General features: G+C 44.6%; 39 protein-coding genes and 1 pseudogene. 18 read left to right on the top strand and 22 right to left on the bottom strand.

The annotated features are described in order from the left end of the window. Nucleotides 1-322: 322 nt before the first annotated feature. From EDC63_RS15360 to EDC63_RS15380, 5 genes are read right to left on the bottom strand one after another with little or no spacing between them, the layout of a single operon-like run. Nucleotides 323-6,127, bottom strand: a complete 5,805-nt coding sequence (locus tag EDC63_RS15360; protein WP_124944801.1) for a hybrid sensor histidine kinase/response regulator — start codon at nt 6,125-6,127, stop codon at nt 323-325. 10 nt (nt 6,128-6,137) lie between these two features. Further along, nucleotides 6,138-8,279, bottom strand: a complete 2,142-nt coding sequence (locus EDC63_RS15365; RefSeq protein ID WP_124944800.1) for a methyl-accepting chemotaxis protein — start codon at nt 8,277-8,279, stop codon at nt 6,138-6,140. 57 nt (nt 8,280-8,336) lie between these two features. Then, a complete protein-coding gene (locus EDC63_RS15370; RefSeq protein WP_124944799.1) occupies nt 8,337-8,849 on the bottom strand; it encodes a chemotaxis protein CheW in 513 nt (170 codons plus the stop codon). A 13-nt stretch (nt 8,850-8,862) separates the two neighbouring features. Continuing rightward, a complete protein-coding gene (locus EDC63_RS15375; protein WP_124944798.1) occupies nt 8,863-9,228 on the bottom strand; it encodes a response regulator transcription factor in 366 nt (121 codons plus the stop codon). 15 nt (nt 9,229-9,243) lie between these two features. After that, nucleotides 9,244-9,609: a response regulator gene (locus tag EDC63_RS15380; RefSeq protein WP_124944804.1), complete on the bottom strand. Its 366-nt coding sequence runs from the start codon at nt 9,607-9,609 to the stop codon at nt 9,244-9,246. Between the two features lie 1,055 nt (nt 9,610-10,664). Here EDC63_RS15380 and EDC63_RS15385 point away from each other — a divergent pair. Next, entirely contained in the window at nt 10,665-11,591 is a 927-nt protein-coding gene (locus tag EDC63_RS15385) for a PstS family phosphate ABC transporter substrate-binding protein (RefSeq protein WP_124944797.1), read from the top strand. 58 nt (nt 11,592-11,649) lie between these two features. Here EDC63_RS15385 and EDC63_RS15390 read toward each other — a convergent pair whose 3' ends face one another. Continuing rightward, nucleotides 11,650-11,829 (bottom strand): rubredoxin, encoded by a 180-nt coding sequence (locus tag EDC63_RS15390; RefSeq protein ID WP_124944796.1) that lies wholly within the window; start codon nt 11,827-11,829, stop codon nt 11,650-11,652. A gap of 167 nt (nt 11,830-11,996) precedes the next feature. On the opposite strand from EDC63_RS15390, the gene thiD reads away from it, so the two are divergent. Genes thiD through EDC63_RS15410 form a run of 4 tightly spaced genes read left to right on the top strand, consistent with a single transcriptional unit; the run spans nt 11,997 to nt 15,902 of the window. Then, entirely contained in the window at nt 11,997-12,824 is an 828-nt protein-coding gene (gene thiD / locus EDC63_RS15395; RefSeq protein WP_124944795.1) for a bifunctional hydroxymethylpyrimidine kinase/phosphomethylpyrimidine kinase, read from the top strand. Beyond that, nucleotides 12,811-13,446: a thiamine phosphate synthase gene (gene thiE, locus EDC63_RS15400; protein WP_124944794.1), complete on the top strand. Its 636-nt coding sequence runs from the start codon at nt 12,811-12,813 to the stop codon at nt 13,444-13,446. Before thiD ends, thiE begins: the two co-directional genes overlap by 14 nt. 8 nt (nt 13,447-13,454) lie before the next feature. Beyond that, nucleotides 13,455-14,738 carry a glutamate-1-semialdehyde 2,1-aminomutase gene (gene hemL, locus EDC63_RS15405; protein ID WP_124944793.1) on the top strand — a complete coding sequence of 428 codons (1,284 nt, stop codon included), beginning with the start codon at nt 13,455-13,457 and terminating at the stop codon, nt 14,736-14,738. Nucleotides 14,739-14,747: 9 nt separating this feature from the next. After that, a complete protein-coding gene (locus EDC63_RS15410; protein ID WP_124944792.1) occupies nt 14,748-15,902 on the top strand; it encodes a sulfur reduction protein DsrS in 1,155 nt (384 codons plus the stop codon). A gap of 44 nt (nt 15,903-15,946) precedes the next feature. Here EDC63_RS15410 and ccsB read toward each other — a convergent pair whose 3' ends face one another. The 3 genes from ccsB to EDC63_RS15425 all read right to left on the bottom strand — a co-directional run bounded on the left by ccsB (nt 15,947) and on the right by EDC63_RS15425 (nt 19,846). Continuing rightward, complete coding sequence (gene ccsB, locus EDC63_RS15415; RefSeq protein ID WP_124944791.1) at nt 15,947-17,092, bottom strand: c-type cytochrome biogenesis protein CcsB; 1,146 nt, start codon at nt 17,090-17,092, stop codon at nt 15,947-15,949. Between the two features lie 2 nt (nt 17,093-17,094). Beyond that, on the bottom strand, nt 17,095-19,089 hold the full coding sequence (locus EDC63_RS15420) for a cytochrome c biogenesis protein ResB (protein WP_124944790.1): 1,995 nt from the start codon (nt 19,087-19,089) through the stop codon (nt 17,095-17,097). A gap of 136 nt (nt 19,090-19,225) precedes the next feature. Then, on the bottom strand, nt 19,226-19,846 hold the full coding sequence (locus tag EDC63_RS15425; RefSeq protein ID WP_124944789.1) for a c-type cytochrome: 621 nt from the start codon (nt 19,844-19,846) through the stop codon (nt 19,226-19,228). 122 nt (nt 19,847-19,968) lie between these two features. Here EDC63_RS15425 and yihA point away from each other — a divergent pair, with 122 nt between their 5' ends. Further along, entirely contained in the window at nt 19,969-20,607 is a 639-nt protein-coding gene (yihA, locus tag EDC63_RS15430; protein WP_124944788.1) for a ribosome biogenesis GTP-binding protein YihA/YsxC, read from the top strand. Between the two features lie 252 nt (nt 20,608-20,859). Continuing rightward, on the top strand, nt 20,860-21,870 hold the full coding sequence (gene hemB, locus EDC63_RS15435; RefSeq protein ID WP_124944787.1) for a porphobilinogen synthase: 1,011 nt from the start codon (nt 20,860-20,862) through the stop codon (nt 21,868-21,870). On the opposite strand, the gene EDC63_RS15440 is transcribed toward hemB, so the two are convergent. Next, nucleotides 21,867-22,634: a flagellar brake protein gene (locus tag EDC63_RS15440; protein WP_124944786.1), complete on the bottom strand. Its 768-nt coding sequence runs from the start codon at nt 22,632-22,634 to the stop codon at nt 21,867-21,869. The two genes, hemB and EDC63_RS15440, sit on opposite strands and share 4 nt — an antisense overlap. Before the next feature lie 245 nt (nt 22,635-22,879). Here EDC63_RS15440 and EDC63_RS15445 point away from each other — a divergent pair, with 245 nt between their 5' ends. The 4 genes from EDC63_RS15445 (at nt 22,880) to EDC63_RS15460 (ending at nt 27,058) form a co-directional block, all read left to right on the top strand. Next, nucleotides 22,880-23,647: an N-acyl amino acid synthase FeeM domain-containing protein gene (locus EDC63_RS15445; RefSeq protein WP_124944785.1), complete on the top strand. Its 768-nt coding sequence runs from the start codon at nt 22,880-22,882 to the stop codon at nt 23,645-23,647. A gap of 214 nt (nt 23,648-23,861) precedes the next feature. Next, nucleotides 23,862-24,734, top strand: coding sequence for a ThiF family adenylyltransferase (locus EDC63_RS15450; RefSeq protein ID WP_124944784.1), 873 nt, complete (start codon nt 23,862-23,864; stop codon nt 24,732-24,734). 14 nt (nt 24,735-24,748) lie between these two features. Continuing rightward, nucleotides 24,749-25,813, top strand: a complete 1,065-nt coding sequence (locus EDC63_RS15455; RefSeq protein ID WP_223272293.1) for a nitroreductase family protein — start codon at nt 24,749-24,751, stop codon at nt 25,811-25,813. Between the two features lie 30 nt (nt 25,814-25,843). After that, nucleotides 25,844-27,058: a nucleotide disphospho-sugar-binding domain-containing protein gene (locus EDC63_RS15460; RefSeq protein WP_124944782.1), complete on the top strand. Its 1,215-nt coding sequence runs from the start codon at nt 25,844-25,846 to the stop codon at nt 27,056-27,058. A gap of 103 nt (nt 27,059-27,161) precedes the next feature. Here the strand turns inward: EDC63_RS15460 and EDC63_RS15465 are convergent, their stop codons facing one another. From EDC63_RS15465 to EDC63_RS18875, 3 genes and pseudogenes are all read right to left on the bottom strand, one after another. After that, on the bottom strand, nt 27,162-28,685 hold the full coding sequence (locus EDC63_RS15465; RefSeq protein ID WP_223248133.1) for a DUF1302 family protein: 1,524 nt from the start codon (nt 28,683-28,685) through the stop codon (nt 27,162-27,164). 10 nt (nt 28,686-28,695) lie between these two features. Next, complete coding sequence (locus EDC63_RS15470; protein WP_223248134.1) at nt 28,696-29,364, bottom strand: ABC transporter ATP-binding protein; 669 nt, start codon at nt 29,362-29,364, stop codon at nt 28,696-28,698. Nucleotides 29,365-29,406: 42 nt separating this feature from the next. Continuing rightward, nucleotides 29,407-29,679 (bottom strand): annotated as a pseudogene (locus EDC63_RS18875) (FHA domain-containing protein); the annotation flags it as partial. A gap of 159 nt (nt 29,680-29,838) precedes the next feature. Between EDC63_RS18875 and EDC63_RS15475 the strand changes: the two are divergent. Next, nucleotides 29,839-30,690 carry an outer membrane lipoprotein-sorting protein gene (locus tag EDC63_RS15475; RefSeq protein WP_124944802.1) on the top strand — a complete coding sequence of 284 codons (852 nt, stop codon included), beginning with the start codon at nt 29,839-29,841 and terminating at the stop codon, nt 30,688-30,690. A gap of 66 nt (nt 30,691-30,756) precedes the next feature. Here EDC63_RS15475 and EDC63_RS15480 read toward each other — a convergent pair whose 3' ends face one another. Next, complete coding sequence (locus EDC63_RS15480; RefSeq protein ID WP_124944780.1) at nt 30,757-31,968, bottom strand: ABC transporter permease; 1,212 nt, start codon at nt 31,966-31,968, stop codon at nt 30,757-30,759. 16 nt (nt 31,969-31,984) lie between these two features. After that, the gene (locus tag EDC63_RS15485) at nt 31,985-33,208 is read right to left on the bottom strand and encodes an ABC transporter permease (protein ID WP_124944779.1); all 1,224 of its coding nucleotides are present in this window, start codon (nt 33,206-33,208) and stop codon (nt 31,985-31,987) included. A 264-nt stretch (nt 33,209-33,472) separates the two neighbouring features. Between EDC63_RS15485 and EDC63_RS15490 the strand changes: the two genes are divergently transcribed. The 4 genes from EDC63_RS15490 (at nt 33,473) to EDC63_RS15505 (ending at nt 37,906) form a co-directional block, all read left to right on the top strand. Beyond that, nucleotides 33,473-35,092 (top strand): GMC oxidoreductase, encoded by a 1,620-nt coding sequence (locus EDC63_RS15490; RefSeq protein WP_124944778.1) that lies wholly within the window; start codon nt 33,473-33,475, stop codon nt 35,090-35,092. A gap of 45 nt (nt 35,093-35,137) precedes the next feature. Then, complete coding sequence (locus tag EDC63_RS15495) at nt 35,138-36,013, top strand: class I SAM-dependent methyltransferase (RefSeq protein ID WP_124944777.1); 876 nt, start codon at nt 35,138-35,140, stop codon at nt 36,011-36,013. A gap of 46 nt (nt 36,014-36,059) precedes the next feature. Continuing rightward, a complete protein-coding gene (locus EDC63_RS15500; RefSeq protein ID WP_124944776.1) occupies nt 36,060-36,662 on the top strand; it encodes a class I SAM-dependent methyltransferase in 603 nt (200 codons plus the stop codon). 224 nt (nt 36,663-36,886) lie between these two features. Continuing rightward, nucleotides 36,887-37,906: an EDSAP-1 family PEP-CTERM protein gene (locus EDC63_RS15505; protein WP_124944775.1), complete on the top strand. Its 1,020-nt coding sequence runs from the start codon at nt 36,887-36,889 to the stop codon at nt 37,904-37,906. A gap of 547 nt (nt 37,907-38,453) precedes the next feature. Here the strand turns inward: EDC63_RS15505 and prsT (EDC63_RS15510) are convergent. The 7 genes from prsT (EDC63_RS15510) to EDC63_RS15540 all read right to left on the bottom strand — a co-directional run bounded on the left by prsT (EDC63_RS15510) (nt 38,454) and on the right by EDC63_RS15540 (nt 52,517). Continuing rightward, a complete protein-coding gene (gene prsT / locus EDC63_RS15510; RefSeq protein WP_124944774.1) occupies nt 38,454-41,240 on the bottom strand; it encodes an XrtA/PEP-CTERM system TPR-repeat protein PrsT in 2,787 nt (928 codons plus the stop codon). 71 nt (nt 41,241-41,311) lie between these two features. After that, nucleotides 41,312-44,107: an XrtA/PEP-CTERM system TPR-repeat protein PrsT gene (gene prsT, locus EDC63_RS15515; RefSeq protein WP_124944773.1), complete on the bottom strand. Its 2,796-nt coding sequence runs from the start codon at nt 44,105-44,107 to the stop codon at nt 41,312-41,314. Between the two features lie 52 nt (nt 44,108-44,159). Further along, complete coding sequence (gene prsR / locus EDC63_RS15520) at nt 44,160-45,512, bottom strand: PEP-CTERM-box response regulator transcription factor (protein WP_124944772.1); 1,353 nt, start codon at nt 45,510-45,512, stop codon at nt 44,160-44,162. Continuing rightward, the gene (prsK, locus tag EDC63_RS15525) at nt 45,509-47,611 is read right to left on the bottom strand and encodes an XrtA/PEP-CTERM system histidine kinase PrsK (RefSeq protein ID WP_124944771.1); all 2,103 of its coding nucleotides are present in this window, start codon (nt 47,609-47,611) and stop codon (nt 45,509-45,511) included. Before prsK ends, prsR begins: the two co-directional genes overlap by 4 nt. A 25-nt stretch (nt 47,612-47,636) precedes the next feature. Continuing rightward, nucleotides 47,637-49,037 (bottom strand): TIGR03013 family XrtA/PEP-CTERM system glycosyltransferase, encoded by a 1,401-nt coding sequence (locus EDC63_RS15530; RefSeq protein ID WP_124944770.1) that lies wholly within the window; start codon nt 49,035-49,037, stop codon nt 47,637-47,639. 469 nt (nt 49,038-49,506) lie between these two features. Further along, nucleotides 49,507-50,121, bottom strand: a complete 615-nt coding sequence (locus EDC63_RS15535) for a hypothetical protein (RefSeq protein ID WP_132920953.1) — start codon at nt 50,119-50,121, stop codon at nt 49,507-49,509. Between the two features lie 62 nt (nt 50,122-50,183). Then, on the bottom strand, nt 50,184-52,517 hold the full coding sequence (locus tag EDC63_RS15540) for a penicillin-binding protein 1A (protein WP_124944768.1): 2,334 nt from the start codon (nt 52,515-52,517) through the stop codon (nt 50,184-50,186). A gap of 184 nt (nt 52,518-52,701) precedes the next feature. Here EDC63_RS15540 and EDC63_RS15545 point away from each other — a divergent pair, with 184 nt between their 5' ends. Both EDC63_RS15545 and EDC63_RS15550 read left to right on the top strand, forming a co-directional pair. Then, entirely contained in the window at nt 52,702-53,775 is a 1,074-nt protein-coding gene (locus tag EDC63_RS15545; RefSeq protein ID WP_124944767.1) for a pilus assembly protein PilM, read from the top strand. Then, nucleotides 53,772-54,110, top strand: a complete 339-nt coding sequence (locus tag EDC63_RS15550; protein ID WP_124944766.1) for a PilN domain-containing protein — start codon at nt 53,772-53,774, stop codon at nt 54,108-54,110. The genes EDC63_RS15545 and EDC63_RS15550 overlap by 4 nt, the downstream gene beginning before the upstream one ends. The last annotated feature ends 69 nt before the right edge of the window (nt 54,111-54,179 follow it).

Genomic DNA, 54,179 nt, shown 5'->3' on the forward strand with positions numbered 1-54,179 from the left:
CCCCCCTTCACACCGCTGTTCCCCTTTGCCATACAGGCCTCAGGAAGAAGCCGAATTATACAGCCACATTAACTACGGTCAAGACTTTATTACATATTTATTAAGAATATATTGTAACCTCATGATATACAATCATTAAGTTTGCTCAATATATATGCCTATATGGGATTTTCACTATCTAGATACTTGCCAACCAATTCTCATGTTTTGGCTTTAGTAATTACATTTGTGACTATATTTTGCCTTTTTCATTTTTATACAAACGCACTAATGCAAAGGGGCCGCCAATAATTGACGGCCCCTTTGCATTAGTGCGTTATATTTAGTGCTTGATACCTGCTTTGATGAAGCTTTCGATATGCTCCAGCAGTTCCTCTTCCTGATAAGGCTTACCCAGATAAACGTCTACGCCCAACTCTTTAGCATAGTTACGATGTTTCTCTGCTGTACGTGAGGTAATCATGATAATGGGTATATTCGCTGTTTTGGAATCACCGCGTACATTGCGGGTTAATTCAAAGCCATCCATACGCGGCATTTCTATATCCACCAGCATGACGCTTGGCTGTGCATCTTGAAGCTCTTGCAGCGCCTCTACACCATCTTTTGCGGTGATAACCTGATAACCTTCACGGGACAACAATCTACTTGTGATTTTTCGCACCGTTAATGAATCATCTACCACCATAATGAGCGGAATGTTGCTTGGCTTTTCTTCTACTTCAACAGGTGCTTCGATCTTTGCCGTGACTATTGGCATTGCTTCACGGTGGGCTAATTGCACCGGATTCAGAATCAAAACCACCTTACCGTTACCCAGTACTGTTGCACCAGCGATGCCTGATACTCGCGCTAGTTGCGGCCCGATATTTTTGACTACAATTTCTCGGTTTCCCTGCAACTCATCTACGTGTATGGCCGTACGTAAAGCTCCGCTTCTCAATAGCAAGATTGAATTATAGTTTTTTGATATTGGCTGATGCTCTTCATCCCCAAGTAGTCTTGGCAAATAGAAGAATGGATATTTGTTGCCTTGCCATTCAATTTCTTTTTTACCATAGACTTCAGCCAGCGGTTTAGCCTTTAGTTCCTGGACCTGTTCCACCATGGATGAAGGTATTGCAAAAAGTTCGGCACCTGCTTTAATTAATAATGTCTGCGTTACTGCAAGTGTCAGTGGTAAATAAATGGTGAACGTTGTACCTTTCCCATATTCTGAATTCACCTCGATACGACCACCTAGGGATGCAACTTCATTTCTTACCACGTCCATACCTACACCGCGACCCGCAACCTGAGACACTTCTTGTGCGGTTGAAAATCCTGAGGAAAATATCAATTCCATCAGAACTGCATCATCCAGCACCTGGCCATCTTCTATCAAGTTTAATTGAAGTGCTTTTTTACGAATCGCTTCCAAATCGATCCCGGCACCGTCATCACTTAATGTCAGAATAATTTCATTTCCTTCCTGACGTGCCTGAAGCTGTATATCACCAATTTCTGCTTTTCCTGCAGCTAATCGTTTGGCTTTTACTTCCAGTCCATGAGCAATCGCGTTTCTGAGCAAATGCTCAAACGGGGCGGTCATTTTTTCCAGTACGCTTCTATCCAACTCAACATTCGCACCACGTATATCCAGGTTAGCTTTTTTACCTAATTCTTTCGCAGTCTGGCGAACAATACGATACATACGTTCAGTCAGACTATTTATCGGCACCATCCGAATATGCATCAATTCCTGCTGTAGCTCTCGATTCATCCGGGCTTGCTGTAGTAATGCAGCTTCTGTTTCATCCAGATTCTTCAGCAAATTCTGCTGTACAGTTGAAACGTCGTTCACACTTTCAGCCATCATCCGGGTTAATTCCTGGAATCGGGTGAAACGATCAAACTCCAGTGGATCAAATGTGGTCGTATCTTCATCACTGACCAATGTCAGACGAGACTGCATCTGACTTTCAGCTTGAATCTCTACCTCACGTAATTGATTACGTAAACGTATGACGTTTTCTGTCAAATCAAACAGTGATTGCTTAAAGGATTGCATTTCACCTTCGATTCGCGAACGTGCGATACTCACCTCACCAGCTTCACTTACCAGACGATCCACCACATCTGCGCGAACCCGCAACAATGCTTTCTGTGCTGCCTGTTCAAACTCTCCAAATGTCATTCCTGTTACAGCAGCAGTTTCCTGATTGTCAAGCGATTGACTATCTTTTGTCGCAGAAATCACTTCCTGTATGTCTTGCTCACCAGTTTTCAAACGCTCTAGTGAGTCACCCAATCGGTCAAACTCTGCTTCCAGATCATCAAACAATTCTGGTGTCAGAGAATTACTTTCAATAGCAACAACGACCTTATCTTCCATGTTGTGCGTTAATTCACCCAAACGCATCGCTCCCGCCATTCGTGAGCTACCTTTTAAGGTATGGAGCGCACGCTGAAGGGAGTTTGATAAATTTAAATCTGTTGGGGTGGTACGCAAATCTCTGAGCAACCCCCCAATCTCTGGAAATAGCTCTTGTGCTTCTTCCAGGAAAATGGGTAACAATTGCTCGTCAAGATCGTCATGAACTCTTCTACGGTCAGCTTGCTCATTATCTTGCTGTACATTTTCAGCAACCCTTTCGCTTTGTGAAGGCGTACTGGACACTGATTTCATTTCAACAGGTATTTCTGCTATTGATGCTTTGGTATGCTCCTCTGCAAGCGCAGATGCTATTCCATCTGCCTGAGCCTTTTCTTGCGCCCGCAACACTTCAGCAGCTTTTTCATGTCTTTCTTCACGTTCAGCCACTGCCCTTTTCAACATAGCTTGCAAAGATATAATCAACTGTTTAGCCGGCTTTGGCGGTTTATGTTCACTAATAGTCGATAACATTTTGTTCAAGCTGGCAACTGTATCGCCCATTACCTTGATATGTTTATCACTGAAGGGCTGAAAATTGTCTAGCTGTTCCTGCAACCAGAGCTCCATCGCATGCCCTAGATCTGCAACGGCTGTAATGCCAGTGGTGCGAGCTATGCCGCAAAGGGTGTGTGCTGCACGCATAAACTCGTGTGCAATGGGTTGTTCAGGCGATTCGGTTACCCCAGCGTATTCCCTGGATAAGGTTTGCAAGTGCTGCTCTGCCTCTTTCATGAAGATGCTGAATAACACTGGGGAAATGACGGCTTCCCCGATCACCACATCTTCTTCCGGTGCCGGCATCTCTTCTACGGCAGCCTCACTCACTACAATTAACTCAGGCTTCGGCGTTGCTTCTGCTTCTGCTTCTGCTTCAAAGGGAGGGGAAGCTATCAATTCGGGTGTTCTTTCTTCCTGAACCGCTTCCTCTGCAATAGGGGTATCTGCATCAAATGAAGACAGCACTGGAGATTCCACCGCTCCAAATACAGGTATATTTTCTAGATTCGGGACTATCTCTGAGGCTTGAACAGCTTCTATTTCTTCTTCGATTATTTCCTGGTTACTTTCGGAATCTTCTTCTAAAATTACTGTTTCTTCTTCAGCTTCAGTTGCTAAAAGCGGCAGCTCAGACTCGTCAACCGGTTCAGCTTCAAATGCGATTTCTTCAGGCTCAATTGGCGCAAATGTTAGTTCTTCTGGCACCAATTCTGGTTCTGAAACTTCATCAGCTTGAACTGCTACTTCGCCATTTTTTAGCTGTTCAGCGAACGCCAGTAAGTCTTCTGCTTGCACATCCGCTGTACCACTATCATTTAATTGTTTTACCCATTCTGCAAACGCATCATGAGATTGCGAAATAAGTTGCAACAACGCAGGTGTCGCACTCTTTTCTTCTTCCATCCACTTGTTCATCACCTGCTCTATACCCCAGGCAACTTCGCCCAGCGTATTTAATCCTACCATCCTGCCGCTACCCTTCAGGGTATGAAATCCACGACGTATAGTCGTAAGCGCTTCCCTGTCATGTGGATTACCTTGGCAAATTTGGAGATTTTCCTGCACTCTTCCCAGAACTTCTTCGGCTTCTTCCAAATAAGTTTCTAAAAGCTCGGCATCCACTGCGTCCTCTGAAGCATCTTTCATGCGAGATGCTTCTGCTGAAGGTGCGCTTGCTTGAACTTTTAAGGCTGTAATTTCTGCAATGCTGGCTTCGAGCTCAGGAAGCACCTCATCACCTGACTGGCTGAGCAAAGTCAGTGCCTTTGAAGCTTGCAAATTTAATAAATGATCTGCGACCAAATCTGCATCTTGACGCAAACTGGTTAAAACAGCTTTTACATTTACCTTGCAAATATTATCCGCAGGTGTTTTTTGCAATGCTTCAAAACAAGATTTAAGCTGTTGTTTTTGTTCGTCCAAGCCAGACTCGACACTGATTGTTGGTAAGTCAGGCTCAACTTCTTCTGATATTTCTACTTCTATCGGTTCATGACTTGTATCAGCTTCTTTCCCGGTCAAACGTTTTAATACAGGGATTAAAATTCTTTCTGCGTCAGTACGGCCATACTGAATTGCATCCACATAAAAACCTAAACTACTTAATGCTTCCGCAACCAGTTCATGCTCTTGCTCTTCAACTACATAATCTTCCTGACTGAATTTTCGGATTAAGTCCTGGCTGGCGGCAAGTAATTCCACTGCTTTTCCCATATCCAGAATCGACAGCGCACCAGAAATTTGATGAATGGTTGGATCAAGAGCAACCAGATCATTACGCTTGGTTGTATCGCGAAAATAACTGTCAAGCACCTGCTCTATGTTGCGTAAATTAGTCTGAATTTCATTGGCAACCTGAGACAACAACATCTTTTCTTGTGCTTTACGGCTCATTTCGCCCAGTAATGGCACTTCAGGAATATCAATTTCTCCCAAATTGCCACTGATGCTGGCTTGCAGCCGTTTTACCTGCACTTCGGACTGCTGAACAAACTCTTGAGCTTGCTGCTTGTAGTTTTCTGTCGTGTTTTCTATCAGCAATAACGCAGTTGCCATTTCAAGAGCAACTGTGTCTTTATTGGTTTCATTTACTTCACTCAATACGGCTGCAACAGCCCCGATCTGATTTACCAGATTGTTCATCGGCTGGCTGTCGAGCGCTTCTGCCTTTGCGATCAATTTGGCAGACTGTTGCTGAAAGTTGGTAAGGCTATCTTTATTGCCTGAAGTGTATTTCAACCAGGATTCTTTTGCTGTTGACACTGCATCGCGTAATTCACGCAGTATGGACTGAAGCTTAATGTGATCAGCTTCTTCTTCGTCCGTTTGCGTTTTTGCAACTGGCAAATAATCATCCAGTTCGAAAACCTGTTTTACTTCTTTAACGGAATCACTCACTGCCTGACTGCGCGCGACAAAATATAAAACATCACGCAACAATCTCTCAGCAACTTTAGGCGATCCCTCAACCAGTTTGCGCATTTGTAAATCTATGCGTGCGCACAATTGTTTTACATTAAATTCAGCTTTTAATCCTTGATTGATCAGACTATCTACAAATGCAATTGCTGCCCACCAAAAAGTTCGATGTGCTGGTAAACTCTGGGTAGTATCGATTTCTCGCAAAGCTTCTCGCATTTCCGGAAGACCGGCTGCACCCTCTCCCTTTAACCATTGCAATAAACCGCGCTGAAAACGAGAGCGCTGATTTTTGATAAACTGTGGGAAATCCGTCTCAGAGAGGGTCCGGACTGCTTTATTTTTTGGTGCTCGCGTACTTAAATCAGGGAAAAACAAGTCGCTTTCATTATGCTTTTCAATATTTTGTGCTTGCAACAGCTTTTGGTAAAAAGGAAAAAGCTTTAACGGGAGATCAGGTTCCCCGCCTATTAGTTCATCCAGATATTGTACAAGCGCCGTGATTGCCTGCTTGATCAATTCAATATGTTCAGGAGAAATTACTACTTCCTGTTTTTCAAATCCGGTGACAAATTTCTCAATTTCAGCACTATAACGTGCTGCACCTTCAAGACCAACCATTTGAATTGCCCCAGTCACCTGGTGCAAATGCGTCAGACAATACCGAATTGGAGTAACATCCTCCATGTTCTCCGACAACTGAGTCAGATTATCGCTAGCCTGACTAAGTGCGTGATCGATCTCCCCTTTAACCCATGTTAAAGGGCCAACGTCAAATTCCGTTATCGCGCTCATCGCATACTACCTATAATAGTTTGAAACCGGCCACGGAACCTCTTAACTCTGCAGCCAGATCAGCCAATTGACCAATTGAGACGGCTGTTTGTTTGGTACCTTCCGTCGTCTGAGTCGTGATGTTTTGAATGTCCTGCATGTTCTGTGCAACCTTGCCTGCGGATTCCGCCTGAGCTTGTGTAGCACGTGAAATGGTGTCGATCAATCCCGCAAGATTTTGCGAAACTTGTCCAATTTCATTTAGCGCCTGGCCAGCAGCATCGGAAAGCTTGGTTCCCTCAACCACACCCTGGGTGCTTTTCTCCATAGCGGCAACCGCATCTTGCGTATCTGTCTGAATGGTTTTCACAATGGCACCAATTTGCTTGGTAGCTTCACCTGAACGTTCAGCCAGACGCTGCACCTCCTCCGCAACCACGGTAAAGCCTCGACCTGCTTCACCCGCCGATGCGGCCTGAATCGCCGCGTTAAGAGCCAAAACGTTCGTCTGTTCAGTAATGTCAGAAATCAGTTCAACGATTTCACCAATCTCCTGTGAGCTTTCACCCAGACGCTTAATACGTTTCGCTGTTTCCTGGATCTGCTCTCGAATTTCATTCATACCAGAGATAGAGTTTTGTACAGCTGTCGTACCTTTTTCAGATGCGGTCAGTGATTGGTGCGCAACCTTTGCCGATTCGGCCGCGTTGGCTGACACTTCGTTAATTGAATCTGCCATCTGCAAAACTGAAGCACTGGTTTCTTCAATTTCCTGGGACTGTTTTTGCGCAGCCTCCAGCAACTGACTGGTAATTTTCTGCGCTTGTTGAGACGCCTGCGTAACCTGTTCAGTCGCCTTATTAATACCTGTTACCAAAGAACGCAACTCGTCAATAGTGTAGTTGATGGAGTCTGCGATAGCGCCCGTAATATCTTCTGTTACACTCGCCTTAATAGTCAGATCACCTTCAGCCAGATCGCCCATCTCGTTCAGCAACCGCAAAATAGCTTCCTGGTTTCGTTTATTTTCCTGCTCACTTTGTGAAGCCCGACGTTTCGCTTCGTTCAGGTTTACGATACCCAGCATAATCATACTGACCACACCCAGCAAGCCAAATACGGCAGCCAACCATCCACCCACAATCTGGCCAAGACCTTCATAGGCTGCAGTTAGTTTTTGCAATTGGGTTAGCAGGTCTTCACTTGATACAAAAATGTTTCTTGCTGCTTGCTTAGCGTTTACCAATTCCTGCATGTTTTGCAGAATACTATTAACAGAAGCTTCAAACTGCTTAAAAGTTTCCTGCAATTCCGCCAGCTTATCGCGAGTATCTGGATCTTTAACCGCTGCCAGGCGCAGGTCTTCACTACCGTTTACCAGCCCTTCCAATACATCACGGAAAGTATTCGTATCTTTTCCTAACAGGAATGCTACTTCAGGATCAATTACGTCACTGGCCAAAAGTGCGTTAGCATTTTTTGCCATCCGCTGGGTTAACATAACCTGCTGTGACGCGATGGAAACTTCACGAAGTGGCGCGCCAGACTGAGTGAGCAAGGCCACAACTTGTTCAGTTAATTCAAGCAACTGGATGTTGTTTGTATTGATTGCCGCAACGGCACGATTTAATTCGATCAGTTTTGATTTTTGAGCAAGAATCAGTTCAGCACCCTTTGCCGAAGATTCCCAACTTTTATCCACTTCTTTAAGCAATGGTAGAACTGAACCTGGAGAAGCAGGAATACCGTCCCCTCCTTTAGTTAGTCCACTTAATGATTTTTTAAAACGTATATCACTTTCACCCAGTTGCTGAAATGCTATATCGTTTCCCAAAACCGCCTGCTGCGCACCTTTTGAGATACGCTGCGAAAGCATCTGCATAGCAGTGGAAGTCTCGAGATAACGTGCTTTATTGGAGAGGCTGATAGTGTTGTAAGCAAGCGTCGCCGCCGCAAGGAGCAAAAAGACCACCATGGCACTAATCGTCACCAAATATTGCTTTTCAACCGGCAAACCACCAATGAGCGGCAAGCGCATCGGCTCTTTTCCAGCAATATTTCCTACACCCTTCATGATCAGCGTAGTGTGCTGACCTGATTCCGCTTCCTTCTTAGGCCCTTTAGGGTCACTCTTGCCTAAAGAAAACTTGAAGCCAGGTATCTTAATCGCCATTCTTGTCTCCAATTTGCTTATTCATTTGCACGGGATATTCCCCAATACATTTTTTTGTTACAAACCTACTCGTAAAAAATCCGGATGATGCACCAGCGTTTCCATTTTCAACTCTTTCCAAAGCTGCCCGTCATCATCTGTATATTCAGCACAAAACCACGGTGTTTCTGAATTATTTACTTCTTTTCTCTGAAACTGTTCTGGATTGCGTAAACCTAACATTCTATTTACCACCAACCCCGCATTCACCATGAATTTCTGGTGAACCAACAATAACCGACTATCCATATTGATCGGGGTGTTACCGCCACCCAGAAAAGCAGAAAAATCCGCAATACTAAATAGATTTCCACGGATATTCGCCACGCCAACAAACCAGGGGCGAGTCAACGGAACGCTCGCCAATGTTGGCACTGGAACCACTTCACTCACATCCGCCAGATTTACCAGCCAAAACTCCGTTCCCACCTGCAATCCCAGCTTGGAAGATGAAGGGGCCATTTTGGCCACCCCTTGCAGCTTAGCTGAAACGCTTTGCTGAAACTCACGTAGACTAATTTTTCTTGCCATTATCTGACCTTGATTAACTCAACGCTGTAATCTTTCTTAAAAGTTCTGCTGAATCTACCGGTTTGATAACATAATCTTTGGCACCTTGCCGCATACCCCAAACCTTATCAGTTTCCTGCCCCTTTGTTGTGCAGAGGATTACAGGAATATCCTTGGTTTCGTCATCTTTAGTGATTGCACGCGTTGCCTGGAAGCCATTCAATCCTGGCATCACCACGTCCATGATGATCAAATCAGGCTTTTCCAACTTGGCTTTAGCCATTGCTTCTTCGCCATTTTCTGCCATGACCACGCTATACCCATTTTTTGTCAACAACTCCCCCAGAAAATGCCTTTCAGTTGGGGAGTCATCTACCACCATTATTTTGTTAATCGCCATAATTTATTTCCTCAATTAAGCCAAACCACGATTTAATACATGCTTACCAACCGCTTCCAGCAAACTGTCTTTAGTAAAAGGTTTGGTCAAATATTCATCCGATCCCACCATTCTTCCTCTCGCTCGGTCAAACAAGCCGTCTTTACTGGACAGCATAATGACTGGAGTGGACTTGAACTTGGGATTTTTTTTAATCAGGGAGCATGCCTGGTAACCATCCAGGCGCGGCATCATTATATCGACAAAAATCACATCTGGCTGGTGGTCTGTTATTTTTGCCAATGCATCAAAACCATCTTCAGCCAAAACCACTTCACATCCAGCCTTCACCAGAAATATTTCGGCACTTCTACGAATGGTATTGCTATCATCAATTACCATCACTTTAACACCGGCTAGATTATTAGCTTCACTCACAACCCATGCCCCCTGCAATCATTATCGCAACCGTTCGCGAATTTTTTGTGAAAATACGAAATACCAAACCATTGTATAATAAATTCATAATAGATACAGTCATTTTTCAATCTTTTACATGAGAAAAGCAAGTTATCTTGCTAGTTTAGCTAAATATTATTCTCAAATATCGTTATGACACAACACATTTATCATTAACGACACTTCTGTACAAAACTGTAGCGATCAATCCTTAAATTCTTCAAAAAATTATTATCATTGGCATAATGCATTAAAAATACCAGTTTAGGATTCGTCAAATTCGCTTTAACTAAATCCGTCAAACCTTACTTTCTCTGGATCAGACATAACCGTTTAAAAATGAACTGATGCTAAGAATATCCCTATATTTTAGTTTTGCACAATATACTTTGCACAATTAAATATGGTTTTTTTGTAAAATCACCTTGTTTCCATATCACTAACTCATCATACAATCTTATTGCATACGCAAAATAATTCACTTTAACCCTAAATTTCCACATTACTTGCATGGTTACGTAAATTCAACAAATGCGCTTGAAAGTTTTAAACGTGTTTTCACTTACTTAGCAAAATATATTGCTTTAGTAAATGTCCGTTAAACTAGATAGTAATTGATCTTTACCACAATTATCACCAAACGATTAACATCTTTTGTAACGCTCCCATTCAATTATAATTTAATATTTATTTGCTTTTTTCGCTATACATTACTTACTGTTTTTAAAGATAATTTATATAAGTTATGTTGATAATTCATCACAAGTGACAAAAATACATCTACTCTTTAGTTTAATTTAACACTTCTCTCAATTAATTTTAAAGATTAACGCTTGTTAACGTGATTCGTTCGATATAGTATATGACTACTAGAAAGATCTAATATGTAAGATTGTTTTTTGGTTTCTGCATTCTGGAAGCTGGAAATACCGGGCAAAGAACTACAATTACCGGTTTTCTGGATTCCTGAAAATTTTCTTGGTTGCTTAAGGAATTTTATGTTTACACAACGACTCAGCCCACTCAAACATAGTTTCGCACTACTTTGCTGTCTGGCTTTATTTTCATCCCCTTCTATTGGCGCTGAAATTACTATTACCGGTTCAAGCACCTTAGAGTCTTTCCTTAAACAATGGGCGGCATTAGTTCAATCCAAATCCCCAACTACACAAATCAACATCTCCAGTCCCGGCACCAGCGTTGCTCCCAAGGCTTTGGTTCAGGATAAGACAGATTTGGCCGCTATGAATCGTGAAATGACTAACGATGAAAGCGAAGCTTTTATTCGTACTCACGGTTATTACCCCACTGCAATTGCCGTCGCCATTGAAGCCGTTGCGCTGTACGTTCACCCTAGCAATCCCCTGCCGGGATTAGATGTCATTCAACTTGATGCGATATACTCCAAACACCACGGGTGTGGCTGGCGTGAAACGGTTGATACATGGGGAAAACTAGGCGTTGACAGCACATGGAAATCTAAACCCATCAATTTGCTCGGCCATAACAAAAAATCTGCTGTTCGTGATTTTTTCAATAAAACTGTCATTTGCCGCGATGACTTCAAGGATGACATTCCAGAATTAAGTCACGAGCAATTACTGGCAAAAGTTGCTGAAGATCCCTACGCGCTAGGTTATGGTGCTTACCAGCCTGACAGCAAACTCAAAATAGTACCAATCAAGAAAGGGGGCACTAACTTTGTTCCGCTGACCCTTGAAAATGTCTACAATCGCAGTTACCGTCTGCAACATTATCTTTATTTATATGTAAACAAACCAAAAGATAAGGCGATTAACCCTGCTGTGCTGGATTTCCTGAAAACTGGCCTGAGCCAGCAAGGACAAGCTTTTGTAAAAGAAGCCGGTTACATTCCGCTTTCTGATGAATTAGTGCAACGGCAATTAAGCAAGTTAAATAAATAACCTGGTTTTTGCCAACTTAATAAAAGCTAACAAATAGGGGCCTCTTCAAGGGGCCTCTTTAAATTTCAATCATCTCAAAATCATCTTTTCTTGCTCCACAGTCTGGACAGGTCCAGTTAATTGGAATGTCTTCCCACTTTGTACCGGGTGCAATCCCTTCATCTGGAGCCCCTTTAGCTTCATCATATATATACCCGCAAATCAGGCACAAATAGGTTTTATATTCGCTTCCACTCATTTTAATTTCCTGCTTAAGTTTGTGGCACTGGAACCAATTCTGTGCCACAAGCAAATTTACGTTAAAATATGCATTTTAATCACAATCAAGCGATATTAACAGCGCGGCCACACAAGAATTTCTGCCTGTTTATTAACAGCACTACTATTCGTAAGCTACTAAATCTCATGCCCCAGACACCTCCTCTCGTACTGACTTTCTCCGCTTCCGACTCAAGTGGCGGCGCAGGTATGCAAGCTGATATACTTACTCTCTCAAGTATGGGGTGCCATCCTTTATCAGTTGTGACAGCCATCACTGTCCAGGACACTTTAGGGGTAAGTGATATCATGTCACTGGACGCTGAATGGGTGTCAGATCAGGCACGCGCCGTACTTGAGGACATGACCGTTAGCGCATTCAAGATCGGGCTGCTCGGTAGTGTTGAGATTATTGCCGTAATTGCAGAAATTATTGCAGATTATCCTGATATTCCCTTGGTACTCGACCCCATTCTTGCGTCAGGTCGCGGTGACGAACTTGCATCCGAAGATATGGTGTCTGCCATGCGTGAACTGCTGCTTCCCCAAGTCACCCTCATCACACCGAATAGTCTCGAAGCACGACATCTGGCAGCCGACGAAAACGACGACGAAGATGACCCAAGCCTTGACGAATGTGCAATTCGCTTATTGGACATGGGATGTGAATATGTCTTGATTACTGGAACCCATGAACATACACCGCAAGTGGTTAACACCTTGTACGGTCCAAACGGTCTGAAGCGCAGCGACAAATGGCAACGTCTATCAGGAAGTTATCATGGCTCTGGATGTACCCTCGCCTCTGCAATTGCCGCCACATTCGCCCATGGCCTGGAAATCAACGATGCGGTGAAAGAGGCGCAAGAATTTACCTGGCAGGCCCTGCAGGCGGGATTTCGCCCTGGGATGGGGCAATATATACCAGACCGATTATTTTGGGCACGAGAAGAAGATGATGATGCCAAAGATTAAAGGGCTGTATGCCATTACACCTGATTGGACGGATACTGAAAAATTGCTTCATGCTACCCGTAGTCTTCTAGAAGGCGGAGCAAGCGCTATTCAATACCGCAATAAAAGCGATGATGTTGCATTACAGCACGCTCAAGCCAGCGAACTGATTCAGCTATGCCACTCATTCAAAGTGCCGTTGATCATTAATGATAACCTCCGACTGGCGGACCTGACCGATGCGGATGGTCTGCACTTAGGGGCGGAAGATGCTTCGATTCGGGAAGCCCGGTTTATATTGGGCCCGGATAAAATCATTGGTATATCTTGTTACGATAGACTGGATCGTGCCAAAGAAGCTGAGCAACAAGGTGCTGGTTATGTTGCTTTCGGGAGCTTTTTTGCTTCCCCAACCAAACCCAATGCCGTTAATGCGCCCTTGTTTTTACTTGAGGAAGCTAAGCGCGTTTTGCATATCCCAGTTGTCGCCATTGGCGGTATCACCCTGGATAACGCAAATCTTTTAGTTAAAGCTGGCGCAGATGCCGTAGCAGTTATTTCTGCTCTGTATGAGAGCAATGACTTGCATGCTTCGGCGGCAAATTTTACCAGTTTGTTCCATCGACCTGACCAAATTCAGTAAGGAAAATCATGACCTCACGAAACCAGCAACTTTTTGAGCAATCCATTAAACATATTCCTGGCGGTGTTAACTCACCTGTACGCGCTTTTAAATCAGTCGGCGGTAACCCCCTCTTTTTTAAACGTGGGAAAGGGGCCTATGTCTGGGATGCTGACGACAAGGCTTATATAGATTACGTAGGATCATGGGGGCCACTGATCCTGGGCCATGCACATCCCAAAGTCATTAATGCGGTCAAAGAAAGTGCTGAACGTGGGTTAAGCTTTGGCGCACCAACTGAAACAGAGCTAGAAATGGCTGATTTATTGTGTGAACTGGTTCCCAGTATGGAACAAGTACGTTTAGTCAGTTCAGGCACCGAGGCAACCATGAGCGCCATTCGTCTGGCACGTGGCTTTACAGGTCGCAGCAAAATTATAAAATTTGAAGGTTGCTATCACGGTCATGCGGATTCCCTGCTGGTAAAAGCGGGATCTGGTGCACTTACATTTGGCCAGCCAAGTTCTGCTGGAATTCCACCTGAAGTTGCCGCTCACACTTTAGTCTTGGATTACAACAATACTGAGCAACTTGCCGATACATTCAAGCAAATCGGCAATGAAATTGCCGCGGTCATTATCGAACCCGTTGCGGGCAATATGAATCTGGTCGCCCCCAAACTTGAGTTTCTTAAATCATTACGCGAACTATGCACACAACACGGAACGGTGTTGATCTTTGATGAAGTCATGACTGGATTTCGCGTCGGCCCTCAGTGCGCACAGGGGCTGTATGGCATTAAGCCGGACTTGACTACGTTAGGAAAAATCATTGGTGGCGGCATGCCTGTTGGCGCATTTGGTGGCAGGCGCGACATAATGCAATGTATCGCCCCTGTCGGCCCGGTATATCAGGCCGGGACATTATCAGGCAACCCAGTAGCTGTAGCTGCCGGACTGGAAACACTTCGCCTGGTTCAAGCACCGGGTTTTTATGACCAACTGGCTGCCAGCACACTCACCCTGATTGAAGGTTTAAAATTAGCCGCCAAGGCATCCGGGGTTGTTTTTTCAGCCCAGGCGATCGGCGGGATGTTTGGCTTGTATTTCAGTGAAACACCGCCCCAGAGTTTTGATGAAGTGATGAAATGTGACAAGGACAAATTCAATGCCTTCTTTCATGCCATGCTGGATGAAGGCGTCTACTTTGCCCCTTCCGCATTTGAGGCCGGGTTTGTTTCAGCTGCCCATGGTGCTGAAGAAATCAATAAAACTATCGAGTCTGCCAAGAAAGCATTCTCACTTTTGAAATAGAACAATTAAATGTCTACGGAAATCACCAGCGAAGATGCGCTATGCCTGAATGTGCTGCTGGCCTCCAATGTGCAGGCCATCCGCATAGATGAATCTACCATGACCGTACACGCGCTGACCGATCGAGGGGAAGCAACCGTTGCGCTCCACCCGGATTGCCGCCATGACCAGTATTTGAGACTGGTCCGGGAAACATTATCAGAACACGCGCTAGATTCACCTGGCGGGTACCCCGTATACCTGCGCCGCTGGTCCAGAATGGGTCAACTGCGTGACGAAACCCTGCCGCAACTTCTGTTGACCGGCGAACCAGAGGCGGTCATTGCAGTCGTCTATGCTGCCGGTTTGACGGATGAAATAGCCCGCCGGGCCTGGTGGATTATGCCTACAGCTGAAATTGCAAGACGCATGCTGGAAAAACCCGCCGTTGCCGAAGGCCAGATGGGCAAAGTGTTAGCCGATTTTCTGGTTGAGCATTTGCCATTTGAAGAAGACCATTACGCCATAATCGAAACGATTCGATTTCTGCTCCACACTGGGCTAGTTGACGATACAACCCGTGAAAGATTATGGAAAAAAGGCCGCTATAAAAATGCCTATTATGTGGGATTTCTGGAACAGTCTCCGGACAGACTACCTGGCCTGATACCAGCGCGAAGCGATATCGACTCAATCAATGTAAGGCTGGAGCAATTGGTTGCTAACGGGAACACCGTAGCACTGCAAATCAACCGGATATTTTCCAACCAAGGCCAGACGTTCCTAAGCACATGTGAAGAGGTATTACGCCATCCAGCAACTCAGGACGTCGTGAATATTCTGCTCAATGCTTTAGGTAACTATTTCCGTTCAGGCTTATCAATTACCCTTACTGATACCGGAAATGACATCAATATCTGCATCCAGAAGGCAGAACAAGTATGTGAGGCGGCAGTTACTGAATCAAGCTGCCCAGAAGTACAGATTCGGGAACTTTTAACTGCTTTACCGCAATTACAGCCAGAAGTTCGCGCCATGTTGGTGCTATCCACAGTCAGCTCTGGAATGGCCGAACCCATTTTTGCCCGTACCACTGCCATTGGCACTTTAATGCGCACTAAACTGGAGCCGGTGACATTCCCTTTGTTCGAGCAAATTGCCATATTACGCGGCAAATCGGCTTAATTAAAAATTCAACCGACTTGCCAAAACAACATATTGAATATGTTTTACAACGTCCCGTAGGAATGCAGACCTGACAAAAACATATTCACACCCAGGAATGCAAAAGCTGTTACCAGCAAGCCAACAATCGCCCACCATGCCAGCATCGGACCACGCAAACCTTTTACCAGACGTATATGCAACCATGCTGCATAATTCAACCAGACGATCAGCGCCCAAGTTTCTTTAGGATCCCAGGACCAATACCCGCCCCATGCTTCCGCTGCCCACATTGCCCCTAAAACAGTTGCAATCGTGAAGAATGCAAAGCCGATGGTAATCGCTTTGTACATCACATCATCCAGCACATCCAGACTTGGCAAACGACTGACAAGCATTCCTTTTGACACAAAAATATACGCCACCCCAATCATGGCAGCCAGTGCAAAAGAGCCATAACCGATGAAATTAGCCGGCACATGAAGCTTCATCCAGTATGACTGCAGTGCTGGCACTAAAGGTTGAATTTCGTAAGCTTGGCGCCCAAACGTATACCACAGCAAAAATCCTACCGCCGCACTGATAACCAGAAGTACAAAGGCTCCCATCTGCCTGTTTTGATAATATTTTTCGTAAAACAGGTAAAGCAGGGACGTAATAATGGAAAACAGAATAAACACTTCATACAGGTTGCTGATAGGGATGTGACCCACATCCGGGCTAATCAGATATGACTCATACCAGCGCACCATCAGCCCGACAAGACCCATGGTTACCGCACTCCATGTCAGGCTGCTGGCTACTTTGTAAGTAAACTCAGAACGGGCAATAAGGCCAATCCAGTAAGTTACCGTCGCCAGCACAAACAAAGCACTCATCCACATAATCGCGGACTGACTGGATATCAGGAATTTCAACCAGAATACCTGTTCTGCTCTGGGTAGCTGCCCTTGATACAGGCTGATACTGAACAAACTCACCCCTGTCACCACAATCATCAAGGTGCGCACCGGTTTCCAATACCACCCCAGACCCAATAACATCCCAGCAATCAGCACCAGAATACCTTGCTCATAACCATCCATGTAACTGCCATAGAGTCGATAAGCGTATACGCTGCCAGCTACTAAAAATGCGGCATACAGCCAATCAAACCAGGAGATTTGTTTGAGCCAGTTACGCTGTTCTGAATATTCTTGTGCCAATTCCATGATTATTCCTTCAATAATGCCGCAACATCTTGTTTATGAAGATTAAACTCTTTTTCAAAATCAAGCGTCTTTCTGTTACCAGACATGGCAAATAACAACTTCCCATCCTGAGGTTTAAGCAACAACCAAATTCTGCGCTCCCGAATATAAAACATGGCAAACACACCTAAAATCAAAAGAGCCGAACCACCATATACGATATTCTTGCCGGGTGAACGCGTCAACTGCAAGCCAGTTGCTTTCACCTCGTCATATTGCACAAGTTGCAGGTAAACTGGCGCGCCATAAAAGAAAAGGTCACTGATTGTATTCAAGCTATCCCGCACAAACTGCAGACTGTTTGCGTCCATTTTTGCTGGGCTCTGACCTGCCCGCTCTCGCGTTAACTGATACGCGTCAAACACGGCGCCTTCCAGAATTTTCAGATAAGTCTGGGCGGCTTTCTCCTGCTCAGCTTTAGGAACTGCCTGCTGGATAAATTTTGCAAGGGCATCATATCCATGGGTACCGAACATTTCCAGTACGCGCTCTGTGCTTTCAATTAGCTTAGAACGTAACGTTTCGCTGACTGCCTCACCTTGAAGCGCATCTTTAGCAAAACGTTTTGCAATTTCCGGGTACATCGCCTTGTCAAAAAGCGCTGCGCGCAAACGCATAAAGCCCTCAATACTTCCCCCATCATCCATAGGAAAACGTACATAACGAAGTGGTTCGCCTGGGTTGCTGCGTATGCCACTCAATAAATACCAGCGATTTTCCAGCAGAATCGGCAACATATAGTTACTATATTCCGTTGCCTGGCCTTGTGCATCCCGTACTTTATACTGGAAACTTGGGCCTACGTTATGTAGCCCTTTATCTTGTTTTCCAGCAGCATTTGTACCAAAAACGCTCATCGCACTTTGCGCAAGAGTTTCAGACTTCTTCACTTCCTCAACAACACCTGCCCCTGTATTTTCAATATTAAATGGTCGGAATTCAGTGAATTCGATCGTATATTGATTCTGACCACTCGTTAACTTCGTTGATCCATTTACTTTGCCATCTACCGGGAAGGACTTATCCAGTGGAGATAACAGGTTCCACCCATTCAAAGTGAAATGCGTTCCGCCATCACCAAAGCTCGCCTGATAAATGGCAACGCCTTTATAAATTAAAGGGTGATTGACGGTAATAGTGTGCTGAATTGACTCACCCGTCTCTTTATCTGTCACCACGAGATCACTGGCAAATGATTTAGGTTGTCCGGTTGTATAATGTTCGATATGAAATTTCTTCAAAGCCACATTAAATGGCAAATCCTGAACTAAATAGCCTTCACCTACATTCAAAAACACGACATCCGCGCTCATTCCTTCAGGAATAGTTACATTTCCTCGAAAAGACAAGTTACTTGGAGAAAGCCGACTTTCTGTCGATACCTGGCTCTCTGGTATATCTCGTGTTTCAATTTTCTTGAACCCCAACGCTTCCTGGAGCTTCAGCGGCACATTTCCATCCAGCAAACCGCCAATACAAATAATAACGATTGCAGAATGGGTCAATATATAACCCACGCGATGATAGCTACCAGCTTTAGCCGCCACCATTACGCCGGATTCAGTATCATTCACTTTAAGCCGGTAACCACGTTTTGTTAAATAATCGGTTAAACGCGGTAATAACTTTTCTTGAGAAATCGTTGCTTCATATTCTGCCTGATGGGAAAAATGCCGGAGGGAGTTCTCTTGAGCATGCTCACGGAAACTTCGCATTTCCCTCAACATCAATGGAGTATTTCGATATATGCACAAACTGGTTGAGATTACCAAAAAGACCAAAATAGCCAAAAACCAACTCGTATGATAAACATCGTACAAGCCCATTGTTTTGAAAAGAGGAAACCAAAACTGGCCAAACTCAATCACGTAATTTGGGTATGGCTCGTTCTGTTTCAGAACCGTGCCAATAATGGAAGCAATAGCAAGCACTGTTAGCAAGCTGATAGCAAAACGCATTGAGCTCAGCAGTTCATATACTGATTTGCTGAAAGTTTGAGGTTGCACAGGCAAAATTATCAGGATGAGTTGAGAAAAAAAGGGTGGCTATATGCCACCCTTTAATTAGTACATCTTTTTACAAAAAAGTTTCAGATTAATGCAAACCTGAAATATATTCAGCAGCAGCTTTCATTTCCTGATCTGTCATTTTAGCAGCTATAACACGCATCATTTTAGCGCCATCGTTTGCACGTTCGCCACTTCTGAAGAGCTTAAGCTGAGTGAGCACATACTCTGCATGTTGACTACCCAAACGCGGAAACTGCACTGGAATGCCTGCGCCTGCAGGGCCATGGCAAGCTGCACAAGCAGGTACGCCACTAGCCGCATTACCACCTTTAAATATCTTTTGACCTTGCGCTACCAATTCCTGATCTTTGGCTGCACCCGGCTTGATCGTCTTTTCGCTAAAATACGCACCTAAATTGAGCATATCTTCAGGAGTTAAAGCAGCAACCATCCCTGACATAACGGCACTCTTGCGATCGCCAGATTTGAAATCATGAAGCTGCTTGGTAATATACTCAGCATGCTGACCAGCCAACTTGGGGTTTGCGCCGCTGGTGCTATTACCGTCTGCGCCATGGCAAGCAGCACAGACTTGAGTCACGATTTGCTGCGCCTTAGCAGGATCGGCCTTTGTGGCAGTTTCAGCGCTCGCTGAAGCGGTAACTAACAATCCGGCCACTGCAAACATCGCCATGATTCCTTTCATTCTTTGCTCCTTAAACTTTGCACAAACAAGTTATTAACTGAAAAAGTTGCTATTCTATACCAAGATTTAGTTATCATGCCAGTATTAAGCAATCATTCACATTTTACCCCAAAAGTTAAAACATGCCTTTATTTCAGAACGCAACCTTTCTTGTTACCGTTAATCATTTGCGTGACCTGCCTCCTCACACCGGCCTGGAAGTAGCGTTTGCCGGGCGGTCCAATGCGGGAAAATCCAGCGCAATTAACACACTTGCTAATCGCAACAGGCTTGCTTACGTCAGCAAAACACCTGGCCGAACCCAGCATATCAATTATTTTACATTGGGAAATGACCGTTATTTGGTCGATCTTCCAGGCTATGGTTACGCCAAAGTACCGCCGACCATTCGACAGCACTGGGAAAAATTGCTGAGCACCTATCTGCAAGTGCGGCCGCAATTATGCGGACTAGTCATGATTATGGATATTCGCCATCCATTTACACCGCTTGACCAAAAAATGCTGGAGTGGTTTTTGCCTACTGGTAAACCCGTCCACATATTAATGACTAAATCGGACAAGTTTTCCAGGCAGGAGTCCAGCAAAGCTTTGTTTGAAGCAAAGGCAGTCCTGGCTAAATCTTATCCCAACTGCACCATTCAGCTTTTTTCCAGCTTGAAACGACTCGGCATTGAAGAGGCGGAAAACGCCATTAACAGCTGGCTAAGCAAACCAAGCTTGTCCGAAAGCGTCGCTGCCGAACAAGAAAACAAAGAATAAAAAACCCCCGGTTAAAGGGGAGTAAAACCGGGGGCAGAACGCCTTAATAAAGATTAAGGCACCCGCTCAGGGAGGAGAAGCGGGAGACGATTGGGATCGCCTACTTATAAGATAGACGAAAATAAGAATAGTTCCAGAAATGATTTTATTTTTCTGAATAATACTTGCCCCTTTGCATGAGATAATGTTTTTCACATGTCTTCGCAGACCGACTAATATTTACTTATTTATTTTATTGAAGTGATTCTGCCAATGCAAAATTCCAGCCCTTTCCCTCAAAAGCGTATGCGTCGCATGCGTCGAGATGACTTTTCTCGTCGCATGATGCGCGAACATCAATTATCTTCGGACGATCTGATTTACCCAGTGTTTCTTCTGGAAGGCTCAAACAAAACAGAAGCCGTTTCCTCCATGCCTGGCGTTATCCGGCAAACCCTTGATAAATTATTTTATCAGGCCGAGCAATGCGTCAAGCTGGGCATCCCTGCTATGGCGCTATTTCCCGTTATCGATGCTTCTTTGAAAAGCCTGGATGCCAAAGAGGCATTTAATCCTGACGGACTGGTGCCCCGCGCGGTTGCTTCATTAAAACAACGCTTTCCGGAACTTGGGCTCATCACCGACATTGCCTTGGATCCGTATACCAGCCACGGCCAGGATGGGCTTATCGATGAAACGGGCTATGTCTTGAACGATGAGACCGTTGCGGTACTGGCAAAACAAGCTATTGTCCATGCTGAAGCCGGTGCAGACATCGTCGCACCGTCTGACATGATGGATGGTCGCATTGCCGCTGTTCGTGCTGCGCTGGATAGCACGGGTAAAATCCATACCCGAATTTTGGCTTATTCTGCCAAGTACGCGTCGAGTTTTTATGGGCCGTTCCGAGATGCCGTGGGTTCAGCGGCCAATCTGGGCAGTGGCAATAAGCACACTTACCAAATGGATCCCGCAAATTCAAATGAAGCCCTCTGGGAGGCAGGGCTGGACATTGAGGAAGGTGCGGATATGATCATGGTGAAACCAGGCATGCCATACCTGGATATCGTGAGAAGAATTAAGGACGAATACAAAGTCCCTACCTTTGTGTATCAGGTAAGCGGCGAATATGCCATGCTCAAAGCAGCTGCCATTAATGGGTGGCTTAATGAAAAGGCGAGTGTGCTTGAATCCCTGTTATCTTTCAAGCGCGCTGGGGCTGATGGCATCCTGACATACTATGCTTTGAATGTTGCCAATTGGCTGGCTGAAGGAAAAAGTTAACTTTCCCCGAGCTTAGCCCTGAGTTCTCGCTCCTGTTTAATGATATAGCGCTGAATCAATGCTTGCATGCTCGCAGGCATATCAATAAATTGACAGCCATAGCGCTTTGATTTGGCGCCTGACCGAAGGGTGATGTCCAGCACGGACATCACTTCAATAGTACATGTCACCGCACCAATCTCAGGTAACGCTATCTTGCACCCCAGATATACCGCTCCAATCTCTGGGCTCAGTTCCGCAGGCCAATTTGAAAGACCCACCCCCCCCAAACTGATATCCACTATAGATGTATCAATTCTATGGCCATCCGATTCCAGGACAATACATCGCACAGGATTGATAATGGGTGTGATCAATCGATAATATTCGCGTCGTTGCAATTTCAGCAAAGTGTCCGGCAGCTTTATGCTAAAAGCGTTACGGTCCTGGTAAGTTACTTTACTGACCTGGTTAGCACTAAACTGTACTTTTACTTTGTCATGGGTTGTGACAAAAATAATTTTCATACTATCCATCAGCTTACGATTCAATTCTTCATTTACCCCGTAATCCAAAATAACGGTATTTTGTACTTTATCAATTTGCAGAATACTGGTCAGAATGAAAACACTACCATGATTAAAATATGCAGTAACTATTTCATTTTTATGCATAATAGACTGAAGGATAAAAATCACCTCCGCCTTCGAATGCACTTGAAAACGACTTAATTCCGGAGTCACATCGACAGCATCCGCTGTCTGGCTATGGGCATAACTTTGCATAACTAATTATTTATTAAATAAAAATGAGTTGCTATAATGGGTTACAATGAATTTAAGCTAAGCATTTTAATCAGTATTCAGTTTTATTGCGATATTAAACCCTCTAAACGTTCGAGAAATTAATCGCCTTAAAATATTAATGCTATATTTATAAATTCATCAAAAAGCGCATAGGTCTATTTCATGCGCTGTGTGTCTATAATACACATAAATCTTCATTAAAGAATGAGGTCAATTGTTACAAAATGGTTATAGATCAACGCGACGCAGATAATTGGCAAAACACCATTGTTTCATTCGAGCCCGAACATCGATTGAGAGATTTATGCATTTCTGAGCCTGACCAACCCAATACACATGAGGTTGCGGTTCAGCAGCAGAAATTTAAAATCCGGTTGGCTACCAATGAAGACCGCCGGGATTCTGCAAGCCTGTTAATTGAAAAAATGTATTCTTGGCGCGGCTATGCAACTGGCGCGACAAGCAACGAAGAACCCAACCGGGTTACGCTGGTGGCTTCTGCCAATGAACATATTCTGGCTACGTTAACCTTGGGCTACGATTCACCAATGGGGTTAATGGTCGATGACATGTACAAAACAGAAGTTGACAGCCTCCGCAATTCTGGACGCGTTGTTTGTGAACTGACCAAATTAGCTGTTGATCAGAATGTTCGCTCCAAAGATGTGCTGGCTTCCCTATTCCACATTGCTTATATATATGGAAAAAAAATTCATAACGGCACGGATTTTGTCATTGAAGTAAACCCAAGGCATGCTCTATTCTATAAAAAAATGCTTGGTTTCGAAGATTTTGGTGAAGAAAAAACATGCCCGCGCGTCAACGCGCCAGCTATCTTGCTTAGACTGGATCTCGACCATGCTACGCGTAAAATTGCAGAACTGGGTGGGAAAAAGAACTTGGCAAAAGGTGAAAAATCATATTACCCATATTTCTTTACACCCGAAGATGAACTGGGGATTACGCTGCGACTTCGCCGGGAGACCCCGTGATGGGTTATGCCATTTGACGGAAGAATGACGATAGTCTTCATTTCCAGCCAGTTAACTCATAAAACCATGAAATAACGCTTCGAAGATTAAATTGGCTGGTTTCAGGAACAGCCACTATCTACCGTAAAATGCAATGCAATCCGGATAGTTCCGCAGTATAGAAACCTTTTTACATATACGCATATGACCACTTCCAGATAATTACAATTTCCTTATGTCCGACACCTTCAACTACTCAGAAGCTTTTTCTCGCAATATCGGCTGGGTAACCGAGCAGGAACAGGAGATTTTACGTAATAAGCGTATAGCTATCGCTGGCATGGGTGGCGTCGGGGGGATTCATCTCCTTACTTTGGCCAGACTGGGGATTGGCGCTTTCCACATTGGTGATTTTGATGAATTTGACCTGGTAAACTTCAACCGCCAAGCAGGCGCATCCATGTCAACATTGGGCCAGCCTAAAGTACAGGTCATGGCTAATTTTACCAAGGACATCAACCCTGAAGCCGATATTAAAATATTCTCTGAAAAAATAGACAAAAACAATTTGTCAGATTTTTTAAGCGGTGTTGATCTATACGTAGACGGACTTGATTTTTTTGCCTTTTCTGCGCGCCAAGCTACTTTTAAAGCCTGTGCCGAAATGGGAATTCCAGCTATTACAGCTGCACCATTGGGCATGGGTACTGCATGGCTGAACTTTCTTCCTGGCAAAATGACCTTCGAAGAGTATTTTCTAATGGGAAACCATTCGGATGAAGAAAAAGCGCTACGTTTCATGCTCGGACTAGCACCGGCGAGACTTCAACTTGGATATTTAGTCGATCCTTCCCGCGTAAACTTTGCTGAACGACGGGGCCCTTCTAGTATTATGGGATGTCAGCTATGCGCAGGTGTTGCTGCTACTGAAGCCCTTAGAATACTGTTAAATCGTGGAAATATCAGGACAGCACCCTTCGGCGCACATTTCGATGCATACCGAAATAAACTGGCCCACACCTGGCGACCGGGGGGCAATAACCATCCGTTACAGCGCATTGCGCTCTCCCTGGCAAGAAAACGTTTCAGAAAAATTATGGCCAAATAAAGTATATGACAGAAATGTCTGGAAAATTAGAGGCGATTCTAGAACTGGCCCGCTGGGCCCCTAGTGGTGACAACACGCAACCATGGCGTTTTGAGAAAGTGTCAGACAACCATTTGGTCGTACATGGTTTTGATACCCGTGATCACTGTGTCTATGACCTGGATGGCCACCCGAGCCAAATTGCCATAGGTGCTTTGCTTGAAACAATCGCTATTGCCGCCAGCGGTCAGGGATTAACCGCTATTTTTCAGCGACGCTTGAACTTACCTGAAACCACTCCGACGATTGACGTGCAGTTCGAACTTAATTCTCAACTAAAACCGAATGAACTGATTCCCTATATTACTCAGCGTAGTGTGCAACGCCGGCCATTACATATGCGCCGTTTATCACCAATAGAAAAAAACGCGTTGGAAGCGGCTGCGGGCAATGACTTTCAGATTTTTTGGATAGAAGGGTTTTCAAATAAGCTAAGCACTGCCAAGCTAATGTTTGCAAACGCCAAACTGCGGCTGACCATTCCCGAAGCCTATGAAGTGCACCGTAGCGTGATTCAATGGAATTCACAATATAGCGAGGATAAAGTACCAGATCAAGCAGTGGGTCTCGACCCGCTTACACTCCGGCTTATGCGATGGGTAATGCAAAGCTGGCAGCGTGTCTCATTTTTTAATCGATATTTGGCCGGCACTTTGGCCCCTCGCTTACAACTCGATCTCATACCCGGGATTGCCTGCGCCGCCCATTTTGCTTTGATTGCCAGGCAAGAACCAGAAAGCATTGATGACTATATAAGTGCTGGTCGGGCATTACAACGTTTCTGGCTCACTGCAACCAAACTGGATTTACAGTTACAACCGGAGATGACCCCCCTAATTTTTGCGGCTTATACCCGACAGAAGATTCAATTTTCACAAACATCTGGTGCAATGGAAACCGCTATCAGCCTTGCAAAACAACTGAAAAATCTTCTAGGCAATAGCACTCGCCGCGCCGTATTCATGGGTAGAATAGGTGCTGGCCTTGCTCCCAAAGCACGCTCACTCAGACTTGCTCCGAATCGTTTGAGAAAAAATTGATTGCCTCTGGCCCTGGAAAAATCTAATAGAATGCCCCGTAAACGCGTACTGTTTATTGCTGAGGCAGTCACCCTTGCTCATGTAGCCAGGCCCTACTTGTTGGCTACAGCGCTTGATCCCGAAAAGTATGAAATTTGCTTTGCCAGTCACCCCCGATACAAGTCATTAATGGGGGAAATCCCCTTTCTCTGGCGAGACATTACTTCCATCCCCAGTGAGCAGTTTCTTACCGCTCTTTCAAAAGGAAGTCCGGTTTACAATACCGAAACATTGCGTAATTACGTTAAAGAAGATCTTGATCTGATAAGACAATTCAATCCGGATGTAATTATTGGTGACTTCAGGTTATCTTTATCCATCAGCGCCCGTGTTTCCAATAAGCCTTATATTGCGCTAACCAATGCTTACTGGAGTCCTTATGGTAAACATCCCTTTCCTGTCCCGGAACTCCCTGTCACTAAAATTTTTGGCGTCAGGTTTGGTCAAATTTTATTTAATATAGCCCGTCCTATCGCTTTTGCTTTCCATAGCATCCCATTGAATAAAATAAGAAAAGAATACGGACTCCCCTCCCTTGGCTTCAATCTGCAGCACATTTATACTGATGGGGACTATACGGCTTACGCTGACATACCAGAGATTTCACCTACCTTTAATTTGCCGTCCAATCATACCTACATTGGCCCGCTTGAATGGTCCCCCAGCATTGCCATGCCCTCTTGGTGGGAAACCATTCCCAAAGACCGGCCTGTCATCTATGTAACGTTTGGAAGTTCTGGAAAAAGCGACCAGCTTGGCCTCATCATTCGGGCTTTACAAGACCTCCCGGTATCGCTCGTTGCTGCAACAGCAGGCCGCACGAATATTCCGCAGCACGCTGATAACATATATATAGCAGACCACGTTCCTGGTAAAAAAGTTGCCGCTGCCGCTGCACTGGTAATCTGCAATGGGGGGAGCCCGACGACTTACCAGGCACTCAGTGAAGGCAAGCCCATGATCGGAATTGCCAATAATCTGGATCAGTATCTGAATATGTCCATGGTACAAAATGCTGGCGCAGGAAAGTTACTTCGCGCCGGTCAAACTTCTGTCTCAGGCATCAGAAAGGCAGTTGAAGCAGTCCTTTCAGATAGGGAAATGGCAAGTAATGCACAAAATTTAATGCATCTCATAGCACAATGCCATCCGGAAGAAAAATTCGAGGCTTTGTTACAAAGGGCCATAAACCAGCCCTTAGCTTGAATAAGTGACCTTGATTTAGCACACCACCATACCCTGCCTGACGGTATATGGAACATTGCCCTAGAGTCCAATTTGAAGGAAATTGCTGCAAACCTGACAAACTTTAGAAACTATAGCGCGCCTCTGTAAAGACACGGTCCTTGTTGTCATACTGCCCAAACAGCCCGGTAGGAGGTCCTTCAAAAATATCTGCGCCTGCTGCCAAACGCCAGTTTCCATCAACTTTCCAGGTTACTTTAAATTGCGCAGACCAGTCTTTGCGATTCAAACTCCTTATCAACAAAAGCTCAGGTTCCAGTTTGGGATGCAAAGCCTGTGTACTGAAAAGAATCGATACACCACTTTCGGTTGTATGAGGCACAATTCCTGCATCGTGATCAGGAAACCAACGTTGAAAGAGTTGCAAGTTAAATCGGGTTTCTTTCGGAAAACTCCATTCCAGCCCAACTACATAATCCAGCATATCCTGCTTCACCAAGCCATCAGCATAAACTGCATTTGTTGTGCTAAATAGTTTATTTTTAGTGTAAATCACCTCCGCCTTTAGCAACATCGGCCCCAAATCTTTACCCAACGTGCCACCAACTTGATGAATACGTTTATGAATAGGCTCATAGGTAATGGTAGGTGTTGGTAACAACGCTATTTGGCGAGAGAAAGCAGCCGAGGGGTCATTGGCTGTATAGTAAAATCCGGAAACATCCCAGCCCCCGGTGAGATAAGACAATCGCGCGCCATAGGCACCGTCATTCAGTCCCGTTGGTTGCTTTTCGGAAGCAATCACCGTTTGAAAGCCAGCCACCGTAGGGGGATTGAGGGGATAAAACTCACTTCCTGGCTTACCGATATTATCGTAGCTCATGTAAGGTATCCACACCCCTTCAGCATGAAAATCCCCTTTGAAATATTCTGCTCGCGCTGCCCATTGCGGAATGCGTATCATGTCAAAATCCGGCAGTATAAACTGCCGCATATCCTTGGCGGATACCACGTCTGCGAAAAACAACCCGACCATTTCACCCCAGACTATATGCTGCCGGCCCACACGAAAATCCAGATCTCCTGCTGAAAAATCTGCATAGGCTTCGCGAACCATGGCTTCAAAGCGCTGATCTTTACGTACCTCTGATGGGTAATAATTAGTCAGATCATAGATAGGATCATAATTTACACGGCCACCCAGCTTCCAAGCCACCCCACCTGCAGTACGGCCTTTGGTTGAAAGGTCCAGAGTGTTATTGAATCGGGACCAATGCTTTTTGTCTGCGTAAGTGTAAGCAAGATCGTTTTGGTAAAACCCGGTAAACTGTAGGGGCGCTGGCGCTGACTGTTTCAGGTTTTCTGTTGCCCTGAGCGCAGACGCCTCAGGCACAACAGTTGCTGGTGCAGCAACCGTAGACTTATCTTGCGTATGGCCAGCAGGAACATTCGATTCCGGTTTTTTCGCGGGCTGTTTGGCTTCAGGTGCAGGGTCTCCAAAGAGATCGTCCATGGATTGGGCTTCGACTTTGCCTTTTCCTGCCGCAGTTGCCGGGTCAGCTGCAAACAACAAACCTAATAATAGTGTTCCAACCAGCCAAGATGACTGATTTAATCGTCGATCATTAAAACCACCCTTTTTTTCCACGGAGCTCCCCTTAGTCCATTATTTGGCCATCGGCCAGTTCAATTACTCTGTCAGCCATCTCCATCACCCGTGCATCGTGGGTAGAAAAGACGAAAGTCGTACCTTCTTCCTGGTTTAATTCTTTCATTAGCCGAAGAATCCCTTCACCCGTTTTATGGTCCAGATTTGCTGTTGGCTCATCAGCTAAAACAATGCCTGGACGAGTAGCAAGAGCACGTGCAATGGCCACTCGCTGACGCTGCCCTCCACTTAACTCATTAGGGCGATGATGCACGTATCGATCAAGCCCGACTACTTTCAAATAATGCGCTACCCTTTCTTGTCGCACTGCTTTAGTCACCTCTCGCTGCTGCAATAAAGGATATTCAACATTTTCCCAAGCGGAAAGAACCGGTAACAAATTGAAAGTCTGAAAAACAAAACCCAGCTTATTTAGCCGCAGATCCGCCAGTGCATCAGGTGATTTACCACTGATATCTTGTCCATCAAGCAAGATTTTTCCGGACGTTGGCGTATCAATACAGCCAATCATGTTTAGCAACGTCGATTTTCCGCTTCCTGATGGGCCTGCCAGCGCTAAAAACTCACCTTTATTAATTGTAAGGGAGACATCACGCAGCGCCGTAACAGTCTGCTTTCCAAGCGCATACTCCTTACTGATGGCTTGAATATCAATAATTGCTTCTGTGGGTTCCGCCGCACTTTCATCGTCATCAACAAATTCAAGCTGAAAAAAGTGAATAGCGAAATGATCTCCAATATTTAATTGCTTCCGCTTAATTTTTTCCCCATTCAACAACACACCGCTTCTGCTTTCAAGATCCTCCAGATAAAACAGGCCATCTTCCCAAATTATGCGGGCATGTCTACGGCTAACGCCTTTGTCCAGCAACTGAATCTGGCATTCCGACGACCTTCCAATTTTAAAATCTGCCTTATACAGACGAATGCGCTTTAACAGCTGTTGATTAAATTTTATCAAAACGCTAGGCATAGGCTAACCCCTTCGCTATCAAAATCGATAACTGGCACGGATAAAATTTAATATTTTGTTTTATGCGACGCATAAATATGACCCCACTCAACATATGTCATATAATACCCGATAATCTTGAGTTATACGTTTTGGGTTAACAGGACACAATTTATGGTCATGACTCCATCTGATTCTCATTCAGTAAACCGCTTTCTCCATTTCAACACACAGCGAACTGAAGCCACTCCCCATGTCTTGCACTTTCGACTAAAACCATTATTGGTGGTTTTCATTGCCTTACTGCTATTGTTTTTATACAAACCTGCGCAAGCTGCTGAAAATACCGGTGAAGACAATATCGCGCGTGAAACGTTAACACGGGCAGATCGTATTCGCTTCCCTGACGAAGGATTTCAAGTAGATGTAACGATCACCACAACAGAACCAGATACGGCTGAAGACGTGCGCACTTACCGGATACTCTCTAAAGGCAACAGCCATACCTTGGTGCAAACGACTGCGCCTGCAATTGATCGTGGGCAAATATTGCTGATGCGCGATCGCGACTTGTGGGCTTTTCTGCCCAATTTATCACAGCCCATTCGTTTACCTCTATCGCAAAAGTTAACGGGGCAAGTTGCAAACGGTGATTTGGCACGTGCTAATTTTACAGGGGATTACAATCCCAAAATTCTCCGGTCAGAAAAAATCAATGACGAATCCTATCAAGTGTTACAGCTGGATGCTGTTGACAATAGCGTGACTTATCGCAAAGTACTCTTCTGGGTAAACGCAAAAAACAATCGACCATATAAAGCGGAATTTTACGCTCTTTCTGGCCGCCTCCTTAAAACAGGTTACTACCAGGAATTTCTCCCGCTGGGAGGTGAAACAAGACCAACCAAACTTATCATAGAAGATTCTTTACGACGTGGCCGGCGTTCGGTGCTTGAATATAACAACATGGTTGTCAGAGATCTGCCTGATAAAATATTTACCAAAGATTATTTAAAAAAATTGAGTCGTTAAATGCTGGCTGTATTGTCTGAAGCCTGTAAGCGCCCATTTTCAATTCAACCTGCCACCCATCTCTGATTAAATGTTGTGGCGCAATGCATCCACAACCAATAAGCGTGAAGCCCGGCGCGCTGGCAATACCGCAGCCACGATGGCTGCCAGCGCGCCAATCAGCATCGCCGTTGCCACTACCCACGGCACCAGGCGAATGGTAGCAATGTAACCAATATTTGAACCAGGGGGAGGAGGCATAGGGAGGCCAAAACCCGATATCGTTACAGCAAGCCCGATGCCGATAACCACGCCAAGAAAACTCCCAATCAGGCCAAGCAAAGCATTCTCGAGCAAAACCAGCTTAAAAAGCTGGCTTCGGCGTAACCCAACTGCAAGCAAGGTACCAAACTCACCCGTTCGTTCGTACACCACCATATTAATGGTGCTGGCTACACTCAAAACCAGCATGACCAGTATAATCGACTGCAATGCGCCAAACTGGCGTCTGTAAAGGGCTTCTGTCTTTTGATAAAAATCGGCCAGTTCATACCAGGGTTTTACTGTATATCCAAGGGGAGCCAGCTTGGCTCTGACAGCAGCTGCAACCAAGTCTGTTTTACTGGTATCGTCCAGCAATACAACCACACTATGTATCGACTGGGTAAACAATAATTCCTGAGCCGCTGGCAGCGAAATCCTTACAGCCCTGTCATCATAATCCTTTGAAAATGTTCTAAAAACACCGACAACCTCATATTCAAGCGTATTCAGCGCACCTTCCCGTGTATTCACCATCAAGGTGACAAAACTACCGGGCTTCAACTTCAAAGCCGCAGCAACACCTTCACCGATTACCATCCCGAATGTGTCTTTTTCTTGCAAAGAGCGACCCGCAACAATCGTTGTTGAGGTACCCAAGCGTGCCTCCTTGCCTGGCTCCACGCCTTCGCCAATAATGGGTAAATCAGCACGGCCATTATTAGCCAATCCAGAAAAACTGACCCGACTCATCACAGCCTTCACATGCGGAATAGACTGAACGGCGTCTTGCACTATTTTGGGCTGCGTAATTACGTGCTTCAAAGGATCACCTTGCGCAGAATCCGCAAATCCATTCCGAAAAATCTGAATATGCCCAATCCGAGAGTGAATAGTTGACTCACGTAACTGTACAAAAACATCTTCAACAAATCCGCCGCTGATAATAATGGCAATCACACCCGTGATAATGGCCGCCAGTGTCAACGAAGTGCGTAAGCGATTACGGAAGATATTGCGGAAGGCAAGCTTTAACATAGGGCTTTCGCAGTCCTCAGATATTATGTCGCAAAGCGTTAATAATTTGAAGGCGAGACGCCTTCCATGCTGGATACAAGCCTGCAAGAGCGGTAGTTATAAACGCAATCAGAAACGCATTCATTACTACATTTAATGTCACCCGTATTTCTGCCGTGAACCCTCTTTCCATACCAGGCGGCGGGGGCATAGGTATGCCAATAGCTGAGATCAGCTCAGCCAATCCGTAACCAATTACCAATCCCAACGTAGCCCCAATAAACCCCAGCAAAATTCCTTCAATGGCAAATAGCCGGAGAATCTTTTTTCGTTTAAAGCCAATAGCCAGAAGGGTACCGATCTCGCCCGTGCGTTCAAGCACGTTCATTACCAGCATGTTGGAAATACTCAGTACAATAATAAAACCTATGATCAGCCGCAATACATTCATCTGCTTGGAGAACAAGGCTACCGTTTTATTGTAGAAATCCGCTTGTTGGTACCATGGCACGAATTCCAGCTTATTATCTGCTAAAGGAAAGCGTGCTCGGAACTGCGCAAGAAACGCATCCGTACGATCAGTTTCATTCAGCAGAACCAACCATGCATGTGCTCCGCTAACACGCAACAATGAGTTCGCAAGCCCGATAGGCAACCTTAAAGCTGCATCGTCATAGGCTTTGTTTGTGCTGGTAAAAATCCCTGTAACTTTTGCTTCTACAGCGTTCATACCGCCGCCAGAAGCCGTAGCCAGTAATGCAACGGTATCACCCGGCTTCACATTCAGACTTCGCGCCAATCCGCGTCCCAACAAAACCTCCTTGGCCGTCAAACTGGTTAAATCATGGCCATCCACAATATGAAGCGCCTTACTTAGCTTCACTTCTTTTTTCGGATCAACACCATCAGCTACAAAAGCGACTGTTGTTTCGCCATGACTAACAAGCCCCGTCACTGACAAGCGGGGGGCGACCAGAACAACACCCGGCATAGATTCAATTGCACTACGCTGGGGCAATTTCTCCGGCAAAATAAAAGCATAGGGATTTGCAACGCCCGCATTGAGATAGCCTGGGCGCACGACCTGGATGTGACCTAGCTGCGACTGAATGGTACCTTCACGCATCGCCCAAAAAATCCACTGAATAAAGCCATCAGCAAGCACCAGGGAAGTGACACCAATAGCAACTGTAAGCAAAGCAGCCATTGCTCGGCGGCGATTTCGAGTGAGATTACGCGCAGCAATCAACAAATTAATCATGGCTTACCAATACTTATTTTTAGATACGCTCAGACTTCAAACACAATATCTGAATGCGTTATTAAAAGATTGCAGAGTCGAAATTTGAACTATTTTAGAATAAGCGCCATATATTATAAAAACACACCATTAGTACATCTAACGCATCATACAACATTATGTTTGCACAGTAGCATTGCTTAATAAAGTGCAATTGTCGAACAATATGAGACTTTGGTCTACTCGTACCCTATTATCAATAGAAATGATATAACATTAAAATTCATGTTAGAAAAATTCACAAATCAGCACTGGGATGTCATCATCGTCGGTACAGGTATGGGTGGAGCCACACTTGGTCACGCACTGGCCAAAGCGGGGAAGCGCGTGCTTTTTTGCGAGAAAGGCAAATTTCAGGATGCCGCCACAATACTTAAAGGCCTCTACCCCGAAGAGCAGTTCAATCCACCCTCTGTACCGCAACCCATTCATCAACCGCTATTAGCTGATGCTGGTCGTAACTGGGAAATAGTGACTGACCGAAGCACGGCTAACCCCAAAAGTTATGTTCCGTTTATAGGTGCTGGCACGGGTGGTTCAACTGCATTATATGGTATGGCGCTGGAACGTTTTTTCCCTCAAGATTTCACCCCTCGCGCTAACCATCCGCTAGCTACAGATAGCAGCCTGCCAGAATCCTGGCCCATCACTTACGATGAGCTTGCCCCTTATTATAATGAAGCTGAAGCACTATTCAGAATTCGAGGGGATGTCGACCCCCTGCGTGACCGTCATTTCAATCCGCTGTATCAGAAGCCGCCTCCAATGACAAAAGGAAGCCACGCGCTTTTCGAGTTTCTGAAAGTGAAAGGGTATCATCCCTATCGCTTGCCCCTTGCTTGTGAATTTAAAGAAGGCTGCAACTGTTGCCAAGGCTTCCTTTGCCCTTTGCAATGTAAAAACGATAGCAACCGCGTTTGCCTGACCCCAGCTCTTGAAAAATTTGACGCTCAGCTCCTTGATGAATGCCAGGTCATAAGGCTGGAAGCTACGGCCACGAACATAACAGGTGTGGTCTGTAAGCGGCATGACGAGACATTTACCCTGCGTGCCATGATTGTTGTTTTAGCCGCTGGTGCGCTTTACACCCCGGGCATTCTCTTGAATTCCGCTTCAACCCTTTGGCCGCAGGGGATTGCCAACAACTCCGGTATGGTTGGCAAAAATTTAATGCGTCATTATGTTGATTTACACCTGCTCAATCTCAAAACTCGTGGTATTGCTGACAACAGATTCAAGGAACTGGCCTTCAACGACTTTTATTTTTCAGCAAGCGAAAAACTGGGTTCAGTTCAATCTTTCGGGGCATTACCTCCCGCAAAACTGCTTGCGGAATCTCTCGGACACGATTTACAGCATGGCCCGCTACCATTTGTCGGAATTTTTTACAAGCTAATTCAACCAATAATCCAAAAATATCTGGCATATATATTGCCTCGCCGCTTAATTTTAGCTTCCGTAGTTGAGGATCTCCCTTATACGGACAATCGGGTGGAAATTGACAAAAGCACCGGCCATTTGCAATTGTTTTACAACATTCATCCAGGCGAATTGAAGCGGATCGAACAAATGCGAAATAAAATGCATCATTTATTCAAGCCCTTCAAACCATTGCTGATTCAGCAAGCAGAAAACAATGAGCGTTTAGCTCATGTCTGTGGAACTTGTCGATTTGGAGACGACCCTACCAAAAGCGTCCTGGACAAAAACAACAAAGCTCATGGAGTAGACAATCTATATATTGTCGACGCATCATTTTTCCCCTCAAGTGGCGGTATTAATCCAGGTCTCACCATTGCTGCGAATGCGCTGAGGGTAGCGCGAGTTATACAATCACTGTGCTAGTATGAACAAAATATTCAACCTCTCAATTTGACGCAAGGTTTATTCATGAATAGCTATGTTTGTGCAATATGCGACCACCACACTCAAAATCCAGGTCCAAATGAATTGGGCTCATGCCGTGGTAATACAATACGTTTTCGTGATCAGATGTTCCACCTCTGGAAGTGTCCTAAGTGCCATAGCATACATAATGTAGATCCAGTTGATTTTGCCGATATCTACCATGACTACCCACTTAATAAGCGCAAACTCGACATTTATGCCCGCGGGACATTAAAAAACCTGTTAAAACGTCTTAAAAATGCAGGGCTTAGTGGAAAATCCGCATCCATACTGGATTATGGTTGCGGGAACGGCGTATTCCTGCAATTCCTGAAAGAAAATGGCTATCATAATATTGTTGGTTACGACCCTTTTGTCGAGGAATACAAGCAATTACCAAATAAGCTTCTATTTGATTGTGTTGTAGCAAATGATGTCATTGAGCATGTACCTGATCCACGTGCCACAATCAAAGAGTGTGCATCATTAGTCAAACCAGGGGGGCTGCTTTATCTTGGAACAGCTGATTCTGAACCGGTTAACATGAACGATCTTGAGCCACACATCATGCGCTTGCACCAACCATTCCATCGCATCATTATCACTCAGGAAAGTTTGCGCCAACTTGCCAAAGAAACAGGGATGGAACTAATTAATGCATATCGCCGTTCTTATATGGATACCCTGATGCCTTTCTCAAACTACCGCTTTCTAGACGAATTCAACCGGGAACTGGGCCACACTCTGGATTCCGCCCTGGACCCAAAATCAGCCAGCATCGTTCCTCGAAAGCCAATGCTTCTATTTTATGGGCTCTTTGGGTATTTTTTTCCATCTGCCTATGAACCCGCTGTCATCCTGCGCAAACCTGCTATTTAAGTCCAACAACCAAACCCATCCGCTTGGATATTAAAGGGAGAGCACCATGAAAATGAATTGGGTTGAAAAAATGCTGATGAATAACCCCATCCGCGCTGCATTTCAAATTTGGTATGAAGTCCCATTGCTTGAGCGACTTGGCGGTCGCACTGAAGGTATGAAAGTGTTGGAAGTAGGTTGTGGGCGAGGAGTAGGCACTGAACAAATACTGAATCGCTTCGGTGCAAGTTCTGTTTTGGCCATGGATCTGGACCCGGATATGGTGCGCTTGGCCCGTAAGCGTTTAATGAAATATCCGGCAGACCGCTTATCTCTCACGGTAGGCGACGTAACGGCTATCCAGGCAGAAGATCAGTCTTTCGATGCTGTATTTGATTTTGCCATTATTCACCATGTACCGATATGGCAGGATGCACTCAAGGAAATTCACCGTGTACTCAAACCTGGAGGGCGTTTTTTTTTCCAGGAAGTTACCAGCCATGCGCTGGAAAAATGGTCATATCAAACGTTTATGGTACATCCAGTAGAAAATCGATTTAGCGGAACTGAGTTTATCAATGAGCTGGAACGACTAGGTATCCAAGTCGGCACTAAGACAACTGAAAAATATGGCGGAGATTTTGTTTACGGAGTAGGAATAAAAAAATAAATGCCAATAAACTCGATTTAAACACCTCAAAATTGTCGAAATTTTTTACACTCTGCCCTCTTATAAATATTTAAAAACCAATAACATATTGTTTTAAAATAAATATTTTTTTCTGGCCTGCTTCTTGCTTATTATTTATTGCAAGAGGCTCAGTAACTGCCGCTAAATTATTAATGATGTAAAAAAACATCAAACCGAATTAATTTTAATTGGAGGTCAAAACCATGAACATGAGACAAACAACCATTGCAGCAGCTGTTTTAACTGCACTTACAATTGGCGCTGCTAGCCAGGCTGCAGCGAGCGTTTATGCCCGCTCCTATCTTGATATCAGCAACTTGGTAATCTTGCCAGTTACGTTCACTGGCCCTGGTGGAACGCCTGTTGTTAATACAACAGGCGTTAAAGTTGGTAACTACACCTTTTCCGGCCAAAATACTGCATCACTGAATAACGGCCCAACAGCGGCCGACACAAAGGTTTGTTCAGGCATATTTGGGGGCGCTACGTCTTGTGGTGCTTCTGGCAACAGACTTGACCCATTAGTTGTTAATGCGGCTGGTAGCACAACGATTCAAGGTGAAAATACTTTTACCTTTAACGGTCCAGGTGCTGGTCAATACGCCAACGCCGACGGCAAACTTTACACTGCTTCTGTTGCAGGTGATGCATCTACTCATACCAGAAACATTGCTGAATCTGAGTTGCAGACCGGTACTGCAGCAGCAGCAGCATCAGTAATTGATTCCATCACCAAGTTTACCTTCCAATTCAGCACAACAGCAGCAGGTACACTGATGATAGCATTTGATGCTATTCAAAACATGCTGGCATCTATTAATGACCCAGCAGGTGCAGCGCATCAAGCTACCGGCACAATGAACACGGAATTAAAGATTTCTAATGATTCCAATCCAGCCGATTTCGTTCTTTACAATCCAGATGGTAGCGCTACAACAGGTTGTGTCACAGTTGGCACGAGCTTTTCCTGCTCCGAACAACTTGACCCATTCTCACTGAATACAAGTGTTGCTACCAGTACTGATGGCACTTCCAGTGCTTTAGTTAATTCTGGTTCTTTCCTAACATTCATCGGACTAATGGGATCAGGTAACTATACCTTTACCTTATCTGAGAAGAAAAGTACGACTCTATCCAGAGTGCCAGAGCCAGGTATTATGTCTCTGTTAGGCATTGGACTACTTGGAATGGGTTTGGCTTACCGCCGTAAAAACAATGCGTAATTAAACATTGTTTATGAAAAGGCGCAGCTTCGGCTGCGCCTTTTTTTATATTCTATATCCAAATAGAAATACCGAATCATTGATTCATAACCAGGCTTGCTTGTAAACTTAAGTCTAAGCATTTCACCTCACATACCCAACAAATAAGCTACACATCTTGCAGTCCGATAGGCATTTGTACTCTGCCTGTCTGTTCAACTACGTGGTTAGAATTATTTCACGCTAGAAATCTTCGTAGATAAATGAGTATTAAAAAATACCCAATTAATACCAGACAAAACCAGTTGAATGAATTTTTTGAAAAAGACAGGAGCGATTCACTTAATTTTATTACAAAACATTAACATACACTAATTGTCGAAAAAATTTACAACATACGTATATATGTCTGGATTCAATCGGACGACTGATTTTACTTGTTGCCATTAAAAGTGATAGCCTCAACACCTTTAATGGCAATCTGAAGAATCAATTCAAGCGCAACCCGTAATATTAAGAAGGCTGAAATTTACAGCTATTAATACACCATAAAGTTTACGCTGATTTATTATTTATTTTTGGAAGCACTTATGCTATCTAGCAAAGCTTGAGCTTCCTTGCCTGATTGTGTTTTGGGTTCCTTTTTAACCACCACATCAAGGACGCGTCTAGCCTCTTCTGATCGTTTCTGCTGAACCAAAGCTTGTGCCAAATGTAGCTGAATCTGTGCATCACCGGGTGCCTTAGTTGCTGCATCTCGTAACAAGCTGGCTGCGCCGCTAATATCGCCATTTTTTAGCGTTAACATCCCTAATGTGTCCAATACGACAGGCGTTTTTGGCGCTAATTGATAAGCTCGTTGCGCATACTCAAACGCCTGTTTTGGAGATTTATCGCGTAATAGCCATGCAAGGTTATTCAATGCCTGAACGTAATTAGGATAGAGTTTAATTATCTGCGTATAAGTCGCTATCGCATCAGCTTCCTTTCCAACGCTCAGGTAAGCCTCTCCTAATGAGAGAAGCACTTCTGAATCGTCCGGATGATCTTTTAACCAGTCCTTCATCACAATAAACGCTTGATCCGTTTTTTTCTGCAACCACAAACTTCGGGTAAGCAATATCAACAACTCCTGATCTGGTTTTTGTTTCAGGGCTACTGTGAAAATTTTCTCAGCAGCAGCATAATCACCGATCCCAAGCGAGAACCAACCATCAATCCCTAGTACCTCTGTGCGCTCGCCAAAGTCTTTGTGCAATTTGGATATGGCCTCTTTTGCCTGCTTGGTTTGCCCTAGTTGCACAAGCATCTTGATCTCGCCCACACGCGCTGGCAAATATTTAGGATCCAGTTGCAATGCGCGTTCCAATTCTTTTCGTGCTCCAACGGAATTACCACTTGAAGCCATACTGTCACTTAAATAAAAATGTGCTGGCGAGGAATTAGGATAACGTTTTGCCATTTTTTCAAACACCGCTCTCGCTCCAGCAGCGTCACCACTTACCATGAGTGCCTTACCATGCAACTCCAATAACGCTGGCTGTTGCTGAAACTGTGTATCACTTACACTACGTGTAATTTCCAAGGTTTTATTGGCCTGACCCATCTGCAAATATGTTTTAGCAAGCTGAATCCGGATAGCCTGATCCCCAGGAATATTTTTAGCTGCTTGCTCCAGTACCTGAACACTGGCCGCAACACCTTCTGCACGTACTTTTGCGTCTGCAAGAATCAAGGCAGACACCACATCCTTTGGATACGCTTTCACGATCGGCTCCAGTAAAAGCACCGCCTTTTTTGGATCACCGATCCTGACTTCGATCCTGGCAATATTCTGTGTAGCAGAAACATCACCTGGACTGAGTTTCAGCACTTGCTCAAGCTCGACTTTAGCTTTTTCCCACTGATTTAGAGCAAGATGGGATGCAGCCATCAAATTTAAAGGGTCGACTTTGTCTGGATTACTTTCATGCAATTTGGTTGCACGCGTGAGGGTTTCTGCATGATTACTTTGCTTAAAACTTGCTATCGCAAGCAGTAAATTTCGTGAATAGGCATCATCGGTAGTGCCCACGCCCTCATCCAGCTTTTGTCCCGCCAACAGCTTGGCAGTCATCACCAAATCTTGTGATTGTTTAGATTTTGGATCAATTGATACGGCTTTCAGTGCATATTCCAAAGCCTGATTCGCGTTGCCTTCCAAAAGATACAAATTAGCTAACATGTTTAGAGTAGCAATGTCATCCGGCTTATTTTTCAATGTGCTAAGAAGCAAGTCACGCGCAGCGCCATATTCTGCCTGACTCATCTGTATCGCGCCAAGCAGCCGCTTGGCGCCAGAGGAGCCAGGCATCTGAGCAATCAGTTTTTGGGTTAAACCAAGGGCCTGTTCCATGTGTCCAAGGCGAAAGTGTGTAGTTGCCAGATACATCTGATTAGGTATAAATGTTGGGTCATTTTTGTAACTTAACTCAAACGCGGATAACGCTTCTGGATATTTGTTCTGCGCAAAATAAGACAATCCACTCACGTAGCTCACATAGGGATGATCTTTCCACCCATCTTTTTTGAGTGTTTCAATATCAGTCGCAGCCTCTTTGTATTTTTTAAGCTGTATGCGCACCAGCGCGCGTCTCGCCAACTCTAAACTGGTCACTTTTCGAACCTTGATCGACTCAGTGAATGCTTTCTCCGCTTCGGCTGCATGTCCTTGCACCAACTCCAGATCACCAAGTACACTCCAGGGTTCAGGAGCAGTTGGATCAGCCTTAATCGCTAAATCAAGCTCGCTACGCGCTGCATCGTAGTTTCGATTAAATGCATTGAGTATGGCGATTCCAAGATGTACAGGGCCAGAATCACTCTTGGTTGCAAGTGCTTCATCAAGTACTTGTCTAGCCTGCTCTAATTTACCTTTCATGACTAATGCTTGGCCGCGAAGGGCTAAGGTTGCAGCTTTTTCAGCTTGAGGCATATCAGCTGGCAATTCGGATGACTCTTTTATTACCCGATCCATATCCCCTTGAAGCAAAATGGACTTAACCAAGATTGGAAGTGCTGCCGAGCGGGACAACCCGAGTTCCATAGCTTTTCTGATTTCTTTTTCTGCTCGCTCATTTTCCCCAATATTTAATGCAACCTTCCCCAGTAGCCAACGTCCTTCTACTGACTTAGGATCCTTTTGCACTGCATTGGTTAATTCAATGAGCGCTGGGCGATATTCCCCTTTATCCAAATAGTTTTTAGCATTTGCCACATGCTCAACAGAAGTTTGGTTGCTGCCACAACCACCAAGAGACAACAATCCAACTATTGCAACTGATACTATAAAATTCAACCGACTAAAATATCGCATGGTCACCCCATATATTTTATATTTTTTTATATTTCTTCAATCTTCACTTTTTAACAGGATGGCATTCTTATCTACCCTCCCAACTGTTTGAGCAGTTCGCGTGCCTTTCCTTCTTCTGAGAAGCTTAAATGACTGTCAAACAACCTTTTAAGTTCTTTTTTAGCTTGTTCCCGGTTACCCGCCTGAAAATATCCATACGCCAGATGCCAATGTATCTCACCCGCATCAGGCTTCTTCGACAATGCATGCTGTAATAATTTAATCCCGCGGTCAGCTTGACCTTGGCCGACTAAAATCCAGCCGAGTGTATCTGTAATCGCTATATTTTCTGGTTGCAACTTATAAGCCTTTTCTGCCATTTCAACTGCACGCGGATCTTTTTCTTGCTGGTAAAGCCAGGCTAGATTATTTAGTGCAAGCAAATTATTAGGCTCTTTCTGCAGGATAAACTGATATTGTGGAATCGCTGATTTGTTTTGCGAATGTTGCATGTAATTTTCAGCCAGGTAAGCGCGGGTTGGCAGATCATCAGGATGTTCAACTAACCATTGTTGAATCTGGCTCTCGGCACTCTTCACGTTTCCTGCAAGTACTTTTGATCGGTGTGCGTTAATTACTAATTCACTAGTCTTTTCCAACTTAAAGGCTTTATCATATACGCTTGCTGCCTGGCCGTATTCTTTCTGTGCCATGAACACCCCACCTTCGAGACTAAACCCGAGCGCGGCTTTTGGAAGCTGTTTTTGTACTTGCTGAGCATACTTCATTGCGTCTGAGTATTTTGCCCCTTTTACATAGAGTGCGATCAGTGCAACCTTTGGTTCTATATAATCAGACTTCATATCAAGTGCTTTAATATAAGAAGCTTCAGCGGAGGCAGAATCGTTCATACCAAATTGGACTGAACCAAGTTTGTATAGTGCCAGTGGAGATTTTGGCAACTGTCCGACCAAACCTTTGTAAGTTGCCAAAGCATTATCTTTTTCCCCAGCAGCAAATTGCATTGAACCAAGCAAATCCAACGCTTCTGGATTTTTGGGGTTTGAAGTTTGTGCTTCCCGAGCTTGCATTAATGCTTTTTGTGGCTCTCTCTTCTGTAAATAGTAATTTGCCAAGAGCACCCGCGGCTTAAGAACCTCTGGATTGGCTTTTATTGCTTTCTCCAGCCAGTTTACATATTCCTTTTCCTGTCCACTCCCTGCAGCAAGCACTGCTAGCGCAAGCATAATTTGCTGATTATCTTTGTCTTTTGCCAATATCGCTTCAAAGCGTTTGCGTGCTAATTCCGGTTTTTTGTCCTTTATATCCAGTTGAGCCAAATTCATGGCTGCGGGGACATAATTAGACTTTAAGGCCAATGCATGCTCAAAACTCTTGCGCGCATTTACCGTATCATTTTTTCCCAAATAGGCCGCACCTTTAAGGTTAAAGGTAATGGGGTTGTCAGGTTGTTTTTTTTCTAAGGCTGCAATCGCTTTTAATGATCCATCAAAATCCTTTTTTCCCAGGTAAGTCAGCGCTAGCATGATATCTGCCGAATGCTGATTGGGATCATTTCCAGCAGCCGATTCCAGTTCCGCCACTGCATGCGCCGTATCACCCTTGGCGAGACGGCTAACACCCAACTCGGTTCGTAAGGCTGTGTTCTTGGGATCAATCGCTACTGATTTCTCGAAATATTCTGTTGCGTTGCCATAATCGTTCATTGCCATATAAACTTCACCTGCAAGGGCTAGCAATTGAGGATCTTTTATCTCGCCGGTTAATGCCGGCTTAAGGGTGTTCAATGCCCGCTCAGCCTGCTTGGTTTTTAGCAAAGTAGCAGCAAGCAATTTGCGGGCGTAGATATTGTTGGGAAACTGATTCAGAAATTTGCCCAAGTCAGATTCGGCTTGTTCATAAGTACCCAGTGCAAAGCTGATTGCCCCTGAAAGCAGTACGCTTGGCATGTGATTTGGGGCAATCTTTAACACTTGCTGAAGCTCATCTCTTGCTTCCGAATATTTTGCCTGTCGAAACTCAAGTAATGCCGCCATATATTTTGCCAGCAAGTTTTTCGGCTCAACTTTGCGCGACACTTGAATTTCTTTGCTCGCCTCTTCCAACTTATTGGCCGCCAGGTACATGGATGCAAGTGCAATATGAGCTGTAACATTATTTGCTTCAATCTTTACTACTTGCTGATAAGCAGCCATGGCACCTGTTAAGTTTGATTGCATTCGCAGCAGATCACCCTTCATCAGCCAACCTTCTATGTTTTTGGGAGATTTTTCCAATGCGATGTCGATTTGCTTCATGGCTTCGACAATATCTTTTGCTGCGACAGCTAATCGTGCCTTCCCAAGATAAGCCTCGGCATTATCAGGTTGCTGCTTAATTGCCTCCTCTAGCTCTGCCTTTGCTTCATCTTGCTTTCCTAAAGCTAGATGCGCATTTGCTCTTAGCGTTAAAATTTTTGCGCCTGCCTCTCCCTTTCGCTCTGAAGTAGAAGTATCATCTAGTAATTGTTTGAACTCTCCCTGCTTGAGTAAAATCTCCGCAAGAAGCAGTTGCACATTATTTGGATCTATACCTAGCTGGCGTGCTTTTCGTAGCTCCTTTTCTGCAGCCGAAAGATCACCCGTTTCATTGTATATTTTTCCTAATAAATATCTGGCATCCCCATTTTCTGCATTTTTCTGCAAAGCATTTTTTAGCTGAATAATGGCTGCTTTGCTTTGTCCACTCTTATACAAAGTTTGAGCTTCCTGGAGGTATTTCGCACTGGTTTCACCTTTATTACACCCCGCAATCCCTATAAGTGCGGAAAAAACAAGCGCCGTTAGAAGGGACGGAAATGGTGTTTTAATTTTTTGGGGTGATAGCATTATTTTGCCTTGTTATATTTGATATTTTGCACACAGTTAAGAAAGAGCTTTTTTATTTCAACCCATAACGACTAACCAAATCATAAAGTGTCGGTCTGCTTACGCCTAATAATTCTGCAGCTTGTGCCACATTGCCGTTAGCCCGACCCATTGCCCTGACTACGGCCTTTCGCTCGGCCTCATCCCTGACTTGTCTTAAATTAATAGGCTCGCTTTCACCTTCAAAATGTGTCAATCCAAGATCTGCATCACTTATCTGTGAGCCTTCAGCCATAATGACAGCGCGCTTAATGACATTTTCCATTTCCCTGACATTTCCTGGCCAGTTATGACTTTCGATCACAGTCAGCGCATCCTGGGAAAACCCTCTTAAAGCCCTGCCTTGCTGCTGACTGAATTTATCCAGAAACGCATGGGCTAATAATGTTGGGTCTCCCTCGCGATCACGAAGGGGCGGGATATTGACCGTAATTTCGCTAATGCGGTAAAAAAGATCTTCACGAAAACGACCGTCTTTTATTTGTTCATGCAATTTTTGGTGTGTTGCACACACTACTCGCACGTCTACCGGGACTTCACCTCTCCCGCCCAGCCTTTCAATAACACGCTCCTGTAAAAAACGTAACAATTTAGCCTGTAAAGACATGGGCAAATCACCAATTTCATCAAGGAACAATGTACCGCTATTGGCATATTCAATCTTGCCGATAGTTTGCTTCGTCGCTCCTGTGAAGGCACCCTTCTCGTATCCAAACAACTCACTTTCCAACAAATTTTCTGGAATAGCGGCACAATTGATTGCAACAAATTTCTGGTTTAGTCGGGTACTCAAATCATGGAGAGATCTTGCCAGCAACTCTTTACCCGTCCCGCTCTCACCTAAAAGTAAAACTGTGGCATCGGAAGGCGCAACTTTTTCGACGGTTCGACATACTTTGAGCATTTGCGGGTCAACGCTGATGATACCTTGCATTGGGGATTCTTGATGGTTTGCCAATAATCTGCGATTTTCCTGCTCAAGATCATGCAATCGAAAAGCACGCCCTATAATCAGGGAAAGCATTTCAGGTTCAAATGGTTTCTGATAAAAATCGTAAGCACCAAGTCCAATTGCACGAACAGCATTTTCACGATCCTGATTTCCAGTCACCACGATTACTTTAGTGCCAGGAGCCAGAGCAAGCATTTGCTCTAATGTTGCTAACCCTTCGCTGGCGCCATCTGGGTCGGGTGGCAACCCCAAGTCCAATATAGCAACTGGCGGTTCAAAGCGTCGAATTTGATTCAATGCGCTTTCCCGATCTCCTGCAACCAGAAGTTCATACCCTTCGAGACTCCACCTTACCTGTTTTTGTAAACCGATGTCATCTTCAACAAGCAGCAACGTTTTTTTCGTTGAACTCACACCCCTTCCCCTTGTAATGAAGCTATGTCATTCTCTGATTTTGTATTTAACGGTAATATAATCTGGAACAAGGTTCCTTGCTCCAGGATGCTACTCACTTCGATACGACCACCTAATTCCCGGATATATTCCTGACATTCGTGTGCGCCGATTCCCATTCCAGATCCTTTGGTTGTATCAAACGGTCGGAATAAGCGCTCGCGAAGAAACTGTTCGTCCATTCCCTTACCATTATCCTGAACAGCAATCATCGCACATCCGTCCTGCTGCGCCAACCTGATTTTAACCCAACCGTCATATTGTGTCGCTTCGCTTGCATTTTGCACTATATGGCCTATTACACGAAGTAAGCGCTCTCTATCGGCCAGAACAAAAAGTCCCGGTTCTGTTTGCTCAATCACAGGCAACGGTTTGTAAATCGCTTTCTCTTGCACTACCTTCTCTAGCAGCTTTGCCAAATCCAGCTGTATCCTACCTGTTACTTCTGTTTTTCCGCTGCGTAATTGCGCAAGCAATTTATTCATTTTTTCTACCGAGTTATCTACGGTACTCAACATGTCATCTTTAAATTCCGGGTTATTCCAATGCTTTTCAGCATTGGCTACCATTAAGGATAACTGTGCGATCAAATTTTTCAAATCATGCACCACAAACGCCGACATGCGATTAAATGATTCAAATTGTCGCGCCACAACCAGCGCCTCGGTTGCCTGCATCTGCGCAAGGTTACTTGCCGCTTGTCGACCCGCGGTTTTAAGCAAATCGCTCACTTCCCAATTAAAGCCAACTTGACTGCGAGAGTGCGTTAACAGCACAAAACCCAGCAAACGTTCATGCAAAATCAACGGAACAATCAACCAGCTCCTGGGTACGGCCAACAGCCAATCCGGAATGGTTAAATCATGATACATTTCCGGCGTATTTTTATATTCTTCCAGATTGATTACCCACTGCTGCTTTTCGAGGAACGCGCAAAGTGAACTATTGTCCGATTCAACCCCCTCTGCTACGGGTAGATTCCAGTGCGCATATCGTACATAATTCCCTGCATCCTTCCTCATCCATAAGGCACCAGCAGGGCTTTCTACCAACCCGGCAATTGCTTTAAGTGCACTTTCACAAATCCTCGCTCCCGCTTCTCCAACTGACAGGGCCTGTGTAAATCTCAGCCATTCTTCTCGATAATCATATTTATAGCTGAAAAAATGCTTACTCAAAAAAACTTTCAGCCTTGCTCTTGCTGAACCAGAAAAAAACATTAACAAGAGTAATACCAGCGCCCCAAACAAAAAAGCCGTTTGCAACACCGATCCCCAATTACCACCAAACACGCGTATGTAATAACCTGCGGCTGCCATCACCAACAAGAAAACTCCGGCACCCAACAATGCTGCGCTATGAAATACTATCCGCCTGGAAACATGCACATCAAAAGACCATTGTGGATTTCGCGCAGCTGATACAAAAATTAACGGTACCATTAACGCATTACTTACGCCCCTGGCTGCCCATAGATTGGCATCGATATGCCAAAACAACATAGCATCGGCGTACAGAAAAAAATCATAAGCAAAAATTGCACCAACACCTAGGCACAGAAATTTCACCCCCCAGCGCTGCTCAACAGGCGTATTACGAAATACCTGCTCAACTAAAACCATTCCAGCTACTGCCATCACTACCCTGCTGGCAATATCTGTCAGAAAATAGATTTGCCTTGGCAGTTCCCGGTTTCCGGAGTGGATAAAAATACTCACTGCCAATACAGCAACGCAAAAACCCAGCAAGCTAAACAAAATAAATTGAAATTTTCGACTGGACCTGATCAATGCATTTTTTGAGATTCCGAACATACCTGCGAAGAAAGTTATCCACGCAATATTCCGCAATATTTCTAATGCATTAATCCAGGCCGGAATAAATTTTCCGGTAAAAAGCGCATAGGCCGTAACCCCCGCCCATATTGCTGATACCAACGATGCAGAAGCTAGCAAGACGCCTTGGAAGCGGCCTTGCCATCCTGTCAATAATGAAAACGTGAGAAATAGAAAAGCCAGCGCACCCGTGATATAGCTAAGTACGCCAATATTCAGTTCCATTAAGTAAATTGCCCGCCAATTGAGTTCACCTTGCCCCTTTTCCCCATATTACGACTTGCGCCGTTTGGAAAAGGATCATCAAATCGAGGAAAAGGCCATGGTTTTTAATGTAATATAAATCGAATTGTAATTTTTCCAATGAGTCTTCAACCGAAGCGCCATAGCTGGCTCTTACTTGCGCCCATCCGGTAATGCCCGGTTTAACACTATGTCTACTGGAATAATAGGGAATTTCTTTTACCAGTTTTTCTACAAAAAATGGTCTTTCTGGACGAGGGCCGACGAAACTCATATCCCCCTTCAATACATTAAATATCTGGGGCAGCTCATCAATTCTAACTTTACGAATAATCCGACCGATCCTTGTCGTTCGGTCATCATTTTGTACAGCCCATTTCGGCTTTCCATCTTTTTCGGCATCAACTCGCATGCTTCGAAATTTAAGTACCGTGAAGATTGAACTATCTTGCCCAACCCGCTCTTGCTTGTAAAGGATTGGAAAACCACTTTCAATTAATATTAATATTGCTGTAATCAGCATGACGGGCAGTGACAAAGTCAAAATAATACTACTTACACATAAATCAAACGCTCGCTTAATAAGATCACGCGCCAGTCCATTTTGGAAACCTTCCGACAAGACCATCCAGCTCGCGCTAAGTGATTCTAATTGTAACTGCCCTGTTTCCCTTTCAAAAAATGTAGATAACTCAACAACTTTAATCCCTTTTAATTTACATTCAAGCAATTCATCCATGGGTAAACCACCCCCGCGCCTGTCACGCACTGCGATAATGATTTCCTCAATGTTAAATTTTTCTACGATTGAAGTAAGGGAACCTTGCTCGGCTAAAATTTTTGAATGGTCAACATAATGGTGCGTACCTTGCAATGGCAGATACCCAACAATATTCAACCGGGGCCCCGTCGATGCTTCTTTCATCAATGCATCTATTTTTGCTGCCCTGCTACCTGTACCTAATACTAGAACTCGTCGTTTCCAAGCGTTCAAATCAGCCCATTTAAAAATAATCAAACGCGCCAGTGTGATCCCTGTCATGGCAGAAATAAATGCAAAAGTAAACGCACCCCTGCCCAGGAACAAATCAGGCATAAGATAAAAAATAACGCTCATGGCAATAAACCCCACCATGAAACTCGCGCCAAGGCGTAACAGCATGCCTTTTACGCCACCTTCCCATTCCCAATATTCGTACAAACCGAAGATCGTCATGCTCAAGATCATCACAATTGCAAATACAATGGCCCGAGGCATGAGTGGACCCAGCGATTCAGGAATAGGTGCGCCAGTGTCGAAAAAGCGAAATGACACGCCTGCATAAATCGAAAATACCAGCAGTAACGCCTCAATGACGATAAGCAACAAAATACTTACTGGAATGTAATGACGAAAAAACCGAATCATTACGTAGAGTTCCCCTTAATCAATCCCCATTGTTATATAACTTCATGATGGACACGTTATTACCACCACGTGTTCCAGCACCTCATATTCTTTTACTTATTATTAATCATAACGGAATCCACTACCCCTAGTGTCTTCCTTCTCTTTGTTCATTATAGAGCGAGTTAGAGATTGAATGTCATAAACGGGGATAAATTGTTACGACAGCAGCCATGGCTTATACAACAATCTCCAATCAATTTACAGAAATATTGTTACCAAAGCATATAGATAACCAACTGATTTGTCACCAAAATGCTAGTGTGCACAGCGCTATAAAGCTAAATTTATAGTCATCAGTCTGTCAAAATCAGTCTAATCGTAAATTAAGTTATTACGAATGCTTGGTACACGATTTAAACTTTTTATCCTGTTCAACATTATCAATAACATGGCAGGTAATTGACTTGGCCAATAGGCAACTTGAGATCTATTCAACTTGTTCTATAAGTAATGCCACCTGACAAACCTTCGCTCGCTCCAACGCTTCCCCTCCTGCAGAAGCTTTGGGCATGGCATGCATAAATGAAGGCGACACCACCGCAAGCTCTATAACCACTCCGTCTTCAAGCAGCTTATACACTGGAATTTCATGTTGTTCTATACCAACTTTGATACGTTTAATCGCCGACTGATAGGGAATTTTCCGGGCCAATAAAAACAGCTCGACTTCTTTTACATTTTCAGTAGCTAATTGAATATTTACGTCAGAATTCCAGGATGCAGAACCATTCAGAACGGGGCCAACCAGATAAGGATTAAATTTTTCAAGCAATCGCATATAGGAATACGCTGCTTTTCTGAGCAACTGCAACTGTATCAGATGATCATTTTTCTGATACATATCCTGATAAGCTCTAATTGCTTGCTCTATTTCCCGGTTTCCCGGCAAGCTATGGATTTCATTCACACCTAGTTGACGAGCTGCTTTCCGCTTCGCAAGCGAATAATCCTGCATGCCATCCTGAGCAATCATGCGCGCCGCTAACTGGGCAATTCGCTCTCGCATTTGCTGGTGATTTTTTGAAAAAATTTCCTTAGGCATCACTGTTTTAGCACGTCACGAACCGAAAATGGCATCGACACAGAACGCGCATTCCTGCATTTCTAAAATAATTGATCCCGCACCTCATCAGAAGGTTTTACCCCTCCTTGCATATCACCCATTCCGCTTCCAGACTCTCCCGGTAAATTTTCCTGGTAGAAATATTCCGCTATTCCATCACCCCCATCCATCTCTCTTAATCCTGTCTGAGGATTTATTTTTGCGACAACAACCCCCTCCGGAACATTCATGACACTTTCAGGTACGCCCTTGAGCACTTTACCCATATAATCTATCCACATAGGCAAAGCAGCTTGCGCCCCAGTTTCTCGCCCACCTAATGTTCGCGGCTGATCAAAACCAACCCAGGCAATCGCAACCAAGTTGCCTGGTTGATACCCTGTAAACCAAGCGTCTACCTGGTCATTTGTTGTACCCGTCTTACCAGCCAGATCCTGCCGGCCAAGCTGCATTGCACGCGCCGCCGTACCCCGTTTTACAACATCTTGCATGATGGTAGTCATAATAAATGCATTTCGAGGATCAATTGCCTGTTGAGCATCTTGCCCTGCAAGAGTCGGTTTGGCCAATGCCAGCACATTACCTCGTGCATCCAGAATTCGAGTTACATAATACGGGGGGACGCGATAACCGCCATTCGCAAAAACAGAATACGCTGAAGCCATCTGAAAGGGAGTAACTGAACCAGCCCCCAACGCCATGGTTAAATAGGGGGGCTGTTTTGAAGCATCCAAACCAAAGCGCGTGATGTAATCCAGTGTGTAAGGTATTCCAATCGCCTGCAATATCCGGATAGATACAAGATTCTTGGATTTAGTTAAGGCAGTTCGGAACCGCAGCGGCCCAGAGTAATCCCCTTCGTAATTTTTAGGTTCCCAAAGCTTTCCACCCGTATCGGCAGGATCAATAACAATAGGAGCATCATTAATAATAGTCGCGGCTGTAAAACCTTTCTCAAGTGCCGCCGAATAGATGAACGGCTTAAAGCTTGATCCAGGCTGCCGCATAGCCTGCATAACATGATTGTACTTATTGCGCTCGAAATCAAATCCTCCTACCAACGAGCGAATAGCGCCATCTTGCGGATTCATTGAAACAAAAGCTGCCTCAACCTGGGGCAGCTGAGTAATTTGCCAAAAACCTTTACTGTCTTTAACCACACGAACCAGAGATCCACGTTGAATTTTATTTTTCTGCTGCGATTTTGCGTCCAGAAAACGTTGTGCAAAAGATAATCTATCGCCAGAAATTTCGACAATTTCTCCCCCTTTAACATACGCCTTGACTAGCTTTGCGCTTGAGGTGAGCACTACTGCAGGTATTATTCCATTACTACCGGCCATGTCTTGCAATGCTTCTTCTAAAAATTCTTCCAATCCATTTTCATCACTCTGTAACTGTATGAACGCCTCTGGCCCCCGATAGCCATGTCGTCGATCGTAATCCAGCACTCCCTTGATCACAGCATGCTGTGCGGCATCCTGATCTGATTTCCGTAATGTCGTATACACTTTAAAACCACTTGTGTAGGCAGCCTCTTTGTATTTCTCATACATCATCTGACGGACCATTTCAGAGACATAATCAGCATTGATTTCATAAGCAGGCATATCTTTACGCACTGCTAATGCAAACGCCATCGCTTCCTCATATTGCTTGTCATCAATATAGTGTAGATCATGCATGCGACGCAGCACATATTGTTGCCGCAATTTTGCCCGCTTTGGATTAACCACAGGATTGTAGCGCGAGGGGGCTTTGGGCAGACCTGCGAGCATGGACGTTTCAGCAACGTTTAATTTTTCCAGGGGTTTGCCAAAATAAACCTGGGCTGCAGTTGCAAATCCATAGGCACGCTGTCCCAAATAGATTTGATTGATATACAACTCCAGAATCTGGTCTTTTGATAAATTATGCTCAATTTTTAGAGCCAGCATTACTTCACTGAATTTTCTCGACAATGTTTTTTCCCGGGACAAGAAAAAATTTCTTGCTACTTGCATGGTAATCGTACTTGCCCCCTCACGTGCGCCACCTGAAGTCAGATTAGAAAGTGCAGCACGGGCCACCCCTTGATAATCCACACCGCCATGCTGGTAAAATCGATCATCTTCCGCAGCGAGAATAGCCTGCTTCATGATTTCAGGTACTTTATCAATCTTGGCAAATACGCGCCGCTCTTCCCCAAACTCACCAATCAGAACGTCATCTTCAGTATAAATTCGCAAAGGAATTTTAGGCCGATAGTCGGTAAGGGCTTCAAGAGAGGGTAAATTTGGGTAGATCAGAATTGCAGCCAAAAAAATCAAAATTGCTGCAAATAGTCCGATAGAAAACAAGATTAAGGTGGGAAAGGCCCACCAGCGCTTAAACATAATAATTGCTTCTCAATAAATTTAGTTCTAAAGTTTGGGCAATTATAGGCGTTATAGGTATTCAATAGAAAACAAAAAACATTTATTACTAAAAAATAATTTACATAGCATGTAGTTGCTGCTAGCATTTAACGTAAATTATAGTTAGTATACGTAACCAACCAATATTGAAAGGAAATTTCCTTTGCAATTTGATTTTCTAAAAGCAAAATCACCGGCCTTAATTGGCGTCGATATCAGTTCTTCGGCGGTTAAGATGGTAGAAATCGCGGAAGCGGGTAAAAATCTTTACCGCGTCGAGCGTTATGCCATTGAGCCACTCCCAAAAGACTCGGTCGCAGATGGCAACATCATGAACCTTGAAAATGTGAGTGAAGCCCTGAAGCAAGCCTGGAAACGCATGGGCACCCGTGTAAAGAATGTTTCCTTGGCGCTTCCCGCTGCTTCCGTCATTACAAAAAAAATTATTGTTCCCGGCGGGCAGCGCGAAGAAGAACTTGAACTTCAAGTCGAATCGGAAGCTAACCAATATATTCCCTTCGCATTAGACGAAGTGAATTTGGACTTTCAGGTGCTGGGTCCCGCGCCAAACAGTCCAGAAGAAGTTGAAGTGCTTATTGCGGCCTCTCGAAAAGAAAAAGTTGAAGACCGGGTTGCAGCAGCACAAGCAGCAGGATTAAAAGCCATCATCATGGATGTCGAATCCTATGCTACTCAGACTGCCTTCGAATTAATTGCACATCAACTGCCCGGCAATGGCCGTGACCAGACTATTGCCATTGTGGATATTGGCGCTTCAATGATGCACATTAATGTATTACACAACAATCAATCCGTTTACTTACGCGAGCAAAGCTTTGGTGGCAACCAGCTCACTCAGGAAACGCAACGTCGCTACAGCCTTTCCGCAGAAGAAGCAGAACTGGCTAAACGCAACGGAGGATTGCCAGAAAACTATGAATCCGAAGTGCTGCAACCTTTCATGGACACTTTAGCTCTGGAAGTCACGCGTGCGCTGCAATTCTTCTTCTCATCTACACAGTTTAATCGTGTCGACCACATCTTGCTGGCGGGAGGCTGCGCGATGATTCCGGGGTTGGATGAAGCCGTTTCAAGTCGTACGCAGGTCAGCACAATGATTGCTAACCCATTTACCAACATGGCGCTATCCCCACGTATCAAGCCGCGACAATTAACCGCAGACGCACCGGCTTTGCTCATTGCCTGTGGACTCGCAATGCGGAGGTTTGATCAATGATCCGTATTAACTTACTCCCTCATCGGGAAGAGAAACGTGCTGCACGCCAACGTAACTTCAATTTTATGGCGCTGGGAGCAGTTGCACTTGGCGCGGTAACCGTTTTACTGGTCCACACTATTAATAGTGGGAAAATTGAAACGCAGAATAATCGCAACCATTTCCTGGAAACAGAAACAGCAAAGCTTGATAAACAAATTGAAGAGATCAAAAAGCTCAAGGAAGAAACGCAATCTCTGCTTTCCCGAAAACAAGTGGTTGAAACGCTGCAAAGTAATCGCGGACAAGCTGTTCATCTCTTGGATCAATTATTGATCCGGCCAGATGAAGTTTGAATTTTTCATGCGGCATATTTTACGTGGATATCCTGAAAGTAACTTTTGACCCGTTCAGGTGATTGCTCC

Origin of the sequence: Sulfurirhabdus autotrophica (genome assembly GCF_004346685.1) — a bacterium.
Classification (GTDB): Bacteria; Pseudomonadota; Gammaproteobacteria; order Burkholderiales; family SMCO01; genus Sulfurirhabdus; species Sulfurirhabdus autotrophica.

Bases quoted from the DNA above. Each gene is read 5' to 3' on its own strand.
- EDC63_RS15360 (WP_124944801.1), bottom strand. From the start codon at position 6,127: ATGAGCGCGATAACGGAATTTGACGTTGGCCCTTTAACATGGGTTAAA.
- EDC63_RS15365 (WP_124944800.1), bottom strand. From the start codon at position 8,279: ATGGCGATTAAGATACCTGGCTTCAAGTTTTCTTTAGGCAAGAGTGAC.
- EDC63_RS15370 (WP_124944799.1), bottom strand. From the start codon at position 8,849: ATGGCAAGAAAAATTAGTCTACGTGAGTTTCAGCAAAGCGTTTCAGCT.
- EDC63_RS15375 (WP_124944798.1), bottom strand. From the start codon at position 9,228: ATGGCGATTAACAAAATAATGGTGGTAGATGACTCCCCAACTGAAAGG.
- EDC63_RS15380 (WP_124944804.1), bottom strand. From the start codon at position 9,609: ATGGTAATTGATGATAGCAATACCATTCGTAGAAGTGCCGAAATATTT.
- EDC63_RS15385 (WP_124944797.1), top strand. From the start codon at position 10,665: ATGTTTACACAACGACTCAGCCCACTCAAACATAGTTTCGCACTACTT.
- EDC63_RS15390 (WP_124944796.1), bottom strand. From the start codon at position 11,829: ATGAGTGGAAGCGAATATAAAACCTATTTGTGCCTGATTTGCGGGTAT.
- thiD (WP_124944795.1), top strand. From the start codon at position 11,997: ATGCCCCAGACACCTCCTCTCGTACTGACTTTCTCCGCTTCCGACTCA.
- thiE (WP_124944794.1), top strand. From the start codon at position 12,811: ATGCCAAAGATTAAAGGGCTGTATGCCATTACACCTGATTGGACGGAT.
- hemL (WP_124944793.1), top strand. From the start codon at position 13,455: ATGACCTCACGAAACCAGCAACTTTTTGAGCAATCCATTAAACATATT.
- EDC63_RS15410 (WP_124944792.1), top strand. From the start codon at position 14,748: ATGTCTACGGAAATCACCAGCGAAGATGCGCTATGCCTGAATGTGCTG.
- ccsB (WP_124944791.1), bottom strand. From the start codon at position 17,092: ATGGAATTGGCACAAGAATATTCAGAACAGCGTAACTGGCTCAAACAA.
- EDC63_RS15420 (WP_124944790.1), bottom strand. From the start codon at position 19,089: ATGCGTTTTGCTATCAGCTTGCTAACAGTGCTTGCTATTGCTTCCATT.
- EDC63_RS15425 (WP_124944789.1), bottom strand. From the start codon at position 19,846: ATGAAAGGAATCATGGCGATGTTTGCAGTGGCCGGATTGTTAGTTACC.
- yihA (WP_124944788.1), top strand. From the start codon at position 19,969: ATGCCTTTATTTCAGAACGCAACCTTTCTTGTTACCGTTAATCATTTG.
- hemB (WP_124944787.1), top strand. From the start codon at position 20,860: ATGCAAAATTCCAGCCCTTTCCCTCAAAAGCGTATGCGTCGCATGCGT.
- EDC63_RS15440 (WP_124944786.1), bottom strand. From the start codon at position 22,634: ATGCAAAGTTATGCCCATAGCCAGACAGCGGATGCTGTCGATGTGACT.
- EDC63_RS15445 (WP_124944785.1), top strand. From the start codon at position 22,880: ATGGTTATAGATCAACGCGACGCAGATAATTGGCAAAACACCATTGTT.
- EDC63_RS15450 (WP_124944784.1), top strand. From the start codon at position 23,862: ATGTCCGACACCTTCAACTACTCAGAAGCTTTTTCTCGCAATATCGGC.
- EDC63_RS15455 (WP_223272293.1), top strand. From the start codon at position 24,749: ATGTCTGGAAAATTAGAGGCGATTCTAGAACTGGCCCGCTGGGCCCCT.
- EDC63_RS15460 (WP_124944782.1), top strand. From the start codon at position 25,844: ATGCCCCGTAAACGCGTACTGTTTATTGCTGAGGCAGTCACCCTTGCT.
- EDC63_RS15475 (WP_124944802.1), top strand. From the start codon at position 29,839: ATGACTCCATCTGATTCTCATTCAGTAAACCGCTTTCTCCATTTCAAC.
- EDC63_RS15480 (WP_124944780.1), bottom strand. From the start codon at position 31,968: ATGTTAAAGCTTGCCTTCCGCAATATCTTCCGTAATCGCTTACGCACT.
- EDC63_RS15485 (WP_124944779.1), bottom strand. From the start codon at position 33,208: ATGATTAATTTGTTGATTGCTGCGCGTAATCTCACTCGAAATCGCCGC.
- EDC63_RS15490 (WP_124944778.1), top strand. From the start codon at position 33,473: ATGTTAGAAAAATTCACAAATCAGCACTGGGATGTCATCATCGTCGGT.
- EDC63_RS15495 (WP_124944777.1), top strand. From the start codon at position 35,138: ATGAATAGCTATGTTTGTGCAATATGCGACCACCACACTCAAAATCCA.
- EDC63_RS15500 (WP_124944776.1), top strand. From the start codon at position 36,060: ATGAAAATGAATTGGGTTGAAAAAATGCTGATGAATAACCCCATCCGC.
- EDC63_RS15505 (WP_124944775.1), top strand. From the start codon at position 36,887: ATGAACATGAGACAAACAACCATTGCAGCAGCTGTTTTAACTGCACTT.
- prsT (WP_124944774.1), bottom strand. From the start codon at position 41,240: ATGCGATATTTTAGTCGGTTGAATTTTATAGTATCAGTTGCAATAGTT.
- prsT (WP_124944773.1), bottom strand. From the start codon at position 44,107: ATGCTATCACCCCAAAAAATTAAAACACCATTTCCGTCCCTTCTAACG.
- prsK (WP_124944771.1), bottom strand. From the start codon at position 47,611: ATGGAACTGAATATTGGCGTACTTAGCTATATCACGGGTGCGCTGGCT.
- EDC63_RS15530 (WP_124944770.1), bottom strand. From the start codon at position 49,037: ATGATTCGGTTTTTTCGTCATTACATTCCAGTAAGTATTTTGTTGCTT.
- EDC63_RS15535 (WP_132920953.1), bottom strand. From the start codon at position 50,121: ATGCCTAAGGAAATTTTTTCAAAAAATCACCAGCAAATGCGAGAGCGA.
- EDC63_RS15540 (WP_124944768.1), bottom strand. From the start codon at position 52,517: ATGTTTAAGCGCTGGTGGGCCTTTCCCACCTTAATCTTGTTTTCTATC.
- EDC63_RS15550 (WP_124944766.1), top strand. From the start codon at position 53,772: ATGATCCGTATTAACTTACTCCCTCATCGGGAAGAGAAACGTGCTGCA.